This is a genomic window from Streptomyces sp. NPDC051987, from assembly GCF_040680735.1.
Classification (GTDB): Bacteria; Actinomycetota; Actinomycetes; order Streptomycetales; family Streptomycetaceae; genus Streptomyces.
This window is the reverse complement of record NZ_JBFAXI010000041.1, coordinates 1-57,671: the sequence shown is the minus strand read 5'-3', so window position 1 is coordinate 57,671 and position 57,671 is coordinate 1. Positions and strand designations below refer to the sequence as shown.

Annotated in this window: 39 protein-coding genes, 1 tRNA gene and 2 pseudogenes (1 of these 42 running past the window's edge); 30 read left to right on the top strand and 12 right to left on the bottom strand. The window is 72.9% G+C overall.

Annotated elements, in window-relative coordinates:
- Nucleotides 1-1,102: pseudogene (gene nhaA / locus AB0M11_RS22625) on the bottom strand (Na+/H+ antiporter NhaA) (it extends 349 nt beyond the left edge of the window).
- 188 nt (nucleotides 1,103-1,290) lie between these two features.
- A complete protein-coding gene (gene acs, locus AB0M11_RS22620) occupies nucleotides 1,291-3,249 on the bottom strand; it encodes an acetate--CoA ligase (RefSeq protein ID WP_365708176.1) in 1,959 nt (652 codons plus the stop codon).
- A 442-nt stretch (nucleotides 3,250-3,691) separates the two neighbouring features.
- Here acs and AB0M11_RS22615 point away from each other — a divergent pair, with 442 nt between their 5' ends.
- Nucleotides 3,692-4,954, top strand: coding sequence for a hypothetical protein (locus AB0M11_RS22615; RefSeq protein ID WP_365708174.1), 1,263 nt, complete (start codon nucleotides 3,692-3,694; stop codon nucleotides 4,952-4,954).
- A gap of 24 nt (nucleotides 4,955-4,978) precedes the next feature.
- Here the strand turns inward: AB0M11_RS22615 and AB0M11_RS22610 are convergent, their stop codons facing one another.
- Nucleotides 4,979-5,959, bottom strand: coding sequence for an ATP-binding protein (locus AB0M11_RS22610; RefSeq protein WP_365708171.1), 981 nt, complete (start codon nucleotides 5,957-5,959; stop codon nucleotides 4,979-4,981).
- A 100-nt stretch (nucleotides 5,960-6,059) separates the two neighbouring features.
- Between AB0M11_RS22610 and AB0M11_RS22605 the strand changes: the two genes are divergently transcribed.
- Nucleotides 6,060-6,884 carry an oxidoreductase gene (locus tag AB0M11_RS22605; RefSeq protein ID WP_365708169.1) on the top strand — a complete coding sequence of 275 codons (825 nt, stop codon included), beginning with the start codon at nucleotides 6,060-6,062 and terminating at the stop codon, nucleotides 6,882-6,884.
- A gap of 417 nt (nucleotides 6,885-7,301) precedes the next feature.
- On the opposite strand, the gene AB0M11_RS22600 is transcribed toward AB0M11_RS22605, so the two are convergent.
- Complete coding sequence (locus tag AB0M11_RS22600) at nucleotides 7,302-8,126, bottom strand: HAD family hydrolase (RefSeq protein ID WP_365708167.1); 825 nt, start codon at nucleotides 8,124-8,126, stop codon at nucleotides 7,302-7,304.
- A gap of 584 nt (nucleotides 8,127-8,710) precedes the next feature.
- On the opposite strand from AB0M11_RS22600, the gene ssd reads away from it, so the two are divergent.
- From ssd to AB0M11_RS22565, 7 genes are all read left to right on the top strand, one after another.
- Entirely contained in the window at nucleotides 8,711-9,814 is a 1,104-nt protein-coding gene (ssd, locus tag AB0M11_RS22595; RefSeq protein ID WP_365708165.1) for a septum site-determining protein Ssd, read from the top strand.
- Nucleotides 9,811-10,992 carry a TadA family conjugal transfer-associated ATPase gene (locus tag AB0M11_RS22590; RefSeq protein ID WP_365708163.1) on the top strand — a complete coding sequence of 394 codons (1,182 nt, stop codon included), beginning with the start codon at nucleotides 9,811-9,813 and terminating at the stop codon, nucleotides 10,990-10,992. The genes ssd and AB0M11_RS22590 overlap by 4 nt, the downstream gene beginning before the upstream one ends.
- Nucleotides 10,993-11,162: 170 nt before the next feature.
- Complete coding sequence (locus tag AB0M11_RS22585) at nucleotides 11,163-12,032, top strand: type II secretion system F family protein (RefSeq protein WP_365708204.1); 870 nt, start codon at nucleotides 11,163-11,165, stop codon at nucleotides 12,030-12,032.
- Nucleotides 12,029-12,817, top strand: a complete 789-nt coding sequence (locus AB0M11_RS22580; RefSeq protein ID WP_365708161.1) for a type II secretion system F family protein — start codon at nucleotides 12,029-12,031, stop codon at nucleotides 12,815-12,817. Before AB0M11_RS22585 ends, AB0M11_RS22580 begins: the two co-directional genes overlap by 4 nt.
- A gap of 226 nt (nucleotides 12,818-13,043) precedes the next feature.
- A complete protein-coding gene (locus AB0M11_RS22575; protein WP_365708159.1) occupies nucleotides 13,044-13,232 on the top strand; it encodes a DUF4244 domain-containing protein in 189 nt (62 codons plus the stop codon).
- Nucleotides 13,233-13,260: 28 nt separating this feature from the next.
- The gene (locus AB0M11_RS22570; protein WP_365708157.1) at nucleotides 13,261-13,590 is read left to right on the top strand and encodes a TadE family type IV pilus minor pilin; all 330 of its coding nucleotides are present in this window, start codon (nucleotides 13,261-13,263) and stop codon (nucleotides 13,588-13,590) included.
- 152 nt (nucleotides 13,591-13,742) lie between these two features.
- Nucleotides 13,743-14,036 carry an Rv3654c family TadE-like protein gene (locus AB0M11_RS22565; RefSeq protein ID WP_365708202.1) on the top strand — a complete coding sequence of 98 codons (294 nt, stop codon included), beginning with the start codon at nucleotides 13,743-13,745 and terminating at the stop codon, nucleotides 14,034-14,036.
- 139 nt (nucleotides 14,037-14,175) lie between these two features.
- Here AB0M11_RS22565 and AB0M11_RS22560 read toward each other — a convergent pair whose 3' ends face one another.
- Entirely contained in the window at nucleotides 14,176-16,626 is a 2,451-nt protein-coding gene (locus AB0M11_RS22560; RefSeq protein ID WP_365708155.1) for a DEAD/DEAH box helicase, read from the bottom strand.
- Nucleotides 16,627-16,705: 79 nt separating this feature from the next.
- Between AB0M11_RS22560 and bldG the strand changes: the two genes are divergently transcribed.
- The 11 genes from bldG to AB0M11_RS22505 all read left to right on the top strand — a co-directional run bounded on the left by bldG (nucleotide 16,706) and on the right by AB0M11_RS22505 (nucleotide 33,947).
- On the top strand, nucleotides 16,706-17,047 hold the full coding sequence (gene bldG / locus AB0M11_RS22555; RefSeq protein ID WP_010986038.1) for an anti-sigma factor antagonist BldG: 342 nt from the start codon (nucleotides 16,706-16,708) through the stop codon (nucleotides 17,045-17,047).
- Between the two features lie 236 nt (nucleotides 17,048-17,283).
- Nucleotides 17,284-17,715, top strand: coding sequence for an ATP-binding protein (locus tag AB0M11_RS22550; protein ID WP_365708153.1), 432 nt, complete (start codon nucleotides 17,284-17,286; stop codon nucleotides 17,713-17,715).
- Between the two features lie 350 nt (nucleotides 17,716-18,065).
- Nucleotides 18,066-20,474 carry a sodium-translocating pyrophosphatase gene (locus AB0M11_RS22545; RefSeq protein ID WP_365708151.1) on the top strand — a complete coding sequence of 803 codons (2,409 nt, stop codon included), beginning with the start codon at nucleotides 18,066-18,068 and terminating at the stop codon, nucleotides 20,472-20,474.
- A gap of 300 nt (nucleotides 20,475-20,774) precedes the next feature.
- Nucleotides 20,775-21,446: a small secreted protein gene (locus AB0M11_RS22540; protein ID WP_365708149.1), complete on the top strand. Its 672-nt coding sequence runs from the start codon at nucleotides 20,775-20,777 to the stop codon at nucleotides 21,444-21,446.
- 210 nt (nucleotides 21,447-21,656) lie between these two features.
- On the top strand, nucleotides 21,657-23,177 hold the full coding sequence (locus tag AB0M11_RS22535) for a class I SAM-dependent methyltransferase (protein WP_365708147.1): 1,521 nt from the start codon (nucleotides 21,657-21,659) through the stop codon (nucleotides 23,175-23,177).
- Nucleotides 23,178-23,516: 339 nt separating this feature from the next.
- A complete protein-coding gene (locus tag AB0M11_RS22530; RefSeq protein WP_365708145.1) occupies nucleotides 23,517-23,714 on the top strand; it encodes a hypothetical protein in 198 nt (65 codons plus the stop codon).
- A 255-nt stretch (nucleotides 23,715-23,969) separates the two neighbouring features.
- The gene (gene topA, locus AB0M11_RS22525; RefSeq protein WP_365708143.1) at nucleotides 23,970-26,825 is read left to right on the top strand and encodes a type I DNA topoisomerase; all 2,856 of its coding nucleotides are present in this window, start codon (nucleotides 23,970-23,972) and stop codon (nucleotides 26,823-26,825) included.
- Nucleotides 26,826-27,144: 319 nt separating this feature from the next.
- A complete protein-coding gene (gene tmk, locus AB0M11_RS22520) occupies nucleotides 27,145-30,501 on the top strand; it encodes a dTMP kinase (protein ID WP_365708141.1) in 3,357 nt (1,118 codons plus the stop codon).
- A 178-nt stretch (nucleotides 30,502-30,679) separates the two neighbouring features.
- Complete coding sequence (locus AB0M11_RS22515; protein ID WP_365708139.1) at nucleotides 30,680-31,885, top strand: DNA polymerase III subunit delta'; 1,206 nt, start codon at nucleotides 30,680-30,682, stop codon at nucleotides 31,883-31,885.
- A 234-nt stretch (nucleotides 31,886-32,119) separates the two neighbouring features.
- Nucleotides 32,120-33,763: an alpha/beta hydrolase gene (locus AB0M11_RS22510; protein WP_365708137.1), complete on the top strand. Its 1,644-nt coding sequence runs from the start codon at nucleotides 32,120-32,122 to the stop codon at nucleotides 33,761-33,763.
- Between the two features lie 107 nt (nucleotides 33,764-33,870).
- Nucleotides 33,871-33,947 (top strand) — tRNA-Thr (locus AB0M11_RS22505).
- Between the two features lie 42 nt (nucleotides 33,948-33,989).
- Here the strand turns inward: AB0M11_RS22505 and AB0M11_RS22500 are convergent.
- Nucleotides 33,990-34,199: pseudogene (locus tag AB0M11_RS22500) on the bottom strand (integrase); the annotation flags it as partial.
- 73 nt (nucleotides 34,200-34,272) lie between these two features.
- Here AB0M11_RS22500 and AB0M11_RS22495 point away from each other — a divergent pair.
- Nucleotides 34,273-34,503 carry an antitoxin gene (locus AB0M11_RS22495; protein ID WP_365708135.1) on the top strand — a complete coding sequence of 77 codons (231 nt, stop codon included), beginning with the start codon at nucleotides 34,273-34,275 and terminating at the stop codon, nucleotides 34,501-34,503.
- The gene (locus tag AB0M11_RS22490) at nucleotides 34,500-34,910 is read left to right on the top strand and encodes a type II toxin-antitoxin system VapC family toxin (protein WP_365708133.1); all 411 of its coding nucleotides are present in this window, start codon (nucleotides 34,500-34,502) and stop codon (nucleotides 34,908-34,910) included. The genes AB0M11_RS22495 and AB0M11_RS22490 overlap by 4 nt, the downstream gene beginning before the upstream one ends.
- A 486-nt stretch (nucleotides 34,911-35,396) precedes the next feature.
- On the opposite strand, the gene AB0M11_RS22485 is transcribed toward AB0M11_RS22490, so the two are convergent.
- Together AB0M11_RS22485 and AB0M11_RS22480 are read right to left on the bottom strand one after the other, a co-directional pair.
- Nucleotides 35,397-36,518 (bottom strand): substrate-binding domain-containing protein, encoded by a 1,122-nt coding sequence (locus tag AB0M11_RS22485; protein ID WP_365708131.1) that lies wholly within the window; start codon nucleotides 36,516-36,518, stop codon nucleotides 35,397-35,399.
- Entirely contained in the window at nucleotides 36,515-39,046 is a 2,532-nt protein-coding gene (locus tag AB0M11_RS22480; RefSeq protein ID WP_365708129.1) for a SpoIIE family protein phosphatase, read from the bottom strand. The genes AB0M11_RS22485 and AB0M11_RS22480 overlap by 4 nt, the downstream gene beginning before the upstream one ends.
- 379 nt (nucleotides 39,047-39,425) lie before the next feature.
- Here AB0M11_RS22480 and AB0M11_RS22475 point away from each other — a divergent pair, with 379 nt between their 5' ends.
- The 5 genes from AB0M11_RS22475 (at nucleotide 39,426) to AB0M11_RS22455 (ending at nucleotide 44,351) form a co-directional block, all read left to right on the top strand.
- Nucleotides 39,426-40,514, top strand: coding sequence for a substrate-binding domain-containing protein (locus AB0M11_RS22475; RefSeq protein WP_365708127.1), 1,089 nt, complete (start codon nucleotides 39,426-39,428; stop codon nucleotides 40,512-40,514).
- Nucleotides 40,515-40,550: 36 nt separating this feature from the next.
- Complete coding sequence (locus AB0M11_RS22470) at nucleotides 40,551-41,330, top strand: ATP-binding cassette domain-containing protein (protein ID WP_365708124.1); 780 nt, start codon at nucleotides 40,551-40,553, stop codon at nucleotides 41,328-41,330.
- Between the two features lie 5 nt (nucleotides 41,331-41,335).
- Nucleotides 41,336-42,607 (top strand): sugar ABC transporter permease, encoded by a 1,272-nt coding sequence (locus AB0M11_RS22465; protein ID WP_365708122.1) that lies wholly within the window; start codon nucleotides 41,336-41,338, stop codon nucleotides 42,605-42,607.
- 88 nt (nucleotides 42,608-42,695) lie between these two features.
- A complete protein-coding gene (locus AB0M11_RS22460) occupies nucleotides 42,696-43,796 on the top strand; it encodes a sugar ABC transporter substrate-binding protein (RefSeq protein ID WP_365708121.1) in 1,101 nt (366 codons plus the stop codon).
- Between the two features lie 225 nt (nucleotides 43,797-44,021).
- A complete protein-coding gene (locus tag AB0M11_RS22455; protein WP_365708119.1) occupies nucleotides 44,022-44,351 on the top strand; it encodes a DUF3040 domain-containing protein in 330 nt (109 codons plus the stop codon).
- A 55-nt stretch (nucleotides 44,352-44,406) separates the two neighbouring features.
- On the opposite strand, the gene AB0M11_RS22450 is transcribed toward AB0M11_RS22455, so the two are convergent.
- Both AB0M11_RS22450 and AB0M11_RS22445 read right to left on the bottom strand, forming a co-directional pair.
- Nucleotides 44,407-44,745, bottom strand: a complete 339-nt coding sequence (locus AB0M11_RS22450) for a hypothetical protein (protein ID WP_365708117.1) — start codon at nucleotides 44,743-44,745, stop codon at nucleotides 44,407-44,409.
- Nucleotides 44,746-44,774: 29 nt separating this feature from the next.
- Entirely contained in the window at nucleotides 44,775-48,815 is a 4,041-nt protein-coding gene (locus AB0M11_RS22445) for an AAA family ATPase (protein ID WP_365708115.1), read from the bottom strand.
- A gap of 249 nt (nucleotides 48,816-49,064) precedes the next feature.
- On the opposite strand from AB0M11_RS22445, the gene AB0M11_RS22440 reads away from it, so the two are divergent.
- Both AB0M11_RS22440 and AB0M11_RS22435 read left to right on the top strand, forming a co-directional pair.
- Nucleotides 49,065-49,958: a glycosyltransferase gene (locus tag AB0M11_RS22440; RefSeq protein WP_365708113.1), complete on the top strand. Its 894-nt coding sequence runs from the start codon at nucleotides 49,065-49,067 to the stop codon at nucleotides 49,956-49,958.
- 393 nt (nucleotides 49,959-50,351) lie between these two features.
- On the top strand, nucleotides 50,352-53,819 hold the full coding sequence (locus AB0M11_RS22435) for a BTAD domain-containing putative transcriptional regulator (protein WP_365708111.1): 3,468 nt from the start codon (nucleotides 50,352-50,354) through the stop codon (nucleotides 53,817-53,819).
- 9 nt (nucleotides 53,820-53,828) lie between these two features.
- On the opposite strand, the gene AB0M11_RS22430 is transcribed toward AB0M11_RS22435, so the two are convergent.
- Together AB0M11_RS22430 and AB0M11_RS22425 are read right to left on the bottom strand one after the other, a co-directional pair.
- Complete coding sequence (locus AB0M11_RS22430; RefSeq protein WP_365708109.1) at nucleotides 53,829-55,517, bottom strand: bifunctional 3'-5' exonuclease/DNA polymerase; 1,689 nt, start codon at nucleotides 55,515-55,517, stop codon at nucleotides 53,829-53,831.
- Nucleotides 55,518-55,584: 67 nt separating this feature from the next.
- Entirely contained in the window at nucleotides 55,585-56,358 is a 774-nt protein-coding gene (locus AB0M11_RS22425) for a Clp protease N-terminal domain-containing protein (RefSeq protein ID WP_365708107.1), read from the bottom strand.
- A gap of 90 nt (nucleotides 56,359-56,448) precedes the next feature.
- Here AB0M11_RS22425 and AB0M11_RS22420 point away from each other — a divergent pair, with 90 nt between their 5' ends.
- Complete coding sequence (locus tag AB0M11_RS22420; protein WP_365708105.1) at nucleotides 56,449-57,660, top strand: DUF2786 domain-containing protein; 1,212 nt, start codon at nucleotides 56,449-56,451, stop codon at nucleotides 57,658-57,660.
- The last annotated feature ends 11 nt before the right edge of the window (nucleotides 57,661-57,671 follow it).

Genomic DNA, 57,671 nt, shown 5'->3' with positions numbered 1-57,671 from the left:
CGCCGATGAGCAGGGACACGGTGAAGCCGATGCCGGCCAGCGAGGACACCGCGAAGACGTCGGCCCATTCGAGGTCCTCACTGAGCGAGGCCCGGGTGAAGCGGGCGGTCAGCCAGGTCCCGCCGAATATCCCGGCCGCCTTGCCGACGACCAGACCGAGGACGACGCCGAGCGTCTCCGGCTTGGTGAAGACGTCGCCGAGCGCCCCGCCCGACACCGTCACGCCGGCACTGAAGAGCGCGAACAGGGGCACGGCCAGCCCCGCCGACAGCGGCCGCACCAGGTGCTCGATGTGCTCACCGGGGGAGTGCTCCTCACCCGTTCGGGTGGTGCAGCGCAGCATCAGGCCCATGGCGACACCGGCGATGGTCGCGTGCACGCCGCTGTTGTACATCAGTGCCCAGTTCACGACCGCCAGCGGGACGTACACGTACCAGCCGCGTACGCCCCGGCGCAGCAGCAGCCAGAAGACGGCGAGGCCGAGGACCGCGCCGCCGAGCGCGGCGAAGTCGATCCGCTCGGTGAAGAAGATCGCGATGATCAGGATGGCGACCAGGTCGTCGACGACCGCGAGGGTGAGCAGGAAGGCCCGCAGGGCGCTCGGCAGCGAGGTGCCGATCACCGCCAGCACGGCCAGCGCGAAGGCGATGTCCGTGGCCGTGGGCACCGCCCAGCCGTGCGTGGAGCCGCCGCCGGTGAGGGTGGTGAGGATGTAGACGAGCGCCGGTACGGCCATCCCGCACAGCGCGGCGACCACCGGGAGGACGGCCGCCTCCGGGTCGCGCAGGTCACCGGCCACCAACTCGCGCTTGAGCTCGATGCCGGCGACGAAGAAGAACACCGCGAGCAGACCGTCGGCGGCCCAGTGGGCCACGGAGAGGTCCAGTCCGAGGGCTCCGGGGCCGAAGTGGAAGTCGGTGACGCGCTCATAGCTGTCATGGAGCGCGGGAATGTTCGCCCAGACCAGAGCGGCTATCGCGGCGATGAGCAGCAGCACACCGCCGACGGTCTCGGTCCGCAGCGCGTCCGCCACGATGGTCCGCTCGGGCAGCGAGAGCCGGCCCAGGGCCTTGCGGACGGGGGTGGTGCCAGGCGCGGACACGGGGAACCTCCGGTCGGTGGGCAGGACGGGACCACTTGCCGACCAGACTTCCCGGCACACCTTTCGGATCACGCTACTTTGCTTAGTTTACCTAAGGTGTGGTGGGGTCGCCAGGTGAGTTTCACGGTATGCGCAAAAAGAACACCCGGCGCGTTCCGCACCGGGTGCCCTTCAGGAAGCGGTGAGCCTCAGTCCTCGCTCGGCTGCACCGGGAGCTTCGCCTGGATGAGATCCATCACCGTGGAGTCGGTCAGCGTCGTGACGTCACCGAGTTGCCGGTTCTCCGCGACGTCGCGCAGCAGGCGGCGCATGATCTTGCCGGAGCGGGTCTTGGGCAGCTCCGCCACCGGCAGGATCCGCTTGGGCTTGGCGATCGGGCCGAGTGTCGAGCCGACGTGGTTGCGCAGGTCGGCGATGAGGCCCTTGTCCTCGGCGTTCGCCGTGCCGCGCAGGATCACGAAGGCGACGATCGCCTGCCCGGTCGTCTCGTCCGCCGCGCCGACCACGGCCGCCTCGGCGACCGACGGGTGGGACACCAGCGCCGACTCCACCTCGGTCGTCGAGATGTTGTGCCCGGAGACGAGCATGACGTCGTCCACCCGGCCGAGCAGCCAGATGTCGCCGTCGTCGTCCTTCTTCGCGCCGTCACCGGCGAAGTACCTGCCCTCGAAGCGAGACCAGTACGTGTCCAGGAACCGCTGGTCGTCGCCCCAGATCGTGCGCAGCATCGACGGCCAGGGCTCGGTCAGCACCAGGTAGCCGCCACCGCCGTTCGGCACCTCGTTCGCCTCGTCGTCGACGACGGTGGCAGAGATGCCGGGCAGCGGGGTCTGCGCCGAACCGGGCTTGGTCGCGGTGACGCCCGGCAGCGGCGAGATCATCATCGCGCCGGTCTCGGTCTGCCACCAGGTGTCCACGATCGGCGTCCGGTCGGCGCCGATGTGCTTGCGGTACCAGATCCACGCCTCGGGGTTGATCGGCTCACCGACCGAGCCGAGCACCCGCAGGCTGCTCAGGTCGAACTTCGCGGGGATGTCGTCGCCCCACTTCATGAACGTGCGGATCGCCGTCGGCGCGGTGTACAGGATCGTCACCCCGTACTTCTGGACGATCTCCCAGAACCTTCCCTGGTGCGGGGTGTCCGGGGTGCCCTCGTACATCACCTGGGTCGCGCCGTTGGCCAGCGGGCCGTAGACGATGTAGGAGTGGCCGGTCACCCAGCCGACGTCGGCCGTGCACCAGTACACGTCCGTCTCGGGCTTGAGGTCGAAGACCGCCCAGTGCGTGTACGACGTCTGGGTGAGGTAGCCGCCCGAGGTGTGCAGGATGCCCTTCGGCTTACCCGTGGTGCCGGACGTGTAGAGGATGAAGAGCGGGTGCTCGGCGCCGAAGGCCTCGGGGGTGTGCTCGGCGGACTGCCGTCCGACGAGCTCGTGCCACCACACGTCCCGCGTGTCGTCCCAGGCCACTTCCTGCCCGGTGCGGCGTACGACCAGCACGTGCTCGACGTTGTCCACCTTGCCGATCGCCTCGTCCACGGCCGGCTTGAGTGCGGCCGGCTTGCCGCGCCGGTAACCGCCGTCGGAGGTGATGACGACCTTGGCGTCCGCGTCCTGGATGCGGGTGGCCAGCGCGTCCGCCGAGAAGCCGCCGAAGACCACGGAGTGCGCGGCGCCGATCCGGGCGCAGGCGAGCATCGCGATCGCCGTCTCCGGGATCATCGGCATGTAGACCGCGACCCGGTCGCCCTTGCGGACTCCCAGCTCCAGCAGGGCGTTGGCCGCTCTGGAGACCTCGTCCTTGAGCTCGGCGTAGGTGATGGAGCGGCTGTCGCCGGGCTCGCCCTCGAAGTGGATGGCGACCCGGTCGCCGTTGCCGGCCTCCACGTGCCGGTCCACGCAGTTGTACGCGACGTTGAGTTCGCCGTCCTTGAACCACTTCGCGAACGGCGGGTTCGACCAGTCCAGCGTCTCGGTCGGCTCCTTGGCCCAGGTCAGCCGGCGGGCCTGCTCGGCCCAGAAGCCGAGCCTGTCAGCCTTGGCCTGTTCGTACGCCTCGGCCGTGACATTGGCTTTCTCTGCCAGGTCAGCGGGCGGCGCGAAGCGTCGCTCCTCCCTCAAGAGGTTGGCCAGGCTTTCGTTGCTCACGACATCTCCCTTTCGAAGGGTGTCCGTTGTGTCCCAGGCCACAGCTCATCAGACCTTGGGTCCCGGTGACAAGGGCCGCCGAATTATTGGTTTAGACCTATCAGGTAAGGCTGGTGCGGCCGGCGGGGCCGGTGTGGCGGTGCAGGGGTGGCTCCCGTGTGCCCGCACTCCCGGAACGCCCCCTTCCGTGACCCTGGCCTGGCGGGAGGAAATCACTTTTGGTAAATGAATCGTAATGCAGAGTAAAAGTCAGGAATGGATTTACTGCGCAAATGGGGGATCACCTCACTCCCATGGGTGAAGTGAGCAGTTCATCGGCTTGTCGTATTAATCCCTCTCTCGGTCCTATGCGACCTTTGCCGCGCTGTCGGCAGATACCCGGCACATCGCCATAAAACGCCGTCATCGGCGTTCGCCGAGAGAAGGAAGAAGGTGGGCGGAATTGGCCGCCACCCAGAGGATTGCGGTCGGCGCCGTGGCCGCCGCGGCCTGCGCCGCGTCGGTCGCCGGTTGCGCGACCGGTACCAACTCCGAGTCAGGGGCGTCCGGGCCGCAGAAGGGAGCGCCGGCGCCCCAGAGCGTGGTCCGTCTGATCGGTGACGGGTCCACCGCGTACACCGGGGTGCAGCCGCATCTGCCCCGGCCCGAGCGGCTCAAGGCCGGTGAGAAGCCACCGCAGTTCGTGGTGTTCTCCTGGGACGGCGCGGGCGAGGACAGCCAGAAGCTGTTCTCGCACTTCCGCAAGGTCGCCAAGGAGAACCACGCGAACATGACGTTCTTCCTCAGTGGTGTCTACATGCTGCCCGAGGAGAAGCGTGACCTGTACCGGCCCCCGCAGCACTCGCCCGGCAGCTCCGAGATCGGCTTCAACGACGCACAGGGCATCGCCGACACCGTCCAGCAGCTACGGCTGGCCTGGCTGGAGGGCAACGAGATCGGCACCCACTTCAACGGGCACTTCTGCGGCCCCGACGGCGGGGTCGGCGAGTGGTCGGTGGCCGAGTGGAAGAGCGAGATCGCCCAGGCCAAGCAGTTCGTGAAGACCTGGAAGACCAACACCGGCATGAAGGACGCCGCACCGCTGCCCTTCGACTACGACAAGGAGCTCGTCGGCGCCCGCACGCCCTGCCTGGAGGGACAGAAGAACTTCGTGAAGGCGGCGAGCCAGCTGGGCTTCCGCTACGACACCAGCGGTGTCAACAACCAGGTGTGGCCCAAGAAGAGGGAAGGGCTGTGGGACCTGTCCATGCAGCTGGTGCCCTTCCCCGGCCATTCCTACGAGCAGTTGACCATGGACTACAACTTCATGGTCAACCAGTCCGGCACGTCGACGCAGGGCGACCCCGACAAGTACGACTACTGGGGCGACCAGATGCGGGACGGGCTGCTCCAGGGCTTCAACCGCGCCTACAACGGCAACCGCGCGCCCCTCGTCATCGGCAACCACTTCGAGTCCTGGAACGGCGGCACCTACATGCGCGCCCTCGACGACGTCGTCGCGAACGTCTGCAACAAGCCCGAGGTGCGCTGTGTCTCCTTCCGGCAGCTGGCCGACTGGCTGGACGCCCAGGACCCGCAGGTTCTGGCGAGGCTGCGCACCCTGAACGTGGGCGAGGCTCCGCGGCAGGGCTGGGAGTCCTTCCTGTCCGGGCGTCCCGCCCCGGCACCGAAGGGGGTGCCCGGGGCGCCGGCGGTCAGGCAGTAGGCGCGGGACCGGGGTGGCCGTCCGTCATGCCGGGGCGGCCACTGTCTCGCCGAGCACGAATCCGGGGTCGACCTGCGCGGCCAGGTCGGTCCCGGTGCGCTCGTTGCCCCACGACAGGGCGTTCTTCAGGTGGAAGTGGACCATCTGCCGGGTGTAGCGCTCCCAGTCCCGCAGTTCGTACGTCGCGTCGGTGGCGGCCTTGAGGGTGCACAGGGCGCGGGAGTTGGAGTGCTCCAGGAGCTCGAACCGGGGCGGGCGGCCCTTCTCCATGGCGCGCACCCAGTCCGAGTGCCCGACCGTGACCAGCAGGTCCTCCCCGACCTCCGAGCGCAGGAAGTCGATGTCCTCCTGGCCCTGCACCTTGTTGCCCACGACCTTCAGGGCGACACCGAAGTCCCGGGCGTACTCCTTGTACTGGCGGTAGACGGAGACCCCCTTCCGGGTCGGCTCGGCGACGAGGAACGTGATGTCGAAGCGTGTGAACATGCCGGAGGCGAAGGAGTCCGAACCCGCCGTCATGTCGACCACGACGTACTCGTCGGGGCCGTCGACGAGGTGGTTCAGGAACAGCTCCACCGCTCCCGTCTTGGAGTGGTAGCAGGAGACCCCCAGGTCGGCTTCCGTGAAGGGTCCGGTGACCATCAGACGGACGGCGCCGCCGTCGAGTTCCACCGGCCGCGCGCAGGCGTCGTACACCGGGTTCGGCTCCCGCACCCGGACCAGCCGCGAGCCCTCGCCGGGCGGGGTGGTCTTGATCATCGTCGCCGCGGAGGCGATGCGCGGGTTGTGGCCGCGCAGGTAGTCCTTGATCAGGGAGAGCCGCTCGCCCATCGCGGGCAGCGCCTCCGCCTCCGTCTCGTCGAGGCCGAGCGCCGGGCCCAGGTGCTGGTTGATGTCGGCGTCGACGGCGACGACCGGTGCGCCGGCGGCCGCGAGATGGCGGATGAACAGGGAGGAGAGCGTGGTCTTGCCGCTGCCGCCCTTTCCGACGAAAGCAATTTTCATGTTCACGAAGAGTAGTGGAACAGTAGCTCTACGTGTCAGGGGAAGTGAAGAAGACCACTCAATCGTGGAGTCCTGGAACGGGGTGCGTAGGGTCGTACTCATGAGTACGACAGGTGCGACCGCCGACCCGCTCGCGGCCCTGGGCGCGCTGCCCGGGGTGGCCGAGTCCGTGGAGTCCGTGCGCAAGGCCGTGGACCGGGTCTACGGGCACCGGATCATGCGGCGCCGCAGCAACGCCGTCACCTCGGAGGCCGCGCTGCGGGCCGCCCGGGGCAGCGCCGCGCTGTCCGGTGCCGACTGGGCGCTGGAGGAGGTGCGGCGGCGCTCCGACTTCGGCGCGGACGACGACGCACGTGTGGTCGGTGCGGCCCTCCGGCTGACCGCGGAGGCGGGCCAGCTGCTCTCCGTGTGGCGGCAGTCGCCGCTGCGGGTGCTGGCCCGGCTGCATCTGGTGGCCGCCGCGACGCATGACGACCGGGTGGGCAGGCCGCGCCGGGCCGGTGAGGCCGTCGACGAGCCGCTGGTGGAGCTGCCGCTGCCGGACGCCGACGAGGTGTCGGGGCGTCTGGACGGGCTGGCCGAGCTGATCGTCGCGGGGAGCGAGGCGCCCGCGCTGGTGACGGCCGCCGTGGTGCACGGCGAACTGCTCGCGCTGCGGCCCTTCCCCTCGTGCAACGGTCTGGTCGCGCGGGCCGCCGAGCGGATCGTGCTGATCGGCAGCGGCCTGGACCCCAAGGCGATCTGTCCCGCCGAGGTCGGCCACGCCGAACTGGGCCGCGCCGCCTATCTGGCGGCTCTGGACGGCTATGTCTCCGGTACCGCGGAGGGGATGGCGGCCTGGATCGCGCACTGCGGGCGGGCCGTGGAGCTGGGTGTGCGCGAGTCGACCGCGGTGTGCGAGGCGCTGCAGCGAGGGGCGGCGTAGCGCGGGCGGTGCAGTGCGGGGCGGTGCGGCCGCCGTCCGGAAGGGGGGGAGACCCTGAACAGGGTTGCGGCGGTACGAGTTTCTCGTACCGCCGCTGGCATGCTCACTGGGTTACCAAGCGTCCTCGATATGTCGCCCATCAGGTCGGGTTCTTTGCCCGTCACCTGGTGCGGCTGGCCCGTAATCGACGGGTCGACGTCGCGTGGGTGCCCAGTGTTCATGCTCGGTCCGTGGGGCCAAATGCGTTTTAAAGGTGATCCTCTCGGATGTCCTTCGGTCTCGCGGGCCGCTAACCCCTTTGTACTGCAAGCTGGGAGCAAGCGGAAGTCCTGCCTACAGTTCTTTACTTTTCGCTTCAAAGATCCCTAAAGGGGCGGAAATGGGCCGAACGGGTGACCGAGGCCGCGGACCGCCGGTTCAGGCGACCGTGCTCCGGCGTCGGCTCGCGTACCAGACCAGGCCCGCGGTGGCGGCCGCCGCCCCTATCGCCGCCGCGGCGACCAGGGCCGGGCGCGGAGGCGCGGAGATCCGCTGCTTGAGCCGTACCGGCCGGTGGAAGTCCAGGATCGGCCAGCCACGGGTGAGGGCCTCGCGGCGCAGCGCGCGGTCCGGGTTCACGGCGTGCGGATGTCCGACCGCCTGGAGCATGGGCACGTCGGTCGCCGAGTCGCTGTAGGCGTAGCAGCGGTCGAGGTCGTACCCCTCGGACGCGGCCAGCTCCCGGACGGCGTCGGCCTTGGTCGGGCCGTATGCGTAGTACTCGACCTCGCCGGTGTAGCAGCCGTCCTCGCCGACGACCATGCGGGTGGCCACCACCCGGTCGGCGCCCAGGAGTTCGCCGATCGGCTCGACCACTTCCGCGCCCGAGGTGGACACGATGACCACGTCGCGGCCGGCCCGGTGGTGCTCCTCGATGAGGGAGGCGGCCTCGTCGTAGATGATCGGGTCGATCAGGTCGTGCAGGGTCTCGGCGACGATCTCCTTGACCTGCTGGACGTTCCAGCCACGGACGAGGCCGGACAGGTATGCGCGGGTGCGTTCCATCTGGTCGTGGTCCATGCCGCCGAGCAGGAACACGAACTGGGAGTACGCGTTGCGCAGCGCCGCCCTGCGGTTGATCAGACCGCCTTGGTAGAAGGACTTGCTGAAGGTGAGCGTGCTCGACTTCGCAATGACCGTCTTGTCCAGGTCAAAGAAGGCAGCTGTGCGGGGCAAGGAGTGGTTTTCCACGACCCCGAGCATAGGCGCCCACCATTCGGCGTAAGGTGGGGCGCGTGGGTTTGCCTGAGAAGCCTCTCGGGTACACCATGGAAGTCACGGATCGTTCGCGACCGTGCTAACCCGGTCCGGCTCCTCCCCCCCCCGAGTCGGCCGTGGAGACGACCCCCACTCTCCCCCCCGGTGGGGGTCGTCGCATGTCCGGGTGGGTTTTCCTCCTCTCTCGCGGGTCCTGAGGCCCTGGTCGGGCGACTTCGGTCGCTTCCTCCCGCATGCCCATGATTCATCACGCTGCGTAGTCGCGGCGCTGCGCTGTGGAAGCCCGCACCCCACGGAACGGCCCTCGCCGGTATGGGCGACAGCGATATTCACAACCATCGAGTTGTCCACAGTTTTGGACCAAGATCCACACGTTTTCCGGGTTCGCTGCACCGTGATTCCAGCGCGCTCCGGCGGCGGCGAGTTCACGGCCGGTTCCGTTTGTCGGGCGCCAATGGCCGGTTTCTGTCGGCCGTGCATAGGGAGGCCGCTTGCCGGTTCTCCGCACGTTTGGGAATCGCGCGGCCGCAGGGGCCGTGCGGGAGAACGCAGCCAAGGGGGAAGCTCACGTGGCCACAACCGTCACCCAGGACCCGCCGTCCGCCGCCTCGGGACGGCCCGGACGCCCGATGATCGTCACCGAGGACGCCGAACTCCTCGACGACCTGCTGCGCCTGTGCGCCGCGGCCGGCGCCGAACCGGAGGTCCACCACCGCCCGCCCGAACGCGGCGGCGGCTGGGAGTCCGCCCCGCTCGTCCTGGTCGGCGACGATGCCGCCCGGCGGGTGCGCGGCGCCGCCCGCCGGCGCGGGGTGGTGCTGGTCGGGCTCGACCAGGACGACCCCGATGTGTGGAAACGGGCCGTGGAGATCGGCGCGGACCACGTCCTGATGCTGCCCGACGGCGAGCAGTGGCTCGTGGACCGGATCGCCGACGTCGTCGAGGGCGTGGGCCGCCCGGCCCTCACCGTCGGCGTCATCGGCGGCCGCGGCGGGGCCGGCGCCTCGACGCTGGCCTGCGCGCTCGCCGTCACCTCCGCGCGCGAGGGACTGCGCACCCTGCTGGTGGACGCGGATCCGCTGGGCGGCGGAATCGACGTACTCCTCGGCGGCGAGACCGCCGAGGGTCTGCGCTGGCCCGCCTTCGCCGCCTCGCGCGGCCGGCTCGGCAGCGGCGCCCTGGAGGAGTCGCTGCCCGAACTGCACTCGCTGCGGATCCTCAGCTGGGACCGCGGCGACTGCGTGGCGATCCCGCCGCCCGCCGTCCGCGCGGTGCTCGCGGCCGCCAGGCGGCGCGGCGGCACGGTCGTCGTGGACCTGCCGCGCCGCCTCGACGACGAGGTCGCCGAGGTCCTCACCCAGCTCGACCTGGCCGTGCTGGTGGTCCCCGCCGAACTCCGCGCGATCGCGGCCGCCGGACGGGTGGCGGCCACCGTCGGCATGGTCGTGCGCGACCTCCGGGTGGCGGTCCGGGGGCCGTACGCGCCGGGGCTGGACGACCGCGAGGTGGCCCGGCTGCTCGGCCTGCCGCTGGCCGGCGAGGTACCCGACGAACCCGGCCTGGGCCGCCAGAACCGGAAACCGCCGGGCTCCGTCCCCCGTGGCCCGCTGTCCCGCTTCTGCAAGGGCTTCTGGGAGCGCACGCTGGTCGTCGAGAGCGGTGGTGCCGCATGAGGCGCGACGCCGCGGCCGCTGAGGGTCCGGCCCTGCTCGACGGGGTTCGCCGCTGGCTCGCCGAGAGCGGCGCCGAACCGACACCCGCGCGGGTCGCGCAGGCGCTGCGCGAACAGGGCCGGGTCCTCGGCGACGCCGAAGTGCTCGGCGCGGCCGAGCGGCTCCGTTCCGAACTGGTCGGCAGCGGCCCCCTGGAGCCCCTGCTCGCCGACCCCGCCGTGACCGATGTCCTGGTGACCGCCCCGGACCGGGTCTGGGTGGACCGCGGCGGCGGCCTGGAACTCACCGCGGTCACCTTCCCGGACGCGGCGTCGGTACGGCGCCTGGCGCAGCGGCTGGCCGCGGTGGCCGGCCGGCGCCTGGACGACGCGCGTCCCTGGGCGGACGCCCGGCTGCCCGACGGCACCCGCCTGCACGCGGTCCTGCCCCCGGTGGCCGTCGGCTGCACCTGCCTGTCCCTGCGGGTGGTGCGGCCCCGGGCGTTCACCCTCGACGAACTGGCCGCGGCCGGGACCGTGCCGCCGGGCGGCGACCGGATCCTGCGGGCACTCATCGCGGCCCGGCTCTCCTTCCTGGTCAGCGGCGGCACGGGGACCGGCAAGACGACCCTGCTGAGCGCCCTGCTCGGCCTGGTGGGACCGGGCGAGCGGATCGTGCTCGCCGAGGACTCGGCGGAGCTCAGGCCCGAACACCCGCACGTCGTACGGCTGGAGACCAGACCCGCCAACCAGGAGGGCGCCGGCCTCGTCACCCTGGAGGATCTGGTCCGGCAGGCCCTGCGGATGCGCCCCGACCGGCTCGTCGTCGGTGAGGTCCGCGGGCCCGAGGTGGTCCACCTGCTGGCCGCGCTCAACACCGGTCACGAGGGTGGCTGCGGCACCGTGCACGCCAACGCGGCCGCGGACGTACCGGCCCGCCTGGAGGCCCTCGGTACGGCCGCCGGGCTCGACCGGGCCGCCCTGCACAGCCAGCTGGCGGCCGCGCTGTCGGTGGTGCTGCACCTCGTGCGGGACCACGCGGGCCGGCGGCGGATCGCCGAGGTGCACGTCCTGGAGCGGGATCCCTCCGGGCTGGTGCGCACGGTCCCGGCGCTGCGCTGGCACACGCGGGCGTTCGCGCGGGAGCGGGGGTGGGAGCGGCTGCGGGGGCTGCTCGGCGGTGACGTGGGCGGGCTGTGAGCTGCGAAATGTGGCCCGAGAAGTGCGACCTCAGAACTGTGGGCTGTGGGCTGTGGGCTTGAAGCGACCGGGGTGACCGGGGTGACGGGGGTGACGGGGTGACCGGTGGGTTCGGAGTGGCTGGCCGGTTCCGGTCGGAAGTGACCGCGGTGACCGATGACTTGAGAGGGATGTGCGTGATGGGTGAGACGACGGCCGGTGCGGCCCTGGTGTGCGGTGGGGTCGTGGCCTGGCTCCTGGCCGAGCGGCAGCGCGAGGTACGGCGGACGCGGCTGCTGCTCGCCGGCGGTGGGACGGTGGCCACCGGACCGCCCTCCTGGGCGCGGGCGCTCACGGAACTGCGGCGGCTGCGCGGCCGTTGGCGGGCGGAGTGGTGGGCCCCGGCCGCCGGGGTGGCGCTCGCGCTTCTCGCCGCCTCGGTCCTGCCGGTCCTCGCGGGGGCGGCCGGAGTGCCGGTGCTGCGCCGGGTGCGGCTGGCCCGGCAGGCGCGGCGGACCCGGCAGGCGCGCGCCGACGCGGTGATCGCGCTGTGCGGTGCGCTCGCCGGCGAGGTGCGCGCGGGACGGCAGCCGGGTGAGGCCCTGCTGCTCGCCGCGCGGGACTCCGGCGGGCTCGGCGAGGCCCGTCCGGCAGTGGTCGCGGCGGCACGCTTCGGCGGGGACGTGCCGGGCGCGCTGGCGGTGGCCGCGCGACAGTCCGGCGCCGACGGCCTGTTGGGGCTCGCGGCCTGCTGGCGGGTGGCCGTCGACCAGGGCGCCGGTCTCGCGGCCGGCCTGGACCGCCTGGACGCCGCCCTGCGCGCGGAACGGGACCAACGCGCCGACCTGCGCGCTCAGTTGTCGGGTGCGCGGGCCACCGCGGTGCTGCTCGCCGCCCTGCCCGCCCTGGGGCTGTTGCTCGGCTCGGCCATGGGCGCCGACCCGCTGCGGGTGCTGCTGCACACCGGGGTCGGCCTCGGCTGCCTGGTCGTCGGCGCCGTGTTCGAGGGCGCCGGGTTGTGGTGGGCGGCCCGGATCGTGCGGGGAGCTGAGGCGGCGTGAGCGCGGAGGCTGTCCACAGGCTGGGGATGACGGTCGCGCCGCTGACGGCCTTCGGCTGGTCGGCCTGGCGGCTGGAGCGGGCCAGACGCGGGCGTCGGGTCCGGCGGAAGGCGGCCGAACTGCTCGGGCCGCGGCGGCCGGAGCGGGCGGAGAACCGCGCCGACGTCAGCGGTGCCGTCCGCAGATGGCTGCCGGTCGTCGGCGTCCTGTGCGGCGGCTGGGTGCTGGTCGGAGGGGTCCTCGGGGCGCTGCTGGGACTGGGCGTCGCGGTCGGGCTCTGGCGGTGGCGGAGCCGAACCGGCGACGCGGACCGGGCGGCCGAGTCGGAGGCGGCCGAGGCCGCGCGCCAACTCCCGCTCGCCGCTGACCTCCTGGCGGCCTGTATCGCCGCGGGGGCCGGTCCGGTGGAAGCCGCCCAGGCCGTCGGAGAGGCCCTCGGCGGACCCGTCGGTGAGGGGCTGGCGAGGGGTGCGGCGGAGGTACGGCTGGGCGGCGAACCGGCGGCTGCCTGGCGGCGGTTGGCCGGGCTGCCGGGTGCCGCCGCGCTGGCCCGGCTGCTGGAGCGGGCGGACCGGTCCGGACTCCCGGCGGCCGCACCCGTCGCCCGGCTCGCCTCGGACGCCCGCGCCGAGTGGGCACGCGGCGCGACCGAGCGGGCGCGGCGGGCCGCCGTGCTGATCTCGGCACCGGTGGGGCTGTGCTTTCTGCCCGCGTTCATCGCGGTGGGCGTGCTCCCCGTGGTGACCGGGCTCGCGGGCGGGGTGCTGCGAGGAGGTGGTGGCTGACGGGCGCGACAGCGGGGCCGCCGACGACGGCCGACGCCGGGTCCGAGCAGGGGCCGGCAGGGCAAGCCCTCTGCAAGTCCACATGAACCCATACGAATACATGCGAGGCGGTACGAGGCCTGCAAGGCCCCACGAGGCCACACGAATCCAATCCATGCAAATACATGCAAGTCAATGCAAGTAAGCGCAAGTCAGCGCAAGCACAGGTGAGTTCAAGGGAGTCGAGATGCGCGAGATGTACTGGAAGATGTGGAAGCTGGCGCGGCGGGACGCCGGGATGGTCACCTCCGAATACGCGATGGGGATCATCGCCGCCGTCGGGTTCGCGGCGGTCCTCTACGCGGTCGTGACGAGCGGGCAGGTCAGCGCGGAGCTCCAGGCGATCGTGAAACGAGCCCTCAGTGCGCGGATGTGAGCGCGGGCGTGGGACGGACCGGGGGTTCGTGACCGCGGAGGCGGCCGTGGTGCTGCCGGTACTGGTGGCGTTCACGATGGCGCTGGTGTGGGGGCTCCTCGTGGTGGCCGCCCAGATCCGGTGCCTGGACGCCGCCCGCACCGGCGCGCGCGCCGCGGCGCGGCAGGACGCCGAGGACGCGGTGGTCGCGGTGACGAAGGAGGCGGCGCCGGAAGGGGCGACGGTGACGGTCGGCCGGGAGGAGGACCGGGTCCGGGTGACGGTGGTGGCGAGGCCGCCGCTGCTGGGCGCGCTGCCGTTCGAGGTGCGGGAGTCGGCGGTCGCCTTGGCGGAGGGGCCTGCGGGGGCGGCGCCGTGAGGGGGCGTGCGGTGGCCGGGTGGCAGTGGTCCGGTGGGGGCTGGTCGCGGCCGCGTGGCGGAGCCGCACGTGTCACCGCCGCGCGTCTCTTCGGGACACGTCGCTGCGGGGCGCGCGATCGAGGCTCCGCCACTGTCTGGAGCGTCGGTGCGATCGCCGTGCTGTGCGTGGTGTTCGCAGCGGTGCTGGGGCTGGGGCACGCCGTGGTCGTCAGGCATCACGCGGCCGCGGGTGCGGACATGGCCGCCCTCGCGGCGGCGGACCACTGGGCCGAGGGGACCGCGGCGGCCTGCGCCCGTGCCGACCGGGTGGCGCGGGCCCAGGCCGCGCGGCTGACGAGGTGCGTGATCGTCGGTGACATCTCGGACGTCTCGGCGGCCTCGGGCGGTGGACCGTTCGCGGCGGAGGTCCGAGCCAGAGCCGGCCCCGCCACGACGCGCTCCTGAGAACGCGGTCCCGACAACGTGCTCCTGAGAACGCGGTCCCGACAACGCGTCTCAAAGTTGCGCATGGCTGCGCCACGTGCGGCTCCGCCGCCTCGGCGTGACCGGCCCCGGCTCCCACCGCCCGCGCTGACCCGGCCACCTACCCCGGCGCCCCCCGAAGCAGCACCGTGAGGAGCCGCACCGCCCCACGCTTGTGCAGGGGCTCGTTCCCGTTGCCGCACTTGGGGGACTGGATGCAGGACGGGCATCCGGCGTCGCACTCGCACGCGGCGATCGCCTCCCGGGTGGCCGTCAGCCAGGTGCGGGCGGTGTGGAAGGCGCGTTCGGCGAAGCCGGCGCCGCCGGGGTGGCCGTCGTAGACGAAGACCGTCGGCAGGAGCGTGTCCGGGTGCAGCGGGATCGACACGCCGCCGATGTCCCAGCGGTCGCAGGTCGCGAAAAGCGGGAGCAGGCCGATGGAGGCGTGTTCGGCGGCGTGCAGGGCGCCGCCCAGGATCTCGGGGGTGATGCGGGCCTCGTCCAGCTGGTCCTCGGTCACGGTCCACCACACCGCGCGGGTGCGCAGCGTACGCGGAGGGAGGTCGAGTTTCGTCTCGCCCAGGACTTCGCCGGTGATCAGCCGGCGGCGCAGGAAGGAGACCACCTGGTTGGTGACCTCGACGGAGCCGTAGCAGAGCCGGCCGTCGCCCCAGGGGACCTCGGTGTCCGTCTCCAGGACGGAGATGGCCGTGGTGTCGCGGGCGACCGTGGAGTACGGCGGCTCGGCCTGTTCCACGAGGGCCACCGAGTCCTCCAGGTCCAGGGTCCGTACGAGGTAGGTGCGGCCCTGGTGAAGGTGGACCGCACCCTCGTGGACCGTGGAGTGGGCGGCGCTCGCGTCCACCGTGCCGAGCAGGCGTCCGGTGCCCGTCTCGACGACCTGCACCGGGCGGCCGCCCTCGCCGCGGATGTCGGTCAGGTCGGCGGCCCGCTCCCGGCGGGTCCAGTGCCAGGCCCTGGTCCGGCGGCGCAGCAGCTTCGCGGCCTCCAGCTGCGGCAGCAGTTCCTTGCAGGCGGGGCCGAAGAGGTCGAGGTCGTCGTCGGTGAGCGGGATCTCCGCCGCGGCGGCGCACAGGTGCGGGGCGAGGACGTACGGGTTGTCGGGGTCCAGGACGGTGGATTCCACCGGTCGGTCGAACAGGGCCTCGGGGTGATGGACCAGGAAGGTGTCCAGCGGGTCGTCGCGGGCGATCAGGACGGCGAGAGCGCCCTGCCCCGTGCGTCCCGCCCGGCCCGCCTGCTGCCACACAGAGGCCCTGGTACCGGGGTACCCGGCGATCAGTACGGCGTCGAGCCCGGAGACGTCCACGCCCAGCTCCAGGGCCGTCGTGGCGGCAAGTCCGAGGAGTTCCCCGGAGTGCAGCGCGCGTTCCAGGGCGCGCCGCTCCTCGGGGAGGTAGCCGCCGCGATAGGCCGCGACACGCCGGGCGAGGGACCGGTCGACCTCCGCCAGCCGTTCCTGGGTGATGACGGAGATCAGCTCCGCGCCGCGCCGGGAGCGCACGAAGGCGACCGAGCGCACGCCCTGGACGGCGAGGTCGGTCAGCAGGTCGGCGGTCTCGGCGGTGGCGGTACGGCGGACGGGGGCGCCCTTCTCGCCGTGCAGCTCGGTCAGCGGCGGCTCCCACAGGGCGAACACCAGCTCGCCGCGCGGGGAGGCGTCGTCGGCGATCTCCACGACCGGCAGGCCGGTGAGGCGGCCGGCGGCCACGGCCGGCTCGGCGGCGGTGGCGGAGGCCAGCAGGAAGACCGGGGAGGCGCCGTAGCGGGCGCACAGGCGACGCAGCCGGCGCAGCACCTGGGCGACGTGCGAGCCGAAGACGCCCCGGTAGGTGTGGCACTCGTCGATGACGACGTACTTCAGCGCCTTCAGGAAGGAGGCCCAGCGGGCGTGCCCGGGGAGGATGCCGCGGTGCAGCATGTCGGGGTTGGTGAGCACGTAGTTGGCGTACTGGCGGACCCACTCGCGTTCCTCGTACGGGGTGTCGCCGTCGTACACCGCGGGGCGCACGGCGTTGCCGAGGGGCTGTGAAAGTTCCTTCACGGCACGGCACTGGTCCGCCGCCAGCGCCTTGGTGGGGGCCAGGTAGAGGGCGGTGGCGCCGCGGCCGTTGGCGGCCTCGGAGCCGTCCAGGAGGGTGGACAGGACCGGTACGAGATAGGCCAGGGACTTGCCGGAGGCGGTGCCGGTGGCGACCACCACCGAGTCGCCGTCCAGGGCGTGCTCGGCGGCCAGCGCCTGGTGCTCCCAGGGGTGCTCGATGCCGCACTCGCGCACGGCCGCGACGACCTCCGAACGAATCCGGTCAGGCCAGACGGCATGCCGACCCGCGCGCGGGGGCAAGTGCTCCGTATGAGTGATGCGCGAAGCCCGGCTCGGCCCGGAGGCGAGCCGGTCCAGGACCGTGCCCGGAGAGAACCCGGGGGCGGCCGAAACCGGTGGTCGATCGGATCGGTGATTTATGGCCATCGGGGACGAGTGTGTCACTGGCATGACGGACAATGGGGCCAAGGCGTCGTGCACGCCTGCCGGTAAGTGATTGAATGCCATCGCGGCTGGCGAACCGTCCCGGGGGCCGCAGGCCGAGTCCCAAGGGGCGACCGCTCGATAGCAAGGTGCTGGAGGATCCGTGGACCTGTCCCTGTCGACCCGTACAGTCGGCGATCGTACGGTCGTCGAGGTCGGTGGCGAAATCGACGTATATACCGCGCCCAAGCTGCGCGAGCAGCTGGTCGAGCTGGTGAACGACGGGAATTTCCACCTCGTCGTCGACATGGAGGGCGTGGACTTCCTCGACTCCACCGGGCTCGGCGTACTGGTCGGCGGTCTGAAGCGTGTGCGTGCCCATGAGGGCTCGCTGCGCCTGGTCTGCAACCAGGAGCGCATTCTGAAGATCTTCCGTATCACCGGCCTCACCAAGGTGTTCCCGATCCACACCTCGGTCGAGGAAGCGGTGGCGGCCACCGACTGACCCCGGGGCCGGCCGACGTACCCGGACCGCCATCGGTCCGCGCCGTCCGGTCGGCCCTCGGCACGGGCTCGTACGCGCCGTACGGGCGCCCGTGCCGCCCCCGCCCGTTCGGGCCCGCGTGCCCGATTCGGCAGCCGTTCACGGGCCGCGGCCCGCGGCGGACGCACTTCAGCGGGGGTCCGGGTGCATCGGCGGCCCGGCCCCCTACCGCACGCCCGTAGTTCCGAGGGGGACGTATGGCCACCGTTGAACTCCGCTTCAGCGCGCTGCCCGAGCACGTCCGCACCGCCCGACTGGTGGCGGCGGCGGTGGCTCGCAGGGCCGGAGTGGACGAGGCCGTCCTGGACGAGGTCCGGCTGGCCGTCGGCGAGGCCTGCTCCCGTGCCGTGGGTCTGCACCAGGCGGCCGGCATCACCGAGCCGGTGCGGGTGGCGCTGGTCGAAGAGGAGAAACAGTTCTCCATCGAGGTCGGCGACGAGGCACCCCGTTCCGTTCCCGGTGACCGGGCGTCCGGCGCCGCCGACGCCAACGTGGAGACCGAGGAGGACGAGATGGGCCTCGCGGTCATCAGCGGCCTCGTCGACGACGTGGAGGTCACCGCCGGGGAGCACGGCGGGCTGATCCGCATGACCTGGCCGACGACCCCGCCGGGGGTCGCGCTCACCTGAGCTTCCGCTGGGGGAGCTTCCCCCTGCCGCCGCACGCGACCGTGTACCGAAGGGCCCTACCGAGTAGGGCCCTTCGGCATGTGCGCGCCACCCGCGACCGGTCGTACTGTGATCTCGTGCGATGGATTTAGTGAATTCCTTCACGATCAATCAGGTGATAATTCGATCAAGTAAACGCCGCCGTCAATGCTTTTAGGGCGTTACCGCTTTCGGGTTCGTCGGTTGACCTCGATCATTTGCTGAAGAGGCACGAGAAGGCCAATTCCGTTTACCGTCCCCTGTTTAGATCACTCGCGGGTACCTAGAATCCGTCCACATCTTGAGCTCAGCCCAAGCGTCAAGGAGGACGAATGGCGGGGCTTTCTACCCCTCATCAGTTTGGCCATCCCACAACCATCGCGGCCGCAGTCCTGACCGACGACAACCGGGTCCTGGTGGCGGTCATCGCCGCCGTGGCGCTGGCCGCGCTCGTGGTCGCGTGGATCCTGGTGCGCCAGGTGCTCGCGGCGGGCGAGGGCACCGACAGCATGAAGAAGATCGCGGCGGCGGTCCAGGAAGGCGCCAACGCCTATCTGGGCCGGCAGTTGCGCACCCTCGGCGTATTCGCCGTCGTGGTGTTCTTCCTGCTCCTGCTGCTGCCCGCGGACGACTGGAATCAGCGCGCCGGCCGGTCGATCTTCTTCCTGATCGGAGCGGCCTTCTCGGCGACCACGGGTTATATCGGCATGTGGCTCGCCGTGCGCAGCAATGTGCGGGTCGCCGCGGCGGCCCGCGAAGCCACTCCGGCGGAAGGCGAACCGGAAAAGGATCTCACCGCCGTCTCGCACAAGGCCATGAAGATCGCTTTCCGCACGGGCGGCGTCGTCGGCATGTTCACGGTGGGGCTCGGCCTGCTCGGCGCCTCCTGCGTGGTGCTGGTGTACGCGGCCGACGCGCCGAAGGTGCTCGAGGGCTTCGGCCTCGGCGCCGCCCTGATCGCCATGTTCATGCGTGTCGGCGGCGGCATCTTCACCAAGGCGGCCGACGTCGGCGCCGACCTCGTCGGCAAGGTCGAGCAGGGCATTCCGGAGGACGACCCGCGCAATGCCGCGACCATCGCCGACAACGTGGGCGACAACGTCGGCGACTGCGCGGGCATGGCGGCCGACCTCTTCGAGTCGTACGCCGTGACCCTGGTCGCCGCGCTGATCCTCGGCAAGGCGGCCTTCGGCAACTCCGGACTGGCCTTCCCGCTCCTGGTACCGGCCATCGGCGTGCTCACCGCGATGATCGGCATCTTCGCGGTCGCCCCGCGCCGCAGCGACCGCAGCGGCATGAGCGCCATCAACCGCGGCTTCTTCATCTCCGCGGTGATCTCGCTGGTGCTGGTCGCGATCGCGGTCTTCGTCTACCTGCCGGGGACGTACTCCGACCTGCACGGCGTCACCGACGCGGCCATCCGGGCCAAGGACGGCGACCCGCGGATCCTCGCGCTCGTCGCGGTGGCGATCGGCATCCTGCTCGCGGCGGTCATCCAGCAGCTGACCGGCTACTTCACCGAGACCAACCGGCGTCCCGTCATGGACATCGGCAAGACCTCGCTCACCGGCCCGGCCACCGTCGTCCTCGCCGGCATCTCGGTCGGCCTGGAATCGGCCGTCTACACCGCCCTGCTGATCGGCCTCGGCGTCTACGGCGCGTTCCTGCTCGGCGGTACGTCGATCATGCTCGCGCTGTTCGCGGTGGCGCTGGCCGGCACCGGCCTGCTCACCACGGTCGGCGTCATCGTCGCCATGGACACCTTCGGGCCGGTCTCCGACAACGCCCAGGGCATCGCGGAGATGTCCGGCGACGTCGAGGGGGCGGGCGCCCAGGTGCTCACCAACCTGGACGCCGTCGGCAACACGACCAAGGCCATCACCAAGGGCATCGCGATCGCCACCGCCGTCCTCGCGGCGTCGGCGCTCTTCGGGTCGTACCGGGACGCGATCACCACGAACGTGCAGGACGTGGGCGCGAAACTGAGCGGACCGGGCTCGCCGTTGACCCTGTCCCTCGACATCTCGCAGCCCAACAACCTGGTCGGCCTCATCGCCGGCGCGGCGGTCGTCTTCCTCTTCTCCGGACTCGCCATCAACGCCGTGTCGCGGTCGGCGGGTTCGGTGGTCTTCGAGGTGCGGCGGCAGTTCCGCGAGCACCCCGGGATCATGGACTACACGGAGACGCCCGAGTACGGCAAGGTCGTCGACATCTGCACCAAGGACGCCCTGCGCGAGCTGGCCACGCCGGGACTGCTCGCCGTGATGGCGCCCATCTTCATCGGGTTCACGCTCGGCGTCGGCGCCCTCGGCTCCTACCTCGCGGGCGCGATCGGCGCGGGCACCCTGATGGCCGTCTTCCTGGCCAACTCCGGTGGCGCCTGGGACAACGCCAAGAAGCTCGTCGAGGACGGCCACCACGGCGGCAAGGGCAGCGAGGCCCACGCCGCCACGGTCATCGGCGACACGGTCGGCGACCCCTTCAAGGACACCGCGGGCCCCGCGATCAACCCGCTGCTCAAGGTCATGAACCTGGTCTCCCTGCTCATCGCCCCCGCGGTGATCAAGTTCTCCTACGGGCATGACAAGAGCATCGGCATCCGGATCCTGATCGCGGTCCTCGCGCTGGTCGTGATCGTCGGCGCGGTGTACGTCTCCAAGCGGCGCGGAATCGCCGTCGGCGACGACGAGGACAGTGCCGAACGCGTGGCCAATCCGGCGGATCCCGCGGTGGTTTCGTAGGCGGTCCTGCAACACCCGCCGGAGCCCTCACGCGGGGGACCGGTCAACGAGCGGGCGGACGGCGTGTGCTGACACGCCGTCCGCCCGCTCCGCGTGTCCAGGGAGTTCGCCCCTGCCCGGAACGCCGCCGTCGTGCTCCGCGCGCCGGAGTGCGCCCGGGTCCCGGTTGTGCGCGTCTGCGCGCGTCGTCTCGTCGTGAGCCTTCTCTCCCTGGTGCAAATTTAACTAAAAGCATACTTAATGGGTGCTCTCCATGGGGGTGCTGTCCGTCCGCCGTGTAGATTCCGGGGGCCGAGAGCCATGGAAGGGACCGATCCGGTGAACAAGAAGCTCGCGGCCGCACTGTCCGGCAGTGCGGTACTGGTGGTGGCACTGTCCGGGTGCAGCAGCAGCAACAAGGGCACCGACCCGAAGCTGATCGCCTGGGCCAAGACCGTCTGCGACGCGGTGCCCGCGCAGGACGCGAAGATCAAGGCGGCGAACGAGGCGATCTCCACGGCGGTCTCGGACACCACGAGCTCGCCCGCGACCATCCAGAAGACCGACTCCAAGGCCTTCCAGGACATGTCCGACGCCTACAAGGCGCTCGCCTCCGCCATCAACGGCGCCGGCGCGCCCCCCGGGGTCGACGAGGGCGCCAAGCGCCAGCAGGACGTCGTGACGACCCTCAACAGCCTCTCCGCGTCCTACGCCGACCTGAAGAAGAAGGTCGACGCGCTCGACACCAAGGACCAGGCGAAGTTCGCCTCCGGTCTGCAGGGCATCGCCTCCCAGACGACTCAGCTGGAGACGCAGAGCAAGAGCGGTACCGCGGCGCTGAACGCCCTGGAGCAGGGCGAGGTCAAGGACGCGATCGCCGAACAGGCCAGCTGCAAGAAGGTCTCCGCGTCGACGTCGGCGACGGCGTCGTCCCCGGCGTCGGAGCCGGCATCCTCCGCGACGGCGTCCGCGACCTCGTCGACCGCGGGCTGAGGCGGAGGCCGGGCGACCACCGGCTGCGGCTCCGGCTGCGTCGGAGGACGCGCGGGGCGCGGCCCGCCCGGGGGTGTGAGCCGGGTCCGCGGGGCGCGGGTCGGCTGCGGGGGTGCGGGCCGGGTCCGCGGGGCGCGGCCCGGTGGGGTGGTGTGAGCCGGATCCGCGAGGCGCGGGTCGGGCCGGTGGGTGCGGGCCACAATGGAGGGCGTGACTGACTCCGGCCTCACCACCCTGCCCGCCTCCGACCGCCCCGACGTCGCCGCCCGGCTGCGCACGGCCCTGCTGGGCGCCTCCTTCACCGCCGACGGGCTGCTCGACCTGCTCGGTGCCCCCGCGTACGCGGCGCTGGCCCGCAGCGAGACGGTGCCCGCGCTCCGGGCGACCCGTGGCGACACGCCCCTGGAGACGCTCGTCCGGCTGTTCCTGCTCCAGCAGCCCGTGCCGCACGCGCGCGTGGCGGACTTCCTGCCCGTAGGCGACCTCCTGGACAGCCGCTGGCTGACCCGCGTGGGCGGCGACGAGGTCGCGGCCACCGTGGACGTACGGCCGTACGGCGGGTCCGACGGCGAGGACTGGTTCATCGTGTCCGACCTCGGGTGCGCCGTCGGCGGCGCCGGCGGCATCGGCCGGCGCCACGAGGAGGTCGTTCTCGGGGTCGGCGGCGCGTCCACGACACTCGTCGGCATCACCGTCCGTACGCCCGTCGCCAGCGCACTCGACCTCGGCACCGGCTCCGGGATCCAGGCACTGCACGCCGCCCAGCACGCCACGCGCGTGACCGCGACCGACCTCAACCCGCGCGCCCTGCACATCACCGCGCTCACCCTGGCGCTCTCCGGCGCGCCCGCGGCCGACCTGCGGGAGGGCTCGCTCTTCGAGCCGGTCAGGGACGGTGAGACGTACGACCTCATCGTGTCCAACCCGCCCTTCGTGATCTCGCCCGGCGCCCGCCTCACCTACCGGGACGGCGGGATGAGCGGGGACGATCTGTGCCGCTCGCTCGTTCAACAGGCCGGGGAGCGGCTGGCCGAGGGCGGGTTCGCGCAGTTCCTCGCCAACTGGCAGCACGTCGCGGGGGAGGACTGGCAGGACAGGGTGAGGTCGTGGGTGCCGCGCGGCTGCGACGCGTGGATCGTGCAGCGCGAGGTGCAGGACGTCAACCAGTACGCCGAGCTGTGGCTCAGGGACTCCGGCGACCACCGCGGGGACCCGGCGGAGTACCAGGCGCGGTACGACGCGTGGCTCGACGAGTTCGAGGCGCGCAAGGTGAAGGGGGTGGGATTCGGCTGGATCACGCTGCGGAGGACGGCCGCCGCCGTGCCCTCGATCACCGTGGAGGAGTGGCCGCATCCGATCGAACAGCCGCTCGGCGACACGATCCGCGCCCACTTCGACCGCCTCGACTACCTCCGTGACCACGACGACGCCGACCTCCTCGAAGGCCGCTTCCGACTCGCCGTCGAGGTGGTCCAGGAGCAGGTCGGGCTGCCCGGCGCCGAGGACCCGGAGCACGTGGTGCTGCGCCAGCACCGCGGGATGCGCCGCGCGACCAAGGTGGACACGGTGGGCGCCGGGTTCGCAGGGGTGTGCGACGGCACGCTGAGCGCGGGGCGGATTCTGGACGCCATCGCGCAACTGATGGGGGAGGACCCGGTGTTGCTGCGCGACCGCACGCCGGCGCAGATCCGGCTGCTGGTGGAGCAGGGCTTCCTGGAACCTGCGGTCTGACGGACTGCCTGAAGGCGTCCAGGCCCGGTCGACCGGTGGGCCGGTCGGCCGGCCCGGGATGGCCTCCGCCGGGTGCCGGGGAGGAGGGTGCCGGGCCCGCGGGGAGAAAAAGGCCGGAAAATCTGGCCGCAACGTTCGCGCCAGTGTCCGATCGCCGTTCCCTCGCCGCCCCGCGCTCTCCTCCGCGCTCGGCGCCATTTTTTCGTCGATCTGATGTTCGAGGATCCGGCGGTCGCTCGTTCACCTCGATGTCGCCCCACGGCCGCCCGTCCGCCGCCCGCGCGTGCCAGTCTCCGGGCGCTGGGCAGTCACGGGCGGCAGGGAAGGGGCGCGCGGGCCATGGAGAGCGGACCGGCGATCTTCGCGGGGGTGGTGTTCGCCCTGTTCGGAGCCGCGCTGCTGGTGTGGACCGGCACCCGGGTCCGGCACGGCGAACCCGTCGCCCAGGGTGTGAGTCAGGTCGCATCCGCGACCCTCGCGGGCCTCGCCGCGGTGATCTCGCTGGGCCTAGCGGCGTACTGTCTGACCCGCCTCTGAAGGCGTTCCGCCGGTGATCGGAGCGTTACGCTCCGGACAGGGCCGGTAGAGCGACCGGGGACTCCGGGCGGCAGGAATGGCGGTAGTCGGGTTACCGTTCGAGTGGCCGTTGTGAGCTTTTCCCGTTTGACACGGGGGCGGGATGTACCGTCACACTCCGCAGCGTCACCAAGTGAACGGGCGCCCCTGCCCGTGCCACGACCCCGGGAGCAAGGCCTGGGGAGGCCCCAGCGTCGACCGGAGAGAAGAGCGAAGTTGTCCCCGACCAGCGAGACCGCACAGGGCGGCCGCCGACTCGTCATCGTCGAGTCGCCTGCCAAGGCGAAGACGATCAAGGGCTATCTGGGCCCCGGATACGTCGTCGAAGCGAGCGTCGGGCACATCCGTGACCTTCCCAACGGCGCCGCGGAGGTGCCGGAGAAGTACACCGGCGAGGTCCGCCGCCTCGGCGTGGACGTCGAGCACGACTTCGAGCCGATCTATGTCGTCAACGCCGACAAGCGGGCCCAGGTCAAGAAGCTCAAGGACCTGCTGAAGGACTCCGACGAGCTCTACCTGGCCACCGACGAGGACCGCGAGGGCGAGGCGATCGCCTGGCACCTCCAGGAGGTGCTCAAGCCCAAGGTCCCGGTCAAGCGGATGGTCTTCCACGAGATCACCAAGTCCGCGATCCAGGCCGCCGTGGCCAACCCGCGCCAGCTCAACCAGAGGCTCGTCGACGCCCAGGAGACCCGCCGCATCCTCGACCGCCTCTACGGCTACGAGGTCTCGCCGGTCCTGTGGAAGAAGGTCATGCCGCGCCTGTCGGCCGGCCGTGTCCAGTCCGTGGCGACCCGGCTCGTGGTGGAGCGGGAGCGCGAGCGCATCGCGTTCCGGTCCGCCGAGTACTGGGACCTGACCGGCACCTTCGGGACCGGCCGGGCAGGCGACCCGAGCGACCCGTCGTCGCTGGTCGCCCGGCTCCAGGCCGTCGACGGCAAGCGCGTCGCCCAGGGCCGTGACTTCGACTCGCTCGGCCGGCTGAAGACCGCGAACACCCTCCACCTCGACGAGGCGAACGCCCGCGCGCTCGCCGCCGCGCTGGAGAACACCCGCTTCTCGGTCCGCTCGGTCGAGTCCAAGCCGTACCGCCGCTCGCCCTACGCCCCGTTCCGTACGACGACCCTCCAGCAGGAGGCCTCGCGCAAGCTCGGCTTCGGCGCGAAGGCCACCATGCAGGTGGCTCAGAAGCTGTACGAGAACGGCTACATCACGTACATGCGTACGGACTCCACGACGCTGAGCGACACCGCGATCGCGGCCGCCCGCGCCCAGGTGACCCAGCTGTACGGCGCCGACTACCTGCCCTCGGCCCCGCGGACGTACGCCGCGAAGGTCAAGAACGCGCAGGAGGCGCACGAGGCGATCCGCCCGTCGGGTGATCGTTTCCGCACGCCCGCCGAGACCGGCCTGACCGGCGACCAGTTCAAGCTCTACGAGCTGATCTGGAAGCGGACCGTCGCCTCCCAGATGAAGGACGCGACCGGCGACTCCGTCACCGTCAAGATCGCCGGCACCGCGGCCGACGGCCGGGACGTCGAGTTCAGCGCCTCCGGCAAGACGATCACCTTCCACGGCTTCCTCAAGGCCTACGTGGAGGGCGCCGACGACCCGAACGCCGAGCTGGACGACCGTGAGCGCCGGCTGCCCCAGGTCGCCGAGGGCGACGCGCTCAGCGCCGAGGAGATCACGGTCGACGGGCACGCCACCAAGCCCCCGGCCCGTTACACCGAGGCCTCGCTGGTCAAGGAGCTGGAAGAGCGCGAGATCGGCCGCCCGTCGACGTACGCGTCGATCATCGGCACGATCCTCGACCGCGGCTACGTCTTCAAGAAGGGCACGGCCCTCGTGCCGTCCTTCCTGTCCTTCGCCGTGGTCAACCTGTTGGAGAAGCACTTCGGCCGGCTGGTCGACTACGACTTCACCGCCAAGATGGAGGACGACCTCGACCGCATCGCCGCCGGCCAGGCGCAGGCGGTGCCGTGGCTGAGGCGCTTCTACTTCGGCGAGGGCGGCGAGGGCACGGCCCCCGGCGGCGCGGCCGACGCCGGCAACGGCGACGGCGACCACCTCGGCGGCCTGAAGGAACTGGTCACCGACCTGGGCGCGATCGACGCGCGCGAGGTGTCGTCGTTCCCCGTGGGCAACGGCATCGTGCTGCGCGTCGGCCGCTACGGCCCGTACGTCGAGCGCGGCGAGAAGGACGCCGAGGGCCACCAGCGGGCGGACGTGCCGGAGGACCTGGCCCCCGACGAGCTCTCCGTCGAGCTCGCGGAGGAGCTGCTCGCCAAGCCGAGCGGCGACTTCGAGCTGGGAGCCGACCCGGAGACGGGCCACCAGATCATCGCCCGTGACGGCCGCTACGGCCCGTACGTCACCGAGGTGCTGCCCGAGGGCACCCCGAAGACCGGCAAGAACGCGGTCAAGCCGCGCACGGCCTCGCTCTTCAAGTCCATGTCCCTCGACACGGTCACGCTGGAGGACGCGCTCAGGCTGATGTCGCTGCCGCGCGTCGTCGGCACCGACGCCGAGGGCCAGGAGATCACCGCGCAGAACGGGCGCTACGGGCCGTACCTGAAGAAGGGCACGGACTCGCGCTCGCTCACCTCCGAGGACCAGCTCTTCACGATCACCCTCGAAGAGGCGCTGCAGATCTACTCCCAGCCCAAGCAGCGCGGCCGGGCCGCCGCCAAGCCGCCGCTGAAGGAGCTCGGCACCGACCCGGTCAGCGAGAAGCCGGTCGTGGTCAAGGACGGCCGCTTCGGGCCGTACGTCACCGACGGGGAGACCAACGCGACCCTGCGCTCCGGCGACAGCGTCGAGACGATCACCCCTGAGCGCGGCTACGAGCTGCTCGCCGAGAAGCGGGCCAAGGCGCCCGCCAAGAAGACGGCGAAGAAGGCGCCCGCGAAGAAGACGGCGGCCGCCAAGAAGGCCGCACCGGCGAAGAAGACGGCGGCCAAGAAGACCGCCGCGAAGAAGACGACGACCGCGAAGAAGGCGACGGCCACGGCGAAGACGGCGGCCGCCAAGAAGGCGACGGCCTCCCGGACGACGACCACGGAGGACTGACCCGCGGGCCCGCTCGTGCGGGTGCCGCTCGTGCAGAGCTGTTCGTGCACGGGCTCATCGTGCGGGGCAGACCGGTGCGGGTTGACCGTGCACGGGCCGCTCGTGCGCGGGCTGACTGGGGGTGGGTAGATCGGGCGTGGGCTGATCGTGCAGGCCGGTGCGCAGGCGCCGGCCGTCGGGCCGATCGCTCCGTCACGGCGCCCGCTCGTCCTCACATCGGCTTCGCATTGTGTACGCCCCGGCATCAACTTGGTGTCGGGCCGGGTGTACCTGTGGACGGTCGCCGCAGGCTGTCGGCGGCTGCCGATAGGCTGAAAGCATGACGCGAGCCGAGCAGCCAACGGCCCCCCAGACAGACCCGGACGACGCGCTGGTAGCGGATTCCCGCGAGCGCGCCGTCCGCTCGCTGCTGCGCCGACCAGAGCTGAGGCGGTTGTGGAGCGCCCAGCTCGTGAGCGGGATCGGCGACAGCCTGGCCTTGCTGGTGCTTGTCGTGCTCACGCTCCAGGCGGCGGTCGCCCAGGGCTCCCTCGGCGGCGGCTACCGCGGTGCGGCCCTCGCGGTGACGATCGTCTTCGGGGTACGAGTTCTGGCCACTCTGCTCTTCGGCGCCGTCCTGCTGGGCCCGCTCACCGCGCTGACCGCGCAGGACGGCCCGCTCGACCGCCGGTGGACCATGGTCGGAGCCGACGGCCTGCGCACCGTCCTGCTGATCATCGCGCCTCTGTGGATCGACTGGACCCCGGCGAACGCCCTGACGCTCCTCCTGGTGACGGCCTTCGTCACCGGAGTCGCCGAGCGCCTGTGGACCGTCTGCCGGGAGAGCGCGGCCCCCGCGCTGCTGCCCGCCCCGCCCCCGGAGGGCGCCACGGTACGGCCGCTGCCCGACCACCTGGACGCCCTGCGCCGGCTGTCGCTGCGGACGACCTTCCTGACGGTCCCGCTCGCGGCCGCCGCCCTGGTCGTCGCGTCGCTGGTCAACAACCTGCTGGGCACGGGCATCGCCTGGTTCGCCCAGCACCAGGCGGCCCTCGGCTCGTACGTGGCGGCGGGCCTGTTCGCCGCCTCCCTCTCGGTGCTGGTCTACCTGGAGGTGCCCGGCACCCGCACCTCCCGCGCGCGCTCCCCGCTGGAGGGCCTGCGCCGTCCGAGGACCGCCGCGGGCCCCGACACCGGCCGCACCGGCGCCGTCCCGCTCCTCGTGCTGGCCTGCGCCGCCGTCGCCGGGGCGATCTCCGCCGCCGTCGCCGTCTCCGTGCTGCACGCCAGGGACCTGGGCGGCGGCCCGGTGCTGTACGGCCTGCTGGTGCTCGGCCTGACCGGAGGGGTCGCCCTCGGCATCCGCACGGCGCCCTCGCTGCTCCCGACCCTCTCCCGCCGGCGCCTGCTGTTCCTGGCGATCGCCTTCACCGGCCTCGCGCTGCTGGCCGCGGGTCTGGTCCCGGACGTCACCACGGTGCTGCTGATCGTCACGCTGGCCGGCATCGGCGCGGGCGTGGCCGCCAACACCGGGCACACCCTGCTCGACCAGGAGACCGAGGACTCCCGCCGGGCGCGGACCACCGAGCACCTGCACGCGGTGGTCCGGGTCGCCATAGCGCTCGGCGCGCTGATCGCGCCCCTGGTGGCCGCGCTGATCGGGCCGCACCGGCTGGAGAACGGCAAGTTCGTGTTCGCGCACGGCGGCGCCGCCTTCACGCTGATGCTGGTCGGCGCGCTGCTGCTGCCGGTCGCCGCCCTGGTGCTCGCCAAGGTCGACGACCGCGCGGGCGTACCGCTCCGCCACGACCTGCGGGACGCGCTGCTCGGCGGCGACGACCCGGCGGAGATGCCCACGGCCAACGGCTTCTTCATCGCCCTGGAAGGCGGTGACGGCGCCGGCAAGTCCACCCAGGCCGAGGCGCTCGCGGAGTGGATCCGCGGAAAGGGCCACGAGGTCGTCCTCACCCGCGAGCCGGGCGCCACCCCGGTCGGCAAGCGGCTGCGCTCGATCCTCCTCGACGTGTCGTCCGCCGGTCTGTCGCACCGCGCGGAGGCGCTGCTGTACGCGGCCGACCGCGCGGAGCACGTCGACACGGTCGTCCGGCCCGCCCTGGAGCGCGGTGCGGTCGTCATCTCCGACCGGTACATCGACTCCTCCGTCGCCTACCAGGGCGCGGGCCGCGACCTGTCCCCGACCGAGGTGGCCCGCATCAACCGCTGGGCGACCGCCGGACTCGTCCCGCACCTGACCGTCCTGCTGGACGTGGAGCCGGAGACCGCCCGCGAGCGGTTCACCGAGGCACCCGACCGGCTGGAGTCGGAGCCCGCCGAGTTCCACGCGCGCGTGCGGGCCGGTTTCCTGACGCTGGCCGCCGCCGACCCCGGCCGCTACCTGGTGGTCGACGCCGGCCAGGAGCCCGAGTCGGTCACCACCGTGATCCGGGCCCGGCTCGACACCGTGCTGCCGCTGTCCGAGGCCGAGATCAAGGCCGCCGAGGAGGCGCGCCGGAAGGCCGAGGAGGAGGCCCGCCGCAAGGCCGAGGAAGAGGCGGCCCGCAAGGCCGAGGAGGAGCGCCTGGAGCGCGAGCGCCAGGAACAGCTCGCCAAGCTGCGTGCCGAGGAGGAGGAGCGCAAGCGCCGCGAGCTGGAGGAGGCGCAGCGCCGCGAGGCCGAACGGCAGGCGGAGGAGGCCCGGCTGCGGGCCGAGGAGGCGCGGAGGCGGGCCGAGGAGGAACAGGCCCGGCTGCTCGCCGAGGAGAAGGCCCGCGCGGAGGCCGAGGCCCGCCGCAAGGCCGAGGAGGAACAGCGCCGCAAGCGGGCCGAGGAAGAGGCCCGGCTGCGTGCCGAGGCCGAGGAACTGCGCCTGGAGAAGCAGCGCAAGGCCGAGGAGGCGCTGCTCAAGGCCGAGCAGGCACGGCGCGCCGCGGCGGAGGCGGCGGCAGCGGCCGACGTGGCGGCCCGCCAGTCCGCCGCCCGGCAGCCGACCGCTCCGGGAGTCACGCCGGAGGCGACGACCATGCCGACGCCGGTGGTGCGGCCCGCGGACCGGGACGACGAGACGAAGGTCCTGCGCCCGGTGCGGGACGAGCACCCGCCCGCGCCCCCGGAGTCCGACTCCGAGGTGACGGCCCAGCTGCCGCAGCCGCCGGTGCGGCCCGCGGGGGCGGCGGACGAGACGGCGGTGCTGCCGCCGGTGACACCGGGCGCGGCGGACGAGACGGCGGTGCTGCCTCCCGTGGGCGCGGCCGACGAGACGGCCGTGCTGCCGCAGATGCCGTCCGGCGCGGCCGACGAGACCGCGGTACTGCCGCCCGTGCGCGACGGCGCCGGACCTGCCGCCGACGCCCCGGCGGACCGGATGCCGTCCGGCTTCTTCCGGGACGAGCGCGACGACCGGGCCGAGAGGACGGACAGGACCGAGAGGACCGAGAGGACCGAGAGGACCGAGAGGACTGGGACGGCCGAGCGGTCGGAGCGGGTCGGCGGGAATCCCGACGGCTCCGACGACCGCACCCGCGAGCTGCCGCAGGTCGACCCCGACGCCCCGGCCCCCCGTCGGCGTCCGCGTCCCGACTGGGCCGAGGAGACCCCGCTGGACGACCTGCCGTCGCTGGCGGACGAGCTGCTGGGGTCGTACGAGGAGCCGGAGCACGACGAAGAGCGGGGCCGCCGGGGCCGTGGTCGACGCGGCTGAGCCCGCTGTGCGGGGCGGTGCGGGTCGGGGCGCCGCCCGGCGTCGCCCCTGTTGTCGGTGGGCCTGTCAGTGGGCCTGTCAGTGGGGACCCGCACAATGGAGTCCGGACCACGGAACCGGGACCTCGGAAGCCGCTGGAATCCGGACCGGTACGTATGACGGAAGGGCGGCGTGACCCATGAGCGTGTGGGACGACCTCGTCGGACAGGAGCGGGTGAGCGAGGTGCTCACCGCCGCCGCCCGGGACGCCGACGCGCTCGTCACCGCCGCTGCGGCCGACCAGCCGCTGCCGGAGTCGTCGAAGATGACCCATGCCTGGCTGTTCACCGGCCCGCCCGGCGCCGGCCGCAACCAGACGGCGCGGGCCTTCGCCGCCGCCCTCCAGTGCGTGAGCCCCGACCGCGCCCTGGGCGGCGTCCCCGGCTGCGGGTTCTGCGACGGCTGCCACACCGCGCTGGTCGGCACCCACGCGGATGTCACCTCGGTCGCGGCCGTCGGCGCCGAGATCCTGGTCAAGGACATGCGCGACACGGTCCGCAAGTCGTACACCTCCCCGGCGACCGGCCGCTGGCAGATCATCCTGGTCGAGGACGCCGAGCGGCTGAACGAGAAGTCGGCCAACGCCGTCCTCAAGGCCGTCGAGGAGCCCGCCCCCCGCACGGTCTGGCTGCTCTGCGCCCCCTCCCTGGAGGACGTGCTGCCCACGATCCGCTCCCGCTGCCGTCACCTGAACCTGCGCACGCCCTCGGTGGAGGCGGTCGCCGACATGCTCGTCCGGCGCGACGGCATCGAGCCCCAGGTCGCCGCGGCCGCCGCCCGCGCCACCCAGGGACACGTCGACCGGGCCCGCCGGCTGGCCACCGACCCGGCCGCCCGCGAGCGCCGCGCGGCCGTGCTGAAGCTGCCGCTGCGGCTGGACGAGATCGGCGCGTGCCTGAAGGCGGCCCAGGAGCTGGTGGACTCGGCGGCGGAGGACGCCAAGCAGCTCGCGGAGGAGATGGACGGCAAGGAGACGGAGGAGCTGAAGGCGGCGCTCGGCGCGGCCCAGGGCGGCCGGCTGCCACGCGGCACGGCGGGCGTGATGAAGGACCTGGAGGACATGCAGAAGCGCCGCCGCACCAGGACCCAGCGGGACAGTCTCGACGTCGCCCTCACCGACCTCACCGGCTTCTACCGCGACGTCCTCGCTCTGCAGCTGGGCTCCAGAGTCGCGATCGCCAACGCGGACGCCGAGGACGCCCTGGAGCGGCTGGCCCGTGCCGGGTCGCCCGAGGCCACGCTGCGCCGGATCGAGGCGATCGCCGCCTGCCGGGAGGCCTTGGACCGCAATGTGGCGCCTCTGCTGGCGGTGGAGGCGATGACGATGGCGCTCAGAGCGGGCTGACGACGCCCGCCCGGCGCCACCCGAGGCCACGCCCCGCTGCTCGGGGGCCACACGGCGCTGCTCGGACCACCCAGCACACGGCGCGGCTTGGACCACACCGGCACCGCTCGGGGCCGCACGGCGCCGCCGGACGCACGTACGCGGGGGGATGCACGGCGTTGACGTGGGTCACCCGTTCGAGCCACAGACGTCACGCACGGCACGGAGATCATTTATCGGGGTTACGCTCGATTGATGCACACCAGGCGAATCCCCCGCCGGACCACAATTCGAGCGATTCGAGCGATTCGGCCCATTCGACCCCGGATCCGCGCCCGGGCCGTGGCGGCCGCCGTGCTCTCGGCCGTCGCCCTGCTCGCCTCCGCCTGCTCCTCCTCGGGCAGCGCGTCGACGACGGCGGCGGCGTCGACCTCGGCCGGCACCGCCGAGCTGGCCGCCCTGCCCCGGTCGACGCCGTCCGCGCTGGCGCCGTACTACGACCAGAAGCTCACCTGGCGCGCGTGCGGTGTTCCCGGCTTTCAGTGCGCCACCATGAGGGCCCCGCTGGACTACGCCAGGCCGGGCGCGGGTGACGTCCGGCTGGCGGTCGCCCGGAAGAAGGCGACCGGCAGGGCGAAGCCGCTCGGCTCGCTGCTGGTCAACCCGGGCGGGCCCGGCGGCTCGGCGGTGGACTACCTGCAGCAGTACGCGGGCATCGGCTACCCCGCCGAGGTGCGGGCGCGCTACGACATGGTCGCCGTGGATCCGCGCGGAGTCGCCCGTAGCGAGCCCGTCACCTGCCTCGACGGACGGCAGATGGACGCGTTCACCGAGACCGACATGACGCCCGACGACCAGAAGGAGACGGACCGGCTGGTCGAGGAGTACAAGACGTTCGCGGAGGCCTGTGGAGCGCACTCGGCGCAGCTGCTGCGCCATGTCTCCACCGTCGACTCGGCACGGGACATGGACATCCTGCGGGCGGTGCTCGGCGACCCGAAGCTGAACTACGTGGGGGCGTCCTACGGCACCTTCCTCGGCGCGACCTACGCGGGCCTGTTCCCGGAGCGGGTCGGCCGGATGGTCCTGGACGGCGCGATGGACCCGTCCCTGTCCGCGCGCCGGCTCAACCTGGAGCAGACGGCGGGGTTCGAGACCGCCTTCCAGTCCTTCGCCAGGGACTGCGCGAAGCGCACCGACTGCCCGCTCGGCGCCAAGGGCAGCACGCCGACCCGGATCGCGGACAACCTCAGGACGTTCTTCCTGAAGCTGGACGCGCACCCCGTCCCGACCGGCGACGCGGACGGCCGCAAGCTGACCGAGTCCCTCGCGACGACCGGCGTGATCGCGGCGATGTACGACCAGGCGGAGTGGGAGCAGCTGCGCGAGGCGCTGCGCGCGGCGATGAAGGACAACGACGGCGCGGGCCTGCTGGCGCTCTCCGACAGCTACTACGAGCGGGATGCCGACGGCCGCTACTCCAACCTGATGCCCGCGAACGCCGCGGTGAACTGCCTCGACCTGCCGCCCGCGTTCACCGGCCCCGAGCAGGTCGAGAAGGCCCTGCCCGAGTTCGAGAAGGCGTCCCCGGTGTTCGGCCCGAACCTAGCGTGGGCGTCGCTGAACTGCACGTACTGGCCGGTGGGGGCCACGGGGGAGCCGCACCGGATCGAGGCGAAGGGCGCCGCTCCCATCGTCGTGGTCGGCACCGTCCGCGACCCGGCGACCCCCTATCCCTGGGCCCGGTCCCTGGCCCGCCAGCTCTCCTCGGGCCGCCTCCTCACCTACGTCGGCGACGGCCACACCGCCTACGGCCGGGGCAGCTCCTGCATCGACTCGGCGATCGACACCTACCTCCTGGCCGGCACCCCGCCGGCAGGGGGAAAGCGCTGCTCATAGCCCTGTCACCGGCCCCGGAGCCCGCCGCTCCGGGGCGTGTACGGAGCACCCCCGGAAACTGTGTAGACTTACCGACGTCGCTGATCGCACCATAGTGCGGGCGACGCGCCGCTTTAGCTCAGATGGCCAGAGCAACGCACTCGTAATGCGTAGGTCTCGGGTTCGAATCCCGAAAGCGGCTCCACTGAAGCCCAGCCCAGACAGTGTCTGAGCTGGGCTTTCTCGTTCAGTGGATGCGGCGGCGACGCTGGGCGCGGGCCGCGCGGCTGTCGCCGGTCTCAGTTCTGGTCTCAGTTGGGGGTTCCGGCGCGGGATCCGCACTGGCCGGGCGGGGCATGAAGCGGTCCCCCGTGCGACGTATCGCGTCCTTGAGAGTCCGGATCGTTCCGGCGGTGTGGCGGCTGTCGTCGAACAAGCGGCGGTCGTCGATCCCGGCTGCGTGCGAGCCGGGGAGCTACCATCCGTCTTCGATGTCTGCACTTTGCATGCACTGACGCTATACTGCAGTCATGACTGCTCTGACGATTCGGGACGTCCCGGATGACCAGATCCAGACCTTGAAGGTCCGTGCTGCCCAGGCCGGCAAGTCCCTCCAGGCTTACTTCCTCGATCTCATCGCGCGCGAGACGTCCAAGCCCACCTTGGCGGAGATGGTGGCGCGCCTGAACCGGGAGACTACGGCCAGCGTCAGTACGGAGGACGTACTGGCTGCGATCGACGAGGCCAGGACCGGGAGGTGAGCGGGACGGTCGTCGTGGACTGTTCCGCCCTTGTGCACTTCCTCACCAACCACGACCCGCTCGGCCGTGGGGTCCGTACCCGGGTGGGTGCCGCCGATGTCGTCGCCGTGCCCACGCTCATCGACTACGAGATTCAGTCCGCACTCCTCGGCATGAGGAGAGGGGGCAAGCTCACGGGGCGGGAAGTGGCACGGGCCGTCGATGCCTACCGGCAGCTCCAACTCGTCCGACACGAGACGCTCTTCCTCTGGGATCGCGTTCAGGCTCTCCATGGAAACCTGAGCGCCTACGATGCCCAGTACGTCGCCCTGGCCGAGGCTCTTGCCGCAACGCTGATCACCAGTGATGCGAGGATCGAACGGAGCGGTGCCGCGAAATGCGGCATCGAGGTCCTTGACTCGAACTGACGGCGGCGCGGCCGCGAGGCCGCTGGCCCAGGACTGCACGGGCGGGCTGGTGAAAGGCCGCGGTCGCTTGGTGGAGGTCGCCTACAACACGCCCCCACCACCTCACTTTCCTGCTCAGTGGCGCCCCCGGTGGCCACCCGGACGGCAGTCGGGGCGGGTGAAGACCAGATGGCGTTCCTGTCGGGCGTCAGGTGTCGCGTACGACGACCATGGCGAGGGTGAGGGGGGTGCGGGCGTCGTACGCACGGACCACGTCCCGCGGGCGGCTCTCCGTCTTCTGTCGCGCCTGTGACGCCTCGGCGCTGCTCGCGAGTTCGCGGACTCTTTTCGGGGGCGTGGCGCGGCCCTGGGGCGAGCAGGCGGAGAGGGCCAGGACGGTGACGGTGGCGACCGCGCCCCACGCGGTCTGCTGAGCTCTTGCCATGCTCACCGGTCGATGGCGGCCGTGGTGCGTTTCTGGCCTCTGTCGTCTCCTGGCCTCTGTCGTCAGGGCGACAGGCCTGTCTTCGCGCAGGCGGCGCGCAGGGGTGGGGTGCAGATCTGCGGGATGGTGTAGACGCCGTCTCTGACCAGGGTCTGTTTGATGTTGGTGGGTGTCACGGCTACCGGGGTGAGAAGCACGGTCGGGATGTGGCGGGTGGTGGGGCTGTCGGTCGTCGTCGTGGCGATGGTGTGCAGTTTCTCGCCGCGGCCCAGGGCGACGGCCATGGCGCCCGCCGCCTCCGCTTCGGCGCGGAAGGACTTGTAGACCGTCATGGACTGCTCGCCGCCGACGATGCGCCGCACCGCGTCGAGGTCGGCGTCCTGGCCGGTGACCGGGGGCAGGTGCTGGACGTGGGCGCTCTTGAGCGCGGAGATGACGCCCCCGGCGATGGCGTCGTTGGCGGCCAGGACGCCGTCGATCCGGCCGGGGCCCAGGGCCGAGATGGCCGCGGACATGTTGGCGTTGGCGTTGTCCGGGCTCCAGCCCGTGGTGTCGTAGGAGCGGCCGATCCGCACCTTGCCCCGCAGGGCGGACAGCGCACCCTTCTTGAACAGCGCGGCGTTGGCGCTGGTCGGGTCGCCGTTCATCATGACGACGGTCCGGCCCGCGGCCGTGGCGGGCATGGCCTTCAGCAGGGCCTTGCCCTGCAGCGCACCGACCTGTAGGCCGTCGAAGCTCACGTAGCCCGAGACCGGGCCGTCGGCGAGCCTGTCGTAGGCGACGACGGGGATGCCCGCGTCGTGCGCCTCCTGGACGGTGGAGCGCAGCGCCCTGTCGTCGGCGGCGCCGAGGACGATGACCCGGGCCCCCCTGGTGATCATGGCCACCATCTGCTGCCGCTGGGCCGTCGGGTCGTCGGCGGCGTTGGCGTAGGCGATGGCGCAGTGCGGGCAGAGCTGCCGCACCCGCTGCTCGATCAGCGGCTTGTCGGAGTGCTCCCAGCGTGGCACCACCCGGCTCGGCAGCAGCAGGCCGACGGTGAAGCTGTCCGGACCGGCCGTCCCGTTTCCGCCGGCCGTCCCGCCTACGCCGCAGGCGGTCTGGGACAGGGCCAGCAGACCCGCGACCAGCGCGCCGACGGCATACCGCCTACGGGACGCCCCGTGGTGCCTGTGCGATGTCATGGTCGGTCCCCGTCCTCGGTGCCCGGCTCCGCGCCCACCGGAGCGGGTTCACGACGCGGTACCGCTATCTCGCTGCACACCTGCTTGCCGCCGGCCATCGGCATGGTGCCGAAGGACTCCGACACCGCCTCGACCAGGAGCAGCCCCCGGCCGCCGGTCGACTCCCAGTCCACGATCACCGGTTTCGCCGGCGCCCGCGGAGAGGAGTCGCTCACGCAGACCCGCACCCGGGCGCCCCGGAGCGTCAGTTCCAGACGGACCGGACCCTGCGTGTGCACCAGGGCGTTGGTGACGAGTTCGGACACCACCAGCAGGACCGCGTCGGTGGCTTCCTCGACCTTCCAGCGGCGCAGCGTGCGCGAGGTGAAGCGGCGGGCGTGCATGACGGCGTCGGGCAGCCGCCACACCACCCAGCCCGACCGGATCGGCCGGGTCTTCATGCCGTCGTAGCGCAGCAACAGCAGCGCCACGTCGTCCTCGCGGCGACCGTGGTCACCGAGCAGGGCGTCGGCCACCCGCCCGGGGTCCGACGGGTCGGCCGCGGCAAGGATGGCGCGGGCGCGGCGCATGCCCTCGTCGAGGGGCAGATCGGCGGCCTCGACCAGTCCGTCGGTGACCAGGGCGAGCAGCATCCCGGGCGTCAGCGCCACCGCGGTCATCGGGAAGTCCGCCTCCATGGAGATGCCCAGCGGAAGGGCGCCCTCGACCTCGACCTCCTCGGTGCTGCCGTCGGGACGGCGCAGCAGCGGTGCGACGTGCCCGGCCCGGACGAACAGGATGTCGCCCTCGTCCAGGTCGAGTTCGGCGTAGCAGCAGGTGGCGAACAGGTCCGTCTCCATGCCGACGAGGAGGCGGTTGGCGTGCGAGACGACCACGTCGGGCGGGTGACCCTCCACCGCGTACGCCCTGACCGCGGTACGCATCTGGCCCATGATCGTGGCGGCGGCGGCGCTGTGGCCCTGCACGTCGCCGATGACCAGCGCCACCCGGTCCTCGGAGAGGGCGATCACGTCGTACCAGTCGCCGCCCACCTGCAGTCCCCGACGGGCGGGCAGGTAGCGGGCGACGGCGGTCCCGCCCGGCAGCTCGGGCAGCCGCCGGGGCAGGAGGCTGCGCTGCAGCATCGTCGCGAGTTCCTGTTCGGCGTCGTGGGCGTGGGCGCGGGTGAGGGCCTGGCCGGCCAGCGAGGCGGTGGCGGTGAGCAGCGAGCGCTCCTCGGGGGCGAACGCGTGCGGCCGGTCCCAGCCGATCAGGCAGAGGCCGACGGCCCGGCCCTTGGCGGGCAGCGGCAGGACGGCGAGGCCGCCCGGACCGACGCCGTCGAGTCCCGGTTCGAGGGCGGTGCCCGTCGGCCACAGGTCGATACGGCCGTCCCGCAGGGCCGTGCGCAGGGTGGGCAGGGCGCTGAGCGGCGCGTCGGGCCACTCCGCACGCCACTGGGGACGCCAGGTCCGCGGCCAGGCGGCGGCCTGCGGCGGGTCGAGCAGGGTGACCTGGAGCCGTTCGTCGTGCAGCTCGGCGAGCGCCACCCGGTCGGCGTCCAGCGGTTCGCGCAGGGCGGTGATCACCACATGGCTGACGTCGCGCACGGTGGTGGCCTGGTCGAGTGCGGCGGTCAGCCACTGGATCCGGGAGACGTCGTCGCTCCCGCGATGCAGCACCGAGGTCGCCGTCACCACCCCCAGCACCTGCTCCGGCCGGTCGCCGTTGCCCGCCGTCACGCGGCACGTCAGGCTCAGCCAGCGCATCTCGCCGGTGGGGCAGCGGACCCGGAAGTCCAGTTCGCGGCGGCCGAACGTCTGGGGGGACGGCTCCAGCACCGACATCAGCGCGTGCAGGTCCTCCGGCAGCGCGTGCGCGAGCAGGGAGTCGGCCTTGCCGTCGAAGTCCTCCGGCCTGATGCCGACCAGTTCGCGCAGCGTCTCGTCCGCGTCGATCACCCCGGTCTCCGGAACCAGGACGAAGGAGCCGACGCGCATCCGGCGCAGGGCGGACCTCAACGGGGCCGACGGCGGTTCCTCCCCGGCCGCCACGGGGAGCACGGCGGCGATCGCGTCGGCGTAGCGCTCCAGGAAACGCCGCTGCTCGGCTTCGAAACCGTGTTCACCGGAACTCACGACGACGAGGCAGCCGAGCCGTCCGCCCTCGACGGCCACGGGCAACGCGCCGAGCGAGGTACGGGCCCGCGGCGGCGCCGGCCAGGCCTCGGGACAGGCGGCGAGTGCCGTGGGGGTCAGCCACACGGGGTGGGCGGTGCGGAAGGCGCGGGCCGCGGGCGAGCCGCCGGATCGGGGCAGGCGCTCCGGGAGCCCGTACTCGGCGGGGGCGCATCCGGCCGTGTCCACCGACCGGAGGTCGTCGGAACCCGCGTCGGGCACGTAGAGCACGGCCAGCGCCGCTCCCGCGAACGTCAGAGCGCGGAGGTCCTCGGGGGTGTCGGGTCCCGGCGGTGAGCCGGTGCCCGCGCAGCCGGTCCCGGCCGTCTCCGGCCGCGGGAGTCCGGTTCGGGCGCCGCCGTGGTGAGGCATGTCCGCAGCCACCTCCCGTCCCGCACCGGGGGTGCCGACCTGCCGCCCCTGGATACCGCCTCGTACCAGAATCTCATAGGGGGGCAAAAGTGGATGTATCCCCGTGGCGTCGGCCGTGTGGGGTGCGGGGTGCGGGGTGCGGGGTGTGGTGCGGGTGCGGGTTCGCGGTGCGGTGCGGGGTGCGGTGCGCGGCGCGCGTTCGCCCTGGGGTGCGAGTTCGCGGTCCATCAGTGCCGGTGTCAGACTGGCGAAGTGGCTGGTATGTCGCTTTTGCCCGGTAAGGGCGGGTCGGGGGCGGGATCCCGGCTCCCTCCGGGAGGCCACGCTCCCGCACCGCGGTCGCGGCCGCACGGCTTCGCGGCGGAGGGAGGCCTCGCGCATGAATTTCCGCGTCCGGGTCACCGCCCTCGCCCTGGCCGCGGTCTCCACGGTCGTGCCCCTCGCCGCCTGCGGGCCGGGCGCCGGGAGCACCTCCGGCTCGGGGAGCGCGCGGAAGATCGGCGTGCTGCTGCCGGACTCCACCACCCCCCGCTGGGAGCGACGGGACAGGCCCCTGCTGGAACAGCGGATCCGGCAGCTGTGCCGCGACTGCACGATCGAGGACGCCGACGCCAAGGGCGACGTGGCCACCCAGCAGGCGCAGATGGACGCGTCGATCGCCCACGGGGTCGACGCCATCGTGCTGGCGGCCGTCGACGCCAGGGCCATGGCCGCCGCGGTGGGCAGAGCGGCCGCCGCGCACATCCCGGTCATCGCCTACGACCGCCTCGCCGAGGGTCCGATCTCCGGTTACGTCTCCTTCGACGGCCGGGAGGTCGGCAGGCTGCAGGGCAAGGCGCTGCTGACCGCCATGGGCGCCAAGGCGCACAGGGGCCGGATCGTGATGATGAACGGCGATCCCGGCGACCCCAACGCGCTCGCCTTCAAGCAGGGAGCCCTGTCCGAGCTCCGGGGGAAGGTGACGATCGCCAAGGAGTACGACACGCCCGAGTGGAGCACGCAGGCGGCGGCCCAGAACATGTCCGGCGCCCTCTCCGCCCTGGGCGCCGGCCGCATCGACGGCGTGTACGCCGCCAACGACGGCCTCGCCGCCGGCAGCATCGCCGCCCTCAAGGCCGACAAGGTCAGTCCGTTGCCGCCCGTCACCGGGCAGGACGCCGAGCTCGCGGCCGTACGGCGCATCGTCGGCGGCGAGCAGTACATGACGGTCTACAAGCCCTTCGGGCCCGAGGCCGCCGCGGGCGGTGCCATGGCCGTGGCGGCCGCGCGCGACCAGCGCCTGGACCCGATGGCCACCAGGCGGGTGAAAACCCGCAGCGGCGCAGAGGTTCCGGCCGTGCTGCTCACCCCGGTGTCCGTGACCCTTGCCACCATCAGGAACACCTTGGTGAAGGACGGCGTGTACACGCTCGGACAGATCTGCGCCCCGCCGCTCGCGGGCGACTGCCGCCAGGCCGGACTGGCCTGACCGGCGGGACCGGCCGCCCCAGGGCCCGCGAAGGAGATGATTCTGTTGCCGCCCCCCTTGCTCGCCCTGCACGGCGTGTGCAGGCGTTTCGGCGTCGTCGAGGTCCTCCAGGACATCGAGCTGGAGATCCATGCCGGCGAGGTCCTCGCCCTGCTCGGCGACAACGGGGCCGGCAAGTCGACCCTGGTCAAGGTGATCTCCGGGGTCGCTCCCGCGGACCGGGGGTGCATCGAGTGGGAGGGCCGGCCCGTGCACATCCGGCGACCCCAGGAGGCCCGGGACCTCGGCATCGCCACCGTCTACCAGGACCTGGCGCTGTGTGGAAACCTCGACGTGGTCGGCAACCTCTTCCTCGGCCGGGAGATCCGCAGGTTCGGCCTGCTCGACGAGGTGGAGATGGAGCGCCGCAGCACCCAGTTGCTGGAGCGCCTGACCCGGAGCATCCCCGATCTGCGCGGTCCCCTGGTGTCACTGTCCAGCGGGCAGCGGCAGACCGTCGCCATCGCCCGCTCGCTGCTCGGCGACCCGCGCGTCCTCCTGCTCGACGAACCGACCGCGGCGCTGGGATTCGAGCAGACCACCGAGGTCCTCGACCTCGTGGACCGGCTCCGCGACCACGGCCTGGGGATCCTGCTCATCAGTCACAACATGGGCGACGTGAAGGCCCTCGCGGACCGCGCGGCCGTGCTGCGGCTCGGCCGCAACAACGGCTTCTTCGACGTGAGCACGACCTCCCAGGAGCAGATCATCGCCTCCGTCACGGGCGCCACGGACAACACACCCCGCCGGCCGGCCCACCGGGATGCCGAGTGGTGAAAGGGATGCGTGACATGCCGGACGAGACGCGGGCCGAGCCGGCGGCGGCCGCCGCGAAGGACGGCCGGCGCCGTACCGGGCGGGCCGTCCTCGGCGCCGTGGCGGACTGGACCGCCGTCCGGCGGCGCAGGCTGGCCGCCGGTGAGCTGGGCTACCTTCCCGTCACCCTCGTCCTCGCCGCGGTCTGGATCATCTTCCAGAGCCTGGACTCCACCTTCCTCTCGCCCCGCAACCTGTCCAACCTCAGCGTGGACATCGTGGGCACGGGCTTCATCGCGGTCGGCGTCGTCTTCGTGCTGCTGCTCGGGGAGCTCGACCTGTCGGTCGGCTCGATCAGCGGGTTCGCCGCCGCGGTCTTCGCGGTGCTCAGTGTCGACAACGGGGTGCCGGAATGGCTCGCCCTGATCGCCGCGGTGCTGACGGGTACCGTGGCGGGGACGGTCCAGGGGTACTCCATCGCCAGGACCCGGGTGCCTGCCTTCGTGGTCACCCTCGCCGGGCTGCTCACCTGGAACGGGCTCATGCTCGCCATCCTCGGCACCAGCGGCACCGTCAACCTGGACGAGAACGGGCTCGTCGCCCACCTCACCGGCTACTACTTCACCAATGCCGGCGTCGCCTACGCGGTGGCGGCCCTCGCCACGGCGCTGGTCTTCCTCGCCGCCTACCTGAACCGGCGGCGGCGCAGGGCCGTCGGCATGCCGCACCGGCCGCTGCGCACGATCGGGGTGCGGACGGGAGCGGTGGCGGTGATCGCGTTCGGCTCCGCCTATGTGCTGAACCAGTTCCAGGGCCTGCCGCTGGCCCTGCTGATCTTCCTGGTCACGGTGGCCGGCCTCGACATCGTGCTGCGCCGCACGGCGTACGGGCGGCGGGTCTACGCCCTGGGGAGCAGCGTCGAGGCGGCCCGTCGCGCCAGCCTCAGCGTGACCGGCGTGCAGACGGCCGTGCTCGCGGTCTCCGGCACCCTGGCGGCGACCGGCGGGCTCTTCCTGGCCTCGCGCATCACGTCGGTGAGCCAGAACTCCGGTTCCGGCGTCCTGCTGCTCAACGCCATCGCCGCCGCCGTCATCGGCGGCACCAGCCTGTTCGGCGGACGCGGTACGACGTGGTCCGCGGTGCTCGGCATCCTGGTCATCCAGTCGATCGCCTCGGGCATGGCCCTCACCGACACGCCCACCGCCGTCCAGCTGGTGATCACGGGCGGGGTGCTCTTCGCCGCGGTGGTCCTCGACTCGCTGTCCCGGCACACGCAGCAGGCGCACGGGCGCGCCTGACCCGGACGAGGGGTCGCCCGCGCGCACGTATAGTGAATAAACGGTCATATTGGACATACTTCAGGGATTCAGTGCGAGGAACGTATTGATGAGGCCCGGACCCGTCCTCTGTGCCACCGCTTCCGCTCTCTGTGCGCTGGCGCTGGTCAGCGCCTGCGGCGGCTCCGCAGGGACGGCCACGTCGAGCGGCGGCAGGCCGCTGGTCGGCGTCGACTACCCGCGCTCCGACACCGACTTCTGGAGCGCGTACATCAGGTACACGCCGGAGTACGCCAAGCAGCTCGGCCTCGCCCTGCGGACCACCAACTCGCAGAACGACGTCGCCAAGCTCGCCGCCAACACGCAGACCCTCATCCTCCAGGGCGTCAAGGGCATCGCGGCGGCCCCGCAGAGCACGTTCGCCGTCGCGCCGATCCTGGCGCAGCTGAAGGCGGCGAAGGTCCCGGTCGTCACCATCGACACCCGCCCGGACACCGGCAGGGTCTACATGGTGGTCCGCGCCGACAACCGCGCCTACGGGGAGAAGGCGTGCAAATACCTGGGCAGCAGGCTGGGCGGCAAGGGCAAGGTCGTGATGCTCGAGGGCGACCTCTCGTCGATCAACAGCCGCGACCGCACCGAGGGGTTCGACACCTGCATGAAGGCGAACTACCCGGACATCAAGGTGTTCGCGGAGGCCACCAACTGGGACGGGGACGTCGCCGCGCAGAAGCTCCAGAGCGACCTGACCGCCCACCCGGACATCAAGGGCATCTACATGCAGGCCAGCTACGCCCTCTCCGGCACGCTCCACGTGCTCCGGCAGCAGGGCCTGCTGGTCGGACCCAGGAACCCGAGGCACGTGGTCGTCGTCTCCAACGACGGCATACCCAGGGAGCTCAGGAACATCTCCAGCGGCACCATAGACGCCACCGTGTCCCAGCCGGTCGACCTCTACGCCAAGTACGCGCTGTACTACCTGAAGGCCGCGATCGACGGAAAGACGTTCAAGCCCGGCCGGACCGACCACCGGAGCACCATCGTGCGGGTCCGCGACGGACTTCTCGAGGACCAGCTCTCCGCCCCGCTCGTCACCGCCGACGGCGGCACGTACGGCGGCGTCCCCAGCCTCAGGAGCACCGATCCTTCCCTGTGGGGCAACAGTCTCGGCCAACCGGCCAGCGGCCAGGCCCTTCCGGGATCCCGATGAACCGAAGACCCGAAGACCCGAGGTCCCGAAGACCCGAGGTCCCGATGAGCCGAGGTCCCGATGAGCCGAGAATGCCTGCCTGCTGGCGGAGTGCGCGGTCGGGCTGGGCGAGGCCTGGTGCTGCCGGTATGACCGGCGCCGGGACGGGCACTCGGTGCGTCGGCACCCCTGCCGGCCCGTCAGGACAGTGCCCGAGAACGCCGTCTCCCCGGAGGTGCTGTCATCGTGGCAGAGGGCACGGATCCTTCGCCCCGCGTCCGGCTGTCGCCGTACGAACGGCTCGCCCTGATGCGCATAGAGGCGCACCTGCGCCGTGACCGCCGCTTCGCCCGTCGCATGGGCGTGCGGCGCGCCCGGTCCCGGCTCTGGCCGGCCCTTCTCCTGCTGGCCGCGGCCTCCACGGTCCTGGCGGTCGTGGGCGTCCGCACCTCGGACCCGGTGGCGCTGTGGGGCTTCGCCGTGGCGTGGCCCCTCACCCTGGTGCAGGGCGCGCGGCTGCTGTGCCGCGCGTGCCGGGACCACGGAGCCGTCGTCCGGAGGGGGCCGTGCGGCTGAGAACCGGCCCGGCCACCCGGGGCGCCGTCGAGGAGGCGGTGCTGCGGCTCCTCGCCTAGAGTCCCGGCGGCCGGGTGATGGCGACCGTCGCGCCGGGGGGTGCCTCCTGGGTGGCGGGGGACAGGTCCGGGGCGTGCGCGTCGGTGGCGATGGTGAAGGCGTCCGAGGTGAGGGGGGAGCCGAGCTCGCGCAGGTGGGCCTCCAGGCGCTGGACGAACAACGCCCGGACGCGCTCGGCGCGTTCGGCGGCGAGCTGGATCGACCTGCCGAAGTGGGGCCGACCGGAGACGGTCACGGAGGCGTGTCCGGTGATCAGCACGGTCGGCAGGGCCGCCGGGGGCTCGGGGCGCCGGGCGGCGTCGCGTGCGACACCGCCGGCCAGCAGAAGTGGCACCTGGCCTGACCCCGGCGCTCGCCGGCACGTCACATCCGGCGGCCCCGGTCCTCCGAGGCGGCGCGGGCCGCCTCGACCAGGTGCCGCGACCCCCACTGCCGGGCCACCTCCTCGGCGAGGCCGAACTGCCGCAGCGCCTCCGCCTCGTCACCCAGCAACTGGTGCAACTCACCCAGCGAGTGGGCGAACGGACGGGTGGCGAAGGAGACGCTGGCGGCACCGGCGAGCTGGCCGCGCAACGGCAGCAGCAGCGGGATCAGCTCCAGTGCGGTGGTCAGGTCGCCCAGCAGGAACGCCAGTTCGGCCCGCAGGGACAGGGCGATGCCGTACAGGTGGTCCGGCACGAGGGGGACGGCGGCCGCGGTGCGCCGGCCGAGCGCGTAGGCCTGCTCGTGCTCGCCCAGCCGGGCGAGGACCACCCCGAGGGCCAGCTCGGCGGTGGGCTCGGGTTCGCTGTCGAGCAGGCGGCGCAGGAGCGGTTCGGCCTCCCGCGGGCGGCCCTGCCCCAGCCGTACGGTCGTCAGCCCCAGGACGCGCACGAAGTCGCCGTACGGCGAGCCGCGGGACCACAGCCGCTCCCGCACCTGCGCGTACCCGGCCTCGGACTCGGCGAAGCGGCCCTCGACATGGGCCAGCATCGCGAGGGTGGTCAGGTTGATGGCCTCCGCCTCCGCCAGCCGGTGCCGCCGGGCGACGGTCCGTCCCTCGCCGGTGTGCCGGCGCACCTGGGCGACGTCGTTGCGGGCGCCGGCGGCCATCGCCCCGAGGTGCTCGCGCACCCAGCTGTTGGCGGGCAGGTCGTGCGCGTACCCGAGCACCCGCAGCTCGGTCGCCAGCGCCTCGCGGCGGTCCGGGAACCCGTCGGGGCTGACTCCGGAGGCGACGGTCAGCGCGGAGGAGAGCAGCAGCGGGTCCCCGACCGCACGGGCGAGGGCCAGCCGCCGGGCCGCCTCCGCCACCCGCTCCGCACGCCCCGCGGCGCCCGCACCGGCCACCTCGTCCGCCTCGCCTGGAGGCAGCGCGCCGAGCACGGCCGGGTCCAGGTCGGCGCGGGCGATCAGCCGCTCCACGAACGTGTCGAGTGCCGTCGGCGCGACGAGTCCCCACGGCCCGCTGAGGGCACCGCTCGGGGCATGCTCCGGTCCGATCGACGCGCCGAGCGCCGCCGCCGCGAGTTCGTCGCGCCCGACGCCCTCGGCCGCCGCCAGCGCGCGCTGCCGGGTGTGCCGCGCCGCCATGATGGCCCCGGCCCGTATCTCGGCCCGCAGCAACCGCCCGAGCAACGCGACCAGCCGCCCGGCGCGGCCGTCGGTGCCGGGAGCGAGGCTGCCACCGACCCCGCCGTGCCGGCCGGTACCACCGCGCTTGCCGGTGTTCCCGCTGCCGCAGTCGTCACCGGTGCAACCGGCGTATCCGGTGTATCCGGCGTATCCGGCGTATACGGTGTGTTCCTTGCCGCCGTTGCCCCCTGTGCCGCCGTTGCCACCTGTGCCGCCGTGGTTTCCGGCGTTGCTGCTGCCGCCGGCCGCGCTGCTGCCGTCGCCGTGTCCGGGGCCACCGCTGTCCCCGGTAGCGCCGCCGTCGCCGTCCGGCGGGGCGGCCGGGATCAGCGCGAAGGAATCGATCGCCTGCGTGAGCAGTTCGACGGCCGTGTCGTGGGCGTAGCGCCGCTCGGCCAGATCGGCCGCGCCGAGCGAGTACTCGACGGCGAGTTCCGCCGTCCGCGCGTTCGCCGCCCGCGCGAAATGGTGCGCGAGGGCCGCGAGATCGTCCGGACGGCGCCGCCGCAGGACCTCCGCCAGCCGGGCGTGCAGGCGGGCCCGCCGTACGCCGACCAGGTCGGTGTAGAGGGTGTCGCGGACCAGCGCGTGCGCGAACCGCACCACACCGGGCGCCGGTTCGGTGAGCATCCCGGCCACGACGGCCGCCTCGACCGCGTCGAGCACCTCGTGTTCGCCCTGCCGTGCCGGGTCCGCGGCCTCGACGAGCACCCCGACCTCCGTCTCGCGGCCCACCACCGAGGCGAGCTGGAGCACGGCCGGTGCCCCCTCGGGCAACTGCCGCAGCCGTCGCCGCAGCACGTCACGGACGCCCTGCGGCACCTCGGAGACCGCCACCAGGGCGCCCTCGCTGGCGAGCAGCCGGGCGCTCTCGCGGACGTAGAAGGGGTTGCCGCCGGTGCGCTCGGCGAGCGCGCTCACGATGGCCGCGTCGACCGGCTCCCCGCACACCGCGCCGACCAGCAGTTCCACGTCCGGCAGCGGCAGCCCGCCGAGCGCCAGCCGGTACGGCGAGCGATGGGCGAGTTCGGCGAGGGTCTTGGTCAGGCAGTCCGCCGCGTCGGCCGGCCGGTAGGCGGCGATCACCAGCACGGGTGAGCCGACCAGTTCGGCGGCGCGCTCCAACAGGGCCAGGGTCTCGCCGTCCGCCCGGTGCAGGTCGTCGACGACGACGGCCAGCGGGGCGGCTGCGGCGGCCTCCCGCAGCCAGGCGCCGAACGCCCGGTGCAGCCGGAACCGTCCGGCGGACGCCGCCCTGCCGTCCGGGCCCGGGGACCCGGTGGCGTCCTGCCCGCCGGCTTCCCGTTCACCGTAGCCGGCCTCCTGGAGCAGGGCGCCCAGTGTGTCCGGGTCGGTGGGCGGGACGCGGCGGGCGAGTTGGCCGAGCGCCTCCACCCAGGCCCAGGCGGAGGGGGCGCCGTCGAACTCGGGGCAGCTGCCGGCCACCACGGTCCAGCCCTGGCCCCGCAACCGCCGCCGGTACCGGCCGAGCAGCGCCGACTTGCCGGCCCCGGCCTCGCCGGTCACCAGGACGACACCGCCGCCCCGCCGCGCGGCACGCGCGACCTCGTCCAGCGCCCGCAACTCGCTCTCCCGGCCGACGAACAACTCCTCGACCACCCCCACACCGACTCCCGCGCCCGGCTCCAAGCCCGCGCCCGGCTCCAAGCCCGCGCCCGGCTCCAAGCCCGCGCCCGCACCCGGCACGGGCGGGGCCGCCGAAGCCGCTGGAGCCGAAGCCCCCGGAGCCGCCAGACCGGGAGCCCCCGGAGCTGGAGCCAGAGGCGCCGGAGCCCTCAGACCGGGAGCCGCCGAAGCCGGGGCTGCCCAAGGCGGGGCCGCCGAAGCCGGGGCCGCCGGAGCCAAAGGACCGGGAGCCCCCGAAGCCAGAGGCATCCGAGCCCCCGGAGCCAGACGCGCCGGAGCCCCCGAACCCAGAGGCGCCGAGTCAGGAGGCGCAGTCGCCGTCCGCGCATCCGTGAACGTCAAGGGCCCTCCCACCGCGATCGGCCCGGCAGCCGACGGCACCGACGCGCGCAGGATCTCGGTGCGCCCCGTCAGCAGGGCGCTCTCCAATTCGGTCAGCGCCTCACCGAGGCCCAGCCCGAGTTCGTCGGCCATGACGGCGGCGGCGCGGCGCAGCTCGGCCAGCGCGTCGGCGCGGCGCCCGCCGGCCCACAACCCGAGCGCCAGCAGCCGCCAGCCCTCCTCGCGCAGCGGATGCTCCCGCACCAGCGCCTCGGCCGCCGGCACCGCCTCCGCCGGGGCCCCGGACGCGAGCATCGCGCCGATCGCCAACTCCCGCGCCGTCAGCAGCAGATCACCCAGCCGGGCCGCCTCGCCGGCCGCCCACTCCTCGTCCGCCCACTCGCCGTAAGCCGTCCCGTGCCACCACCCGATGGCCTCCTCCAGCAGGCGCCGCGCCTCCGCCGGAGGCGCGGTACGGGCCCGCCGCACCGCCGCCTCGAACCGCCAGGCGTCGACCGCCTCTTCGGGCAGCCGCACCGCGTACCCGGGCGCGACGCTGACCAGGACACCGGCGGGGGAGCGGGGCGGCCGGCCGGGTTCGAGCGCGCGGCGCAGGTTCGACACGTAGACGTGCAGCGAGGCCGCCGCCTTCCGCGGGGGCCGGTCCCGCCACAGGCGGTCGATCAGCCGGTCGACGGGCACCACCCGGCCGCGGTGCGCCAGCAGCAGGGCGAGGACCGCACGTTGCCGGGGGCTTCCCAGGGGGACCGGCGCACCGTCGATGTCGGCACCGATCGGCCCCAGGACCTGAACACAGAGCATGACTCGGAAACCTACAGCGGTACTTCGGCCCCCTCCGAGGCGTTCCCTGGCGTGTCCACGACCTTCCGCCGCCCCCCTTTGGCCCGTGTCCGGCGCTCCTTCGCGGTCCGGTGTGCGGGAACTCCCGCGCGTCGCCACCAGCCGGGCCCGTTTATGGAGTATCGACCTACCCGTGGTGACATCTTGGTGAACGATGGCCATCCTGAGGACAGGTGCGGCTGCCGCCGTCGGCCGGATGGGGTGAGGGGCATGCAGGAGCCGAGGCTCGGGGTGGCCGTGGTGACGATGGGGAACCGGCCCGACGAAGTCGACGCCCTGCTCAAGTCCGTCGCCAAGCAGGACCTGGCCCCCGACCGCATCGTGATCGTCGGCAACGGCTGCCGGCTGCCCGAGTACGCCCGCCGCCTCGACCTGCCCGGCGAGGTCACCACCGTCGACGTCGAGGACAACCTCGGCTGCCCCGGCGGCCGCAACGTCGCCCTCGCGGCCCTGCGCGCGTTCGGCGACGTGGACGTCGTCGTCGAACTGGACGACGACGGGGTGCTCGTGGACGTCGAGGTGTTCCGGCGGGTCCGGGATCTGTTCGCCGCCGACCCCCGGCTCGGCATCGTCGGCTTCCGCATCGCGGACGAGGAGGGCGTGACCCAGCGCAGGCACGTGCCGCGCGTCGGCAACGCCGATCCGATGCGCGGGGGCTACGTCACCGGCTTCCTCGGCGGCGGCCACGCCCTGCGCATGGACATGCTCGCCGAGACCGGGGACTGGCCCGCCGAGTTCTTCTTCGCCCACGAGGAGACCGACCTCGCCTGGCGGGCGGCCGACGCCGGCTGGAAGATCCTCTACGCCCCCGAGCTGCTGCTCCAGCACCCCCGGACCTCGCCCGCCCGGCACGCCGTCTACTTCCGGGTCACGGCCCGCAACCGCGTCTGGCTGACCCGGCGTCGGCTGCCCCTGCCGCTGATCCCGGTCCACCTGGGCGTCTGGATACTGATCACGCTCCTGCGCACCCGCTCGACGGGCGGCCTGCGAGCCTGGTTCGCGGGCTTCGCCGAGGGGCTGCGCGAACCGGCCGGGGAGCGCCGCCCGATGCGCTGGCGCACGGTCTGGCACCTCACGCGGCTGGGCCGCCCACCCGTCATCTGAACCGGTCCGGACCAGCTTCGTCAGACGGGACGAGGGCCCCGGTCGTTCACCTCCGCCGACCGGAACCCTCTCGCGTCCCCGGAGCCGGGCCTGCGGCGACACTCCCCCGAGTTACGCGATCCACGCGTGCGCCGTCGAACCCGGTCCGATGCGAAGATCACATCAGGCCGCGCCAACGGATCGCTAACATGTGGCCAGTGGTTCTCCCGGACGTCGCCGAGCGGTTGGCGTGAAGCCGCCGTACGACTCCGGGGGCGGGCCGGAGAACCAGCGGACTCCGGCCCGGACCGGCACAGAGAAGGTGGCGGGAACCCGTCCCCCAGGGGATGGAATTCCGCCAGGATCGAGGACCGGCGGGCACGTCCGCCGTGCGGAAGGGCGACAGGCCAGGCGATGCGGCGGTACGAGCTGCGGTTCGGACTGCTGGGACCGCCGGTCCTCTACGACGCGGCCGGCGTACGCCCCGTCGGCAGCCCCAAGGTGCGCACCCTGCTCGCCGTGCTGCTGCTCGATGCCGGGCGGGTCGTCTCCGTCGAGTCGCTGACGGAGGCGCTGTGGGGCGGCGCGCCCCCGGTGTCGGCGCGCGCCTCGCTGCACAACCACGTCACCCGGCTGCGCCGGATCCTCGACGACCCGGAGCGGCTGCGCGCGGTACCGCCCGGGTACCTGCTGCGGGTCGACGACGGCGAACTGGACGTCGACGTGTTCGACGCCCAGGTGGCCCAGGCGCGCGCGGCCCACGGGCGCCGGGAGTGGGCGTCGGTGCTGGACGCCTGCGCCGACGCGCTCGCGCTCTGGCGGGGCAGCCCGCTCGGCGGCCTCCCCGCCGAACTCGGCGGCCTTGCCTTCGTGCAGCGCCTGGAGGAGGCCCGGCTGCTCGCGCTGGAGTGGCGCTACGACGCGGAACTCGCCCTCGGCGGACCCCGGCTGGGCGGCGTCGTACCGGAGCTGGCGGCACTCGTCGCCGAACATCCGCTCCGCGAGGCCTACCACCGCCAGCTCATGCTCGCCCTCCATCACACCGGCCGGCAGGCCGAGGCCCTCGCCGTCCACCGCGACCTGCGCAACCGCCTGCGCGAGGAACTCGGCATCGAACCAGGCCTGGCGGTACGCCGGGCCCACGTCGAGGTCCTGCGCGGAACCAGCGCCGCGGACGCCGCCCCGCCATGGCTCGTGGCGCCCCCGTCACACACCCCCACCCACCCCGAACACCCAGCCCCCACCACGCCGCCGAGCCCAACGACCCCCCTTCCCCCACGCACCCCTTCCCCGACCCCCCGCCCCGCCCAACTCCCCCCACCCCCACCCCACTTCACCGGCCGCACCCCCACCCACCAAACCCTGACCCACACCCTCGCCCCCGAACCCCCGCCCGCCACCGCCGCACCCGGCCACGCCCCCGTCACCACTGCCCCCGCCCCCGAACCCGCGCCCGCCGACAACGAGTCCGCCCCACAGGGGCCACCCGCACCCGCCCACGACCCCGTCACCACTGCCCCCGCCCCCGAACCCGCGGCCGCCGACGGCGAGTCCGCCCCACAGGGGCCACCCGCACCCGCCCACGACCCCGTCACTGCTATCCCCGCCCCCGAACCCGCGGCCGCCGACGGCGAGTCCGCCCCACAGGGGCCACCCGCACCCGACCACGAAACCGTCACGGGTGGTGCGGGTGGGCACACACAGGCCGAAGGCGAAGCCGAGGCCACGGCCCCCCTCCTCGCCGTGGTCAGCGGCACCGCCGGCGTCGGCAAAACCGCACTCGCGCTCCACGTGGCGCATCAACTGCGGGATCGTTTCCCCGACGGTCAGCTCTACGTCAACCTGCACGGCGCCACCCCCGGCGTCCCCCCGCTCACCCCTGTCCAGGCGCTGGCCGCGCTGCTCAGAGACCTCGGTGCCGACCCCCGGCACATCCCGGAACACCCCGACGCGGCCGCCGCGCTGCTCCGCTCCCTGCTCGCCCCCACCCGCACCCTCCTCCTGCTCGACGACGCCGCGAACGCCGCCCAGGTGCGGCCGTTGCTCCCCGGCGGCCCCGGCTGCGCGGTGATCGTCACCAGCCGCTCCCCGCTCACCGCACTCGACGGGGCCCGCCGCTTCCCGCTGGGCCCGCTCACCGGCGAGGACAGCGCGGCGCTGCTGCGCGCGGTCAGCGGGCGCCCGGAGATCGACGCCGCCCATCCGCTGATCGGCCTCACCGGCCGGCTCCCGCTCGCGCTCCGCGTCGTGGCCGCCCGCCTCGCCGCCCGCCGTGCGCTCACCCCCGACGTGCTGGCCGGCCAACTGGCCGCCGCCGAGAGCAGGTTGCGGCACCTCGAATACGACGACCTGAGCGTCCGGCGCTCCCTGGCCGTCGCGCATGACGCCCTCGCCGCCGCCGATCACGCTGCCGACCGCGACGCCGCCGCTGCCCTGCGCCACATCGGCGCCCTCGACCTGCCGACGTACGGTGCCCCTCTGATCGCCCGGCTCACCGGCACCGACGAGCGCCGCGCCGAGGCGGCCCTGGACCGGCTGGTCGACGTGGCCCTCCTGGAGGAGACCACCTACGGCCGCTACGCCCCCCACGACCTGGTCCGCGACTTCGCCCGCGAGCTGGCCGAAGCCCCCTCCGCCCCTGAAGCCCCCGCCGCCTCCGTCACCACCCCCGACCCCGTGACTCCCCACGCCCCCCACCGCCCCGGCGACAGCCCCAACCCCGTCCGCCCCAACCCCGCCCGCGCCGAAGCCGCCCTCACCGCCCTGCGCTGGTTCGCCGCCGTCGCCGAACACGCGCTCGTCGCGATCGTCGAACCCGGACTGGACCAGCGGGACCGCCGCCGGCCCACCACCGCCCAGCCCCCCGAGCACCAGCCGTACGCCGAGACCCTGCCCCCCTTCGAGTGCGCCGAGCACGCCTTCGCCTGGGGCGACATGGAGCTGGAGAACATCGTCGCCCTGGTGGAGCGGTACGCCGACACCGCCGACCCGGGGATCAGCGCCTACCTCTCCACGCTCGTCCGCCTGCTCTACCCCTACGTCCTGCGCCGCGGCCGAGTCGCCGAGATGGAAGTGCTCGGCACCGCCGCCCTGGCCGCCGCCCGCCGCCTGGGTGACGAACCCGCCGAGGCCTACGCCCTGGGCGACCTCGCCGGGCTGCGCTTCCTGACCGGCCGCCAGCGCGAGGCCCTCGCCCTGACCGACGGTGCGCTGGCCCTGTGGCGGCGGCTGGGCGCGGTGTCCTGGATCCGCCGCGGCCTGAACAACCGGGGGCTGCTGCTGGAAGTGCTCGGCCGGTACGACGAGTCGGGCGAGGCGCTGCGGCAGAGCCTCGACTACTCCCGGCAGCTGAACGACCCCTACGGCGAGGCCGTCACCCACAGCCACCTCGGCAACCTCTACGAGCACACCGACCCTCGCGCGGCCATCGAGCAGCACCTGCGCTCCCTGGCGATCGGGGACGCGATCGGCGCCGTCATCCTGCAGCACTCGGCGCACTGCAACATCGGCTACGCCCGCCTCCGCCTCGGTGAACCGGCGGCCGCCGCAACGCACTTCGAGGAGAGCCTGCGCATCCTCGGCGGCCACGGCGACTGGCACGGCGAGTCCCAGACCCGCCTCGGCCTGGTCCGCGCCCTGCGCGCGCTCGGCCGCACCGAGCGCGCCCACCGCGAGTGCGCCGAACTCCTGCGCCACGCCGACGCCCGCGCCGACCGCTACAGCGGCGGTCTCGCCCGCCACCAACTCGGTCTGCTCCTGCGGGAGCAGGGACGTACCGGCGAGGCGTACGGCGTCTGGCGCGAGGCCCTCGCGGCCCTGGACGGCACGGACGAGCCGGACGTCCTCGCGGAGCTGCGCGGCCTGCTGGCCCGGGGCGGCTGACCGGACGGGTCACTTCGCGTCGGCATAGCACTCCACCACGGCCGTCGTGAACGGGAAACGCACCGGCGTCTGCCCGAACGTGAGCCGCCCGGCCAGGTCCGCCGCCTCCCGTATCGCCGTCACGACCGTCTCCGCCTCCTCCTCCGGGCAGTGCACGATCACCTCGTCGTGCTGGAAGAAGACCAGCTCGGCCGCCAGGTCCGCGCAGGCCCGGCGGAGCGCCGCCAGCATCAGCAGGGCCCAGTCGGCGGCGCTGCCCTGCACCACGAAGTTGCGCGCGAAGCGGCCCCGGGCCCGGGAGTTGGTGGAGGCGTATCCCGGCACCCAGCCCTCGGCCGGATGCTCCTCCGGCTCCTCCTGGGGCATTCCCGCCTCCTCCGATCCGTCGCCCGCGCCGGTCGCGGGCGGGCAGGTCCGGCCGAGCCAGGTGCGCACCAGCCGGCCCTCCTCACCGGCCCGCGCCGCCTCGTCGACATAGGCCACCGCCGTGGGGAACCGGCGGCGGAGCGCGGCCAGGTTCTTCAGGCCGTCACCCGAGGTCTGGCCGTAGACCGCGCCGAGGACGGCGATCTTGGCCTGCTGGCGGTCGCCGGCGAAGGCGCGGTCGGAGACGGACTGGTAGAGGTCGGTCTCCCGCCCGGCGACCTCCATCAGCCCGGGGTCGCGGGAGATCGCCGCCAGCACGCGCGGTTCCATCTGGTCGGCGTCGGCCACCACCAGCCGCCAGCCGCGGTCGGCGACCGCCGCCCGCCGGATCACCTTGGGGATCTGCAGCGCGCCCCCGCCGTTGGTCACCCAGCGGCCGGTGACCGTGCCGCCCGCCTGGAACTCGGGCCGGAACCGGCCGTCGCGCACCCAGCCCTGGAGCCAGGTCCAGCCGTGCGCCACCCAGATCCGGTACAGCTTCTTGTACTCCAGGAGGGGTTTCACCGCCGGGTGGTCGACGGCGGAGAGCTCCCAGCGGCGGGTGGACCTCACCTTGATCCCGGCCTGGGCGAAGGCCTTGATCACATCGGCGGGAAGGTCCGGGCGCACCCGCCTGCCGAAGGCGGCCGAGACCTCGTCGGCCAGCTCGGCCAGCCGGCGCGGCTCGCCCCCGCCCGCGTACCGCTCGCCGAGCAGTTCATGGAGCAGCCCGCGATGCACGTCGGCGCTCCAGGGCAGGCCCGCGCGGTTCATCTCGGCGGCGATCATCATCCCCGCCGACTCGGCGGCGGTCAGCAGCCGCATCCGGTCCGGGTGCTCGGCCCGGTCGTGCCGGCGCTGCTGCTCGGCGTAGACCGCGAGCAGCTCGTCGAGCGTCAGGCGGGCGGTGCCCGGTGGCTCGAACAGCGGGGACTGGGCGCCGGGCTCGGCCGCGCGCTGCGGCGGGTCGGGCGGTACGGGGCCGCCGCGGAGGCGGGCCAGGGCGGCGGCGGCCGAGCGTGGCTCACCGGACCGCCCCTCGTGGCCCAGCAGAAGTGTCTCGGCGTCCTCGATGTCGTAGCACCGCTCCACTCGCACCCCCGTGGCGAGCAGGCGCGGGTAGACCTCGGCGGTCGACCGCCACACCCAGCGTGTGACCTCCGGGCGGCCCCTGACCGCCCCGGCGAGATCGGGCTCCCGCCGCACCGGCCCGGCGGGCAGCCCGTCCGGGCCGAGGGGGGCGATGTCCACGCCACCGTCCTCGGCCGGAGCGAGAGCCCACCGGTCGGTCATGCCGAGAGTCTGGCACCCGCCACTGACAATCGCCCTGACCTGCGGTTCCAGCGCCCGGACGGCTTCTTCAGGCGCCCCTCTCCGGCTCCTCCTCGGCGTCGCCCTCCGCCTCCGCCGCGTGCTTCTGCTCCAGCAGCAGCGACAGCACCTTCTTCGTGTACTCCTCGGTCGCCGGCTTGGTGATGCCGAGCCCGCTGAGGACGCCGGCGCCGTTCTCGTGCTCCAGGAGGGCCAGCAGCAGGTGTTCGGTGCCGACGTAGTTGTGGCCGAGCCGGAGCGCCTCGCGGAAGGTGAGTTCGAGGGCCTTCTTGGCCTCCGGCCCGTAGGGGACGAGGTCGGGGACGTCGTCGGCGGCCGGCGGGAGCGCGGCCGTGGCCGCCTGGCGGACGGTGTCCAGCTGGACGCCCTGCGCGAGGATCGCCTTCGCCGCGATGCCGTCCGGTTCGGCCAGCAGGCCGAGGACCAGGTGCTCGGGTCGCCCCTCGGGGTTGCGGGCCGCGATCGCCTCGTTGTGGGCCGCCATCACCACGTTCCTCGCGCGCGGGGTGTAGCGGTCGAAGCCCTGGCCGGGGTCGAGGTCGGCGGACTCCTTTGGCACGAAGCGCTTCTGCGCCGCCTGCCGGGTCACCCCCATGCTCTTGCCGATCTCGGTCCAGGACGCGCCCGAGCGGCGGGCCTGGTCGACGAAGTGGCCGATCAGATGGTCCGCCACGTCGCCCAGGTGATCGGCGGCGATCACCGCGTCCTGGAGCTGGACGAGGGGTTCGGTGTGCACCTTCTTGATCGCCGCGATGAGGTCGTCGAGGCGTACGGATGCTGTGATCTTCGGATCGTTTCCCATATGTCAACCGTAGGTTGACACCGGACCAGTGTCAACCGTCGGTTGACAGGCGTGCGCCCCGTCCTCAGGCCCCTTATCCACAGGCTGTGGATGACCGCGACCCCTGTCGGCGGCGCGTGGCACGATCGACACGTGACCAGCAGCCAGCCCAGCACCGTCGACCGAGCCTTCCAGAGCGCCCTGTACGACGACACCGACTCCGGCCTCGACACGGGCGCGTCCCTCCTCGCGGCCGACTCCGGCGCGGACGCGGAACTCGCACACCGGGGCCGGGAGTTCGTCGCGGCCGCCTGGCGGCGCGGCTGGCAGCCCGCAGACGTCGTGCGACTGGTGCGGCGCGAACTGGACGGCCCGCACGTGCGGCTGGCCGCCGGGCTGATCCGCGCCCAGGTGCCGGACGACCGCCCGCGCGGCCCCCGCTGGCAGGCCCAGCTCGACGCGCTGCCCGAGCAGGACGGCGACGCGCGCGTGGGCGACCGCTTCTCGCACGCCACGGCCGTCCTGGAGCTGTACCGCCTGCTGCTCCGGCTGCCCGCCCTGGAACCGCTCGACGAACCCCGGCCCGCCGCGACCGCGCACCGACCGGCCTCCCGCATGCTCACCCGGATCCGCGCGCTGCTGGCCAAGGCCGAGGCGACGGGTTTTCCGGAGGAGGCGGAGGCGCTCAGCGCCAAGGCGCAGGAACTGATGGCCCGGCACAGCGTCGACGAGGCGCTGCTCGCCGCGGGGGCGCCGGCGGGGGACACACCTGGTGCCTGCCGGATAGGCGTCGAGCCGCCGTACGAACAGGCCAAGGCGGTCCTGCTGGACGCGGTCGCCACGGCGAACCACTGCCGCGCGGTGTGGAACGAACCGCTGGCCTTCTCGACGGTCGTCGGCTTCGAGGCGGACCTGGAGGCGGTCGAGCTGCTCCACACCTCGCTGCTCGTGCAGGCCACGCACGCGATGACGAAGGCGGAGGCGGCGCAGCGGGCGGGCGGCCGCAAACGCACGAAGACCTTCCGCCAGTCCTTCCTCGCGGCCTACGCCCACCGGGTCGGCGACCGCCTCAGGGCAGCCGCGCAGGCGGCCGTGGCCGAGACCGGGACGCCCCAGACCCTGCTCCCGGTCCTGGCCACGAGGGAACTGGCCGTCACCGACCGCCTCACCCAGATGTTCCCCACCACCACGACAACCCGCCTACGCGCCGTCACCGACGAGGCCGGCTGGACAGAGGGCACAAAAGCAGCCAACCAAGCCCAAGTCCACCCCCACCCCCAACTCCCCACCCCTAAACAAACCCCAACCAACAGCGCCCCGTAAGGGGCGCGGGG

What these genes read in the sequence shown, in the direction of transcription:
- AB0M11_RS22610 (WP_365708171.1), bottom strand. Translation starts at nt 5,959, where the DNA reads ATGAAAATTGCTTTCGTCGGAAAGGGCGGCAGCGGCAAGACCACGCTC.
- AB0M11_RS22605 (WP_365708169.1), top strand. Translation starts at nt 6,060, where the DNA reads ATGAGTACGACAGGTGCGACCGCCGACCCGCTCGCGGCCCTGGGCGCG.
- AB0M11_RS22600 (WP_365708167.1), bottom strand. Translation starts at nt 8,126, where the DNA reads ATGCTCGGGGTCGTGGAAAACCACTCCTTGCCCCGCACAGCTGCCTTC.
- AB0M11_RS22590 (WP_365708163.1), top strand. Translation starts at nt 9,811, where the DNA reads ATGAGGCGCGACGCCGCGGCCGCTGAGGGTCCGGCCCTGCTCGACGGG.
- AB0M11_RS22585 (WP_365708204.1), top strand. Translation starts at nt 11,163, where the DNA reads ATGTGCGTGATGGGTGAGACGACGGCCGGTGCGGCCCTGGTGTGCGGT.
- AB0M11_RS22575 (WP_365708159.1), top strand. Translation starts at nt 13,044, where the DNA reads ATGCGCGAGATGTACTGGAAGATGTGGAAGCTGGCGCGGCGGGACGCC.
- AB0M11_RS22560 (WP_365708155.1), bottom strand. Translation starts at nt 16,626, where the DNA reads ATGGCATTCAATCACTTACCGGCAGGCGTGCACGACGCCTTGGCCCCA.
- AB0M11_RS22550 (WP_365708153.1), top strand. Translation starts at nt 17,284, where the DNA reads ATGGCCACCGTTGAACTCCGCTTCAGCGCGCTGCCCGAGCACGTCCGC.
- AB0M11_RS22545 (WP_365708151.1), top strand. Translation starts at nt 18,066, where the DNA reads ATGGCGGGGCTTTCTACCCCTCATCAGTTTGGCCATCCCACAACCATC.
- AB0M11_RS22540 (WP_365708149.1), top strand. Translation starts at nt 20,775, where the DNA reads ATGGAAGGGACCGATCCGGTGAACAAGAAGCTCGCGGCCGCACTGTCC.
- AB0M11_RS22530 (WP_365708145.1), top strand. Translation starts at nt 23,517, where the DNA reads ATGGAGAGCGGACCGGCGATCTTCGCGGGGGTGGTGTTCGCCCTGTTC.
- tmk (WP_365708141.1), top strand. Translation starts at nt 27,145, where the DNA reads ATGACGCGAGCCGAGCAGCCAACGGCCCCCCAGACAGACCCGGACGAC.
- AB0M11_RS22515 (WP_365708139.1), top strand. Translation starts at nt 30,680, where the DNA reads ATGAGCGTGTGGGACGACCTCGTCGGACAGGAGCGGGTGAGCGAGGTG.
- AB0M11_RS22510 (WP_365708137.1), top strand. Translation starts at nt 32,120, where the DNA reads ATGCACACCAGGCGAATCCCCCGCCGGACCACAATTCGAGCGATTCGA.
- AB0M11_RS22495 (WP_365708135.1), top strand. Translation starts at nt 34,273, where the DNA reads ATGACTGCTCTGACGATTCGGGACGTCCCGGATGACCAGATCCAGACC.
- AB0M11_RS22485 (WP_365708131.1), bottom strand. Translation starts at nt 36,518, where the DNA reads ATGACATCGCACAGGCACCACGGGGCGTCCCGTAGGCGGTATGCCGTC.
- AB0M11_RS22480 (WP_365708129.1), bottom strand. Translation starts at nt 39,046, where the DNA reads ATGCCTCACCACGGCGGCGCCCGAACCGGACTCCCGCGGCCGGAGACG.
- AB0M11_RS22475 (WP_365708127.1), top strand. Translation starts at nt 39,426, where the DNA reads ATGAATTTCCGCGTCCGGGTCACCGCCCTCGCCCTGGCCGCGGTCTCC.
- AB0M11_RS22470 (WP_365708124.1), top strand. Translation starts at nt 40,551, where the DNA reads ATGATTCTGTTGCCGCCCCCCTTGCTCGCCCTGCACGGCGTGTGCAGG.
- AB0M11_RS22465 (WP_365708122.1), top strand. Translation starts at nt 41,336, where the DNA reads ATGCGTGACATGCCGGACGAGACGCGGGCCGAGCCGGCGGCGGCCGCC.
- AB0M11_RS22460 (WP_365708121.1), top strand. Translation starts at nt 42,696, where the DNA reads ATGAGGCCCGGACCCGTCCTCTGTGCCACCGCTTCCGCTCTCTGTGCG.
- AB0M11_RS22445 (WP_365708115.1), bottom strand. Translation starts at nt 48,815, where the DNA reads ATGCTCTGTGTTCAGGTCCTGGGGCCGATCGGTGCCGACATCGACGGT.
- AB0M11_RS22440 (WP_365708113.1), top strand. Translation starts at nt 49,065, where the DNA reads ATGCAGGAGCCGAGGCTCGGGGTGGCCGTGGTGACGATGGGGAACCGG.
- AB0M11_RS22435 (WP_365708111.1), top strand. Translation starts at nt 50,352, where the DNA reads ATGCGGCGGTACGAGCTGCGGTTCGGACTGCTGGGACCGCCGGTCCTC.
- AB0M11_RS22430 (WP_365708109.1), bottom strand. Translation starts at nt 55,517, where the DNA reads ATGACCGACCGGTGGGCTCTCGCTCCGGCCGAGGACGGTGGCGTGGAC.
- AB0M11_RS22425 (WP_365708107.1), bottom strand. Translation starts at nt 56,358, where the DNA reads ATGGGAAACGATCCGAAGATCACAGCATCCGTACGCCTCGACGACCTC.
- AB0M11_RS22420 (WP_365708105.1), top strand. Translation starts at nt 56,449, where the DNA reads ATGACCGCGACCCCTGTCGGCGGCGCGTGGCACGATCGACACGTGACC.